The following is a 57,671-nucleotide window of genomic DNA, read 5'->3' on the forward strand; positions in this document are numbered from 1 at the left end:
CTCTCACGTTTTTAGCGTTCATCAACATTGGTCCATGAATAAATACATTCAATACAATTTCCCGCATCATTATAGTTAACTGAACTGCAATAATTTTTAATTAACGATAAGCCACGACCAGAAAATTTAATTTCATCATTCTCTAAAATTTTCAGATTGTCTTTTTCCTGCATTTTTTTCACATCAAAACCATTACCACTATCTTCAAAGATAATGGTCAATTCACCGCCCGTTTCATTGGGCTTATTACTGACTGAAATAGCGATTGAACCACTATTAAGCGCTTCTAAGCGTGATTCTTTATCAGCATAAAATTGCATGAATCCTTCGGGAGTTGACTTAATGTTTGAATCAAGTTTTAACAAGCCATGATCTAAAGAATTACAAAATAGCTCCGTTAGCACCATACTCAATTTGTCTTGTTGAATTTGGTGGCCCTGAATTTCAGCCATGATCTGATTGATTAATGGTACGGGATCAATGACTTTGATGGCGTCATAATAGAAATGTAAGTCGAATTTCCAATGGGTTGGGACAAACTTCTTGTAAGCCCCTTTTTGTGGCGCTAGTTGATTAATATAATCCATATCACAGGTAAAAACACCCAAAGTCACATCATCTGTTTGTGCTTGTTCTTCGGTGAATTCATCTAACGTATTAAGAATATGTTGAAATAACCCCTCATCATTCTCTTCTGTAATTGCATCATCTAAATCATAGTGTAAGCAGGCTTCAAAGCGTTTTGAGCCAAACATTTTTCCCTCACGATTTTCAGCCTCCAGAATACCATCCGTACTTAAAACAATTCTGTCGTTGTCATGCAACTCAATAATGTCAACTTTATCACTAAAGCTTGAGTCACCGAGTATACCCATGGGTAAATTTTTTGATTTTAATTCAACTATCGAGTCACCCTTATGTAAAAAAGCACCGGGTATCGCACCATTCCAATATTTTAAGACTTTATTATTGCTGTCGATTTCAACTAGACAGGCGGCTAGGAACATACCCGTGGGTAATTGTTGATTCAGTTTGTGATTGATTTCTCTCGCTACAATATTAATTGAGTAGCCTTTTGCCGTCATGCTATAAAAAACATCTGACAAGGGTAATGCACCTAATGAAGCGGCTAAACCATGGCCGGTAAAATCGCCAAAAAGTATATGCAAACCACCCGTCGGCTTAATAGCTGCAAGTACCACATCACCATTGAATAATGACATGGGTGAGAGGTGTAATTGAATATTGTCCGCATTTAAACACCCAGGGTTTAAAATGCTATCAAACACTTTTCTCGCCACTTCCTGTTCTTTGATTTCATGTTCCTGGTGCGCCACCAGTACACGTTTCTGTTGGAACACCGTATTGTATAATTGACTCACTCTTTCTAATGCATCAATTTTTGCTTTAAGGATTATACGATTATAAGGCTTCGTTAAAAAGTCATCGCCACCGACTTCAACACAACGACTCAATGCATTTTCATCGGACATCGCGGTTAAGAAAATGATGGGGATAAATTTATCAATGGTCATTGATTTGATTTTTTGCGTCGCTTCATAGCCATCCATGACAGGCATCATGACATCCATTAAAATCAAATCAGGCTCTTCAGATTGGAATACTTCAACCGCTTCAGCGCCATTTTCAGCAGCGACCACCGTATAACCATCTTTTTTTAGAAAAGCGGATAAAACCATACGATTGGTCGTATCATCATCTACTATTAGTATTTTCATTAATTTTTAATTCGCCAGCAATTAAGGCATTGTTTAAACATCAATCTGTTTTTTTGTTAGGAAATTTTGAATAATTTATCAAAATTTGAAACCAACAAGATATCTTTGACTTCATTTCGACAGCCTTTAATGGTCACATTGGAGCTGTCACTGCCTGCATGTTCGCGTAGCAAAAGCATCATTCCCAAGGCCGAACTATCAACATATTCTGTTGCCGCCATATCAATCGTGTATTCATTATCACTTCCTGAAGGCGTGTTACGATACGCTTCACGAAACTCTTTATGACAACTAAAGTCAAAGCGCCCGATAATACTAATATTGACTGCATTTCCATTCACTGAACTCGATACTGACATTTTTTACTCCCTGCTAAACATTTTAATTAAGCGCTAAATTTTTAATGCTGATTTGCCAAAGCACACTTTATTCACAAAGCGCCAGAAGCTTATCGGCAATTTGATCTAAGGGCAAAATATGATCAACACCGCCATGCTTCACAGCCTCACCCGGCATACCCCAAACCACCGAGGTTTTTTCATCCTGAGCAATAGTTGATGAACCTATTTCATGCATTTCTTTCATACCGCGAGCACCATCATCCCCCATCCCGGTAAGAATGGCTGCCACCGCATTAGGCCCCACATTCTGACACACTGAGCGGAACATCACGTCCACCGAAGGTTTGTGGCGATTCACTTTAGGGCCATCATTTAAACGGCAAACATAGCGTGAGCCACTTTTTTCAACAAGCAAATGGTAACTACCTGGCGCAATATAGACACAACCGGGTAATATCTGCTGACCATCCTTTGCTTCATACACGGTCATAGCCGTTGAGCCATTCATGCGTTTGGCAAAGGGCGCACTAAAGGCTGCTGGAATGTGCTGACTGATGACAATGGCTGGCGCATTGGCTGGCATCTTTATTAAGACTTCTTTAATAGCCTCTGTACCGCCTGTGGAAGAGCCGATGGCAATGATGGTTTCATTATTCGCAGAAAATTTCCTGGCATTTTTTACACTTTTGGAATCTTTAGCCAAAATAACATCTGCTGAGTGTTTCTCAGTCACCGATGTGACACCGTCATCAGGCGAGTAACTTCTCACTCTCGCGACTGAGGCGATTTTTATTTTATTGATAATGTCACTGGCATATTCCTGCAGTTTTTCTGAGACATCAACTTTAGGTTTAGAAATAAAATCAATAGCACCTATTTCCAGTGCTTCCAGAGTGACATCGGCGCCTGCTTCAGTCAGTGTTGAAATCATCACTACAGGCATAGGACGCAAGCGCATTAAGTTTTTTAAAAAAGTAATGCCATCCATTTTTGGCATCTCAATATCGAGTGTCAAAACATCTGGTAATAGTTGCTTGATTTTATCTCTTGCTATTAGAGGGTCGGAGGCAGTGCCTACGACTTCTATGGCCGGATCTTTACTGAGAATTTCTTGTAATAATTGTCTGATTAATGCTGAATCATCAATAATGAGTACTTTTATTTTTTTCTTCATCTAGGAGTTGTTCCAATCTTACTTGTCTGTCAATAAAAAGGTATAGCTAAAACAGTTCAATATCGCCAGTCGAAGGTTTCTCGTCAATAGAATTCTTATAGGCTTCTTCACGTTTTATCAGGGTATCATTATGCAAAGAGCGTAGTTTCTTTATTTTTACTTTACCACTATGGGGATGAAATACTACTTTTCGTGGATATATATCACCGGTATCTTCGGCTAATAACGGAATTGCCTCCGTCATAATATATTCTTCTACAAATTGAATATTACGTATGCCTACATCGGTCATATTCCTGAGAATTTTTCCACCACCAAATATTTTTACTTCCAGGTTTTCTTTACGACCACCATTTTTTAAAATATCATTAATGAGCATTTCCATGGCATAAGAACCATAGCGCGAAGCAGTTGTAGAGGGGCCAGCATCAATATGATAGGCAACATCTTCTTGAGTATGAGGCAACATAAAGTGATTCATGCCCCCGACACCAAAAACTCTGTCGCGTATGCAAGCAGACACACAAGAACCTAACACCGTCACAATCACTTCATCTTTGATCGTGACATAGTATTCACCGGGCATTATTTTTGCGGCAAAGGAATCATGTAATTTATCCCAATAGCGATTAATCCCTTCAAAACCATTTAATGGATCCGGTGGGACTTTATTGCGATGGCTAAAGGCGGATAATTCTGTCATAGACTCATATTGTAAGTAAGCAATTAGGTTTTATAATAAATACTTCGATAATTTTTTCTAAACCGATATTGACTATAATTTTAGACGAAAAATAAATTTCTGCTGAGAAATATCCCTATTTCATTGGATAATTTAAAATATAAAGGATAATAATTTGAATTGCCTTATAACAGAAGACTTTAATTGAGTTTTTTATAAACAGTATTACGAATTAGTTTATAGCGGTCGGTCACATTATAAAGCGTTTCTGAATGACCGATAAAAAGATAAGCTTCATGGGCATGGATGTTGGCAAATTTATCAAAGAGCACTTTTTGTGTGGCTTTATCAAAATAAATCACCACATTACGACAAAAAATAATATCGAATGGGCCTTTAAAGGGAAATGCATTGAGTAAATTAAGCGGTTTAAAGCTGATCATCTCGCGCAATTCTTTTGATACTTTGAGCATCTGGGCATTGTCACCACGCCCTTGCATAAACCAGCGAGCCATCCGTGCATCAGTTACACCCGTGACACTATCAAGCTTATAAATACCATTGGCAGCGGTTTCTAGCACATTGGTATCTAAGTCGGTGGCTAATATTTTGACATCCCAGCCCAGTTTGTCTGGAATTACTTCTTTTAACACCATAGCAATAGAATAGGTTTCCATACCAGTAGAACATCCAGCAGACCAAACACGTATGGTTTTACTGGCTTTGTTACGCTTCATTAGATCAGGTAAAGCACTCTCTGCCAGCATTTCAAAATGATGATTTTCTCTGAAGAAAGAGGTGAGATTGGTGGTAATCGCATTGGAGAAATGGGTAAACTCTTCGTGATCCTGATCTTCAAGTAAACGGCAATAATCATCAAAATTACTCAGGCCCGTTTTACGTAAGCGTCTGACTAAGCGGGAGTAAACCATATCACGTTTAGCATCTGACAATACAATGCCCGAGTGCTCAGTGACAATGTCACGGATATGGTTAAAATGCTTGTCAGTGAATTCAAATTCTTTTTTTACTAAACTCATTATGCTGCCTATTGACACCCCATACTGAATTTCTGCCTAAAACTCTTCCCATTCAGAATCACCACTCGCAGTATTAGGCGTTTGTACTGCAGCGGGTTTTGGCTTTGGTGCTACTGCTGGACGGGCTGCACTTGCAACAGGTCGGCTCGCGGGCGCAGCTCGAACAGCTTCTGCGCCGCCTTCTCCTGTTTCAAAAAAGCTCATCATCTCATCAAGGGACTTAGCCTGATCATCCATCGACTCACTAGCTGCGGCGGCTTCTTCTACCAGTGCAGCATTTTGCTGGGTGACTTCATCCAGGCTTGTAATGGCCTGATTAACTTGTTCAATACCGGCAGACTGTTCACCACTGGCGGCAGCAATCTCGGCAATAATATCACTCACCTTACGCACAGAGTTAACAATTTCACCCAGGGTTTTTCCTGACTCATCAACTAAGCGTGTGCCTTCATCGACCTTCTCGACACTGTCTTTAATCAGCGCCTTAATTTCTTTAGCGGCTGCGGCACTGCGTTGTGCCAAACTTCTCACTTCGGAGGCCACCACTGCAAAACCACGCCCTTGTTCACCCGCTCTGGCCGCCTCAACAGCGGCATTCAGTGCTAATAGGTTTGTCTGAAAAGCAATCTCATCAATGACACCAATAATATCTTCTATTTTCTTACTGGAGGCATTAATCTCTTCCATGGCTGAAATGGTTGATTCAATGACCTGTCCACCATCCTGCGCCTGATCCCTTGCACCGGCAGCCAATTGATTGGCCTGACGTGAGTTATCAGCATTTTGTTTCACTGTCGAGGTTAATTCTTCCATACTCGAAGCCGTTTCTTCCAAGGAAGATGCCTGCTGTTCAGTACGCTGGCTTAAGTCGGTATTACCTTGAGAAATTTCATTGGCTGCCGATGAAATATGACTGGAAGAGCCACGAATTTCTGAAACCATCTTCAATAAATTATCCATAGATTGATTCATGGTTTCTTGTAATGAGGCAAACTCTCCGCTGTATTCACCATCCATGCGCTTCACTAAGTTACCTTCTTCCAAGGCTTTAATCACTTCGGCCACACCATGAATCGGGCGGACAATTTCATCCAGCATGGTATTCATGCCCGTACTCAGATCTTTCATAAAGCCTTCAAATTGATCCGTTTGCAAACGTTGGCTCAATTCACCTCTGGAGGCAGATTGTATCAGTGCATCTATTTGTATTTGGGCATTTTTTTCTTCTGTAATGTCACGCCACTCAACGGAGTTGCCCATATATTTACCGTCTTTATCGGTAATGCCAATGACATTCAAGGCAAAGTGTAGATCCAGCACTTGAATTTCAGTTCGGTAGGGTAATCTTGACATATCAGAGAGCAATTCTCTTTGATGTGCTGGGTTTTGGTGGAAATCATCAATACAAGTGCCAATTAATTTATCAACCTTAAAACCGGTCATTATCTTCGCTAATTCTTTTTCTCGATTTCTTAATAGATCAGTCACTGCATCATTCATATACACAATTCTCAAATCTTGATCGGCAATCATGGTTGCTGTTTCAGAACCGCCTATAGCAGCACTAAGTCTCGCGACTTCAGTTTCATTGATAAGAATATCGGTGATATTTTTCCATTCCTGACAAGCACCGACAAATTTTCCCTGCTCGTCAAACATTGGGGTCACATTCAACTCAAATTGTACATCGCCTAAATCCACCATACCATTATAGGGTAAGTTAGTAGGGTCGCTTAATAATTTACGTTGATGGGCTGGATTCTTATGAAAGTCATCAATACAAACACCCACTAAATTATCGGCACTAAAATTGGGAAAATTCTGCCTTAAACGTGCTTCAGATACTTTCATCAAAGCCTGAACTGCCGGATTAACATAGGTGATCACCAAATCCAGATCAATTGTCATCACTGCCGATGTCATCGCATTGAGCATTGATGTTTGTAGCTTAAAAGCTGCTGATGTCGTTGTTGATTTTGGTGTTGCCATTGTCCCTGCCTCGGTGTTCGTTTGAGATGTATCGGTATAAGCGGCCAGCATTTTTTCTGCCACTAGGTTTAAAGCATCTGTCCAAGCTTGTGCCACTTCTGCTGTCCAGATGTCGCCTGCATACTCAGCCATTACTTCTAATAGTGTTTCTGCCACGGCAGGATAGTGTTCAGGCAAAGCACCATAGCCCTGGTGTTTTTGTCCCATATTAGCCAGCGCTTTTTCAAGTGCATCAGGCTTGTCAAGATTGTTGACCACCAGTTTAAGCGCAGCCAGTAACATTTTAGATTGCTTACTAATGTCAGTATTCTTAAACAAAGGCTTTACTTGTGGAAACTTAAGAAAAAGGCGTTCATAAAATGTTTTTGTTAAGTCTTCTGCCTGAGGTTCTAATGCCGCGAAGCTATTTCTAATAATATCCAACATACTTAATTCCGCTTTTTTTGATGGGGTGGAAACTGATTTTTTTCTTACTGACTTTTTAATACTGGCAGCTTTCTTCTTCACTGCTTTTTTTCTTACCACTTTTTTCTTCACTGCTTGCTTTTTTAAGACTGTTTTTGCTGTCGTTGAAAGTTCATCGTCATTAGTGGTTTTGTCGGCACGCTTAGACATAACATTAGCTTTATTCTCAATATTTTTTTCAGTAAGCGATTTTTTCGAATCGCCCATCCAGGCAAGTGGATCAAAACCCAGTCGTTCATCATTTTTAGCCATGCTTTAATCAGCCTTCATCATTAGGTAATGATAAGTTTAAATGTATGTAACTATTCAGTATATTCCCGTACCCGATTAAATAGCTTGCCTTTACAGGGTCGCTCGAGCACATCCATATGACGCTTTATGAAAACATCCTGTTTTCAAAACCCTGTAAAGGCAAGCTATTCAACCGGATACTCTAGTAAGACTTTTCAATATACTGAATAGTTATAAATAAGTTTAAATAAGTGAAATCAGTGAAAAGTACGCTGCTGTAATAAATCTAAAGCCAGATTCTCATAATCTTCAGCTCCGTTACTTTTAGGTTTATATTCAAATATTGTTTTTGAAAACCCTGGTGATTCTGCCAGTGATACATTTTCTCTAATGGCTGTTTCAAAAACCTGATCAGGAAAATAATTCACCATTTTTTCTCTGATTTGATTCGCCAATTTACGTTGTTTTTGAAAACGTGTTAGTACAAACCATTTGCGCGTACTACGCTGTAAGGTTTTTTCAATATGACTCACAACTTTGATCAATCGAGACAAGCCCTGTAAAGCAAGATAGTCCCCGGTCACTGGCACAATCATTTCATCACAGCTTAAAATTGCATTCATTGCTAACAATCCTGATGCAGGTGGGCAGTCCACTAAAATGTAATCATAAATTTCAGCATTTGTTTGTGCTATTTCGGCCTTCATGTCAGCCAAAGCGGTATGTAAGCGATAGCCTTTATTAGCACCCTGGTTTTGTGTTTCTAGTTCACCTAAACGAGCCCCTGCAGGGACAAGAAATAAATTATCTCTGACATTGATAATAGCCTCGTTTAAGGATTTATCTGTCATTAAAACTTCATCCATACCGCTATTAATCTCGGTATCTAATGCAAAGCAACTGCCTAAATGCCCTTGAGGATCCATATCCAGCATGAGTATTTTTTTACCCTGTAAGGCCAATGCATGGGCGAGATTCAATGTCGTCGTGGTTTTTCCTACACCACCTTTTTGATTCATTACCGCAATCACTTTCATATTTTCTCTATTAATATAGGGTACTTAAGCAACATCTTCTTCTGAAATCAATTCTGCTGAATTTAATAGCGCATCTATATCCATCATCACCACCATTTTATTGTTAATGGTGGTTAGGCCTGAAACAAAACGGCTATCAATCGGACCTTTTATTTCCGGTGCGGGTTTAATCGAATCATGTTTCAAATTGTGTACATCCGATACACCATCTACAATAATACCCATTATTCTGTCATGTTCCTCACCATAAACTTTTAACACAATGACAACGGTGGTTGGACCATAAACGATAGTGGGCATATTAAAGCGTTTTCTTAAATCCACTATCGGCACGATGGTACCGCGTAAGTTAATAACACCTTGTAAATAGTCGGGGGTTCTTGGTAAGGTTGTTACCTTGTCCCAGCCCTTTATTTCCTGTACCCGCAAAATATCAATGGCATATTCTTCACCTGCCAGTATAAAGGTCAGGTATTGGTCAGCATTCTCATCAGTAAGCGCATCTAAATCACCCACAATGTCTTGAATATTACTCATTTATATCTCCTGAATCGGAAGTTATTGCTATTTTATCCATTGGCATAACTTTGTTCCGGCTCAAATTCTTTGGCCATACTTAACAAACCAGACATATCCAGAATGAGTGCAACCGTACCATCACCCAAAATAGTTGCACCTGAAATTCCTTGTAAACGCTTATAGTTAGTTTCTAAACTTTTTATCACCACTTGCTGCTGACTCAATAAATCATCGACTAAAATTCCAGCCTTGCCACCATCACCTTCCACAACAACTAAGAGACATTCCTGTAAGCGAGTAGTGAGTGGTTCTACATCAAAAATCTCATAGAGTCTAACCAGAGGGATATACTCATCGCGCATTTTATAAACTTCGGTGGTACCCGCAATGGTATTGATATTTTCAGTTTGTATTTCTAATGATTCAATAATTGAAACCAGTGGAATGATATAAGTTTCATTACCGACTTTGATTAGCTGCCCATCAAGAATAGCCAATGTTAATGGCAGGCGAATAGTAAATTTTGTGCCTTTACCAGGCTCAGTGCTCACGTCGACATTGCCACCGAGTTCTTTGATGTTTTTCCGTACCACATCCATGCCCACACCACGCCCCGAAACATCGGTGACTTGATCAGCAGTGGAAAATCCAGGATGGAATATCAGGTCATATATTTTTTCATCCGTGATGGTTTCATTGGGCGACACTAAGCCTTTTTCTATTGCCTTGGCGAGTAATTTATCTTTGGGTAAGCCTGCACCATCGTCAATGATTTCGATCATAATGAAGCCACCCTGATGATAGGCATTCAGGTTGATCGTACCCACTTCACTTTTTCCGTTGGCCAAGCGCACTTCGGGTGATTCAATGCCGTGATCTAATGAATTCCTAACCAAATGCACTAGAGGATCACCGATTTTTTCCATGACGGTTTTGTCTAATTCAGTTTGCTCACCCGTCATTTTCAATTCTATTTTCTTATCCATTTTTTGGCTAAGATCATGTACCAAACGAGGAAAACGCTGAAAAGAAAAGCTGATCGGTAGCATACGAATACGCATGACGCTTTCTTGCAATTCACGGGTATTTCGTTCTAATTGAGCTAAGCCTTCACGCAAGTCTTCCAATTTGTCCATGGAAAATTCATCGCCCATCTGGCTCAGCATCGATTGGGTAATCACTAACTCACCCACCATATTAATCAGAGTATCAACTTTATCAGTACCAACCCGAATTGAACCACCTTCAGCGGCTGCTTTTTTCTTTTTAGAGGCTAATTTTTTTTGTCCAAGCGGTGCTTCAATGGGGGTGACATTATCTGTAACAGGGGTTGGTTTAGCTTCTTCTTTTTTTTCTTCAACCTGCGTTTCAAGCTTGTTTTCAACAACTGCCTCAGGCTGACTATCTTCAACTAGCGCTTCAATGGATAAATCACAATCATCGTCAACCCATTCAAAAATTTCTTCTATGGTTGCTTTTTCAATGTCTCCCTGCTCTGGGTTATTTTTCAGTGCAATATTCCAGCTTAGATAACTGAGTTCAGGATCCATGTGAACCAGTTCTGGTAGGTCTGAAAAATCCACCGTATTTTCCATGTCACCTAAAGAAGCCAGTTCTTTAAACATTCTAACGGTGTCATTTCCGGTTCGTAACATATGTTCATGAGGATGAAATTTAATATGCCATCCAGATGAAGCGGATGCTGTTTGACCATCAGACTCAGTTGCAGCAACAAGCTCGTCAGCACTTTCTGTTTCAGTGCTTTCTGCTTTTGTATTGTCACTTTCAGCACCACTGGCAAGCAGTGCATCCAGTAAACCTTTCACTTCATTAGCCCGTGACATTTCCGGATCAACATCATCACGTGCTGCATCCATCAATTCTCTGAGCACATCAACAGAGTCCAGAAGTACATTGATCCCTTCTTTACTGATAGCTCGACGTCCATCACGCATTTCATCCAAAAGAGTTTCCATAACGTGGGTAAAATTAGCAATTTCATTAAGACCAAAAGTGCCTGCCCCCCCCTTGATGGAGTGAGCAGCTCTAAAAACAGCATGTATGACTTCTTCATCAGCAGTGCCAGAATCCAGTGCCAATAGGCCGGATTCCAGCACATCAAGACCTTCATCACTTTCTTCGATAAAGGTTTGTTTAAATTGTGATAAATCAATCGTCATTATGTACTCCCTGACAAGTTTTTTGCCAAGTTCTGTAAGTAAGAAAATAGAAAAAGATATCTGACTTAAACAGGTTTGTTTAAGTCAGTTTTAAAACATATTCTAGTACGTCTCGTCGTGCATAAGTCTAAGACTATTAGCCAAGAACACGTTTGACGGTGTTCAATAATTGTTCTGGGTTAAATGGCTTAACGATCCAACCTGTCGCTCCGGCTTGCTTGCCTTCCATTTTTTTTCTGTACCCGCTTCAGTGGTCAACATTAAAATCGGTGTAAATTTATAACTCGGTAAGGTGCGTAAATTACGTATTAATTCGATACCATCCATTATCGGCATATTGACATCCGATAAAACCATATCAAAGCCTCTGGTCTTGGCAATATCCAAGGCCTGCTGCCCGTCAGCGGCTTCTTCAACCTGATAGCCCGCGCCTTTAAGCGTAAATGCAACCATTTGTCGCATTGAAGTTGAATCATCTACTGCCAAAATTGATTTGGACATTTATTGTTCTCCAATCGTTATCTATTGAATATTTTTATGAGGTTGGTTGATCGATGCTTTACTTAATAGCGCCATAAAATCTCGTATCACCATTAAAAGATAGTCAGTCCAGCGCCAAACTGCCAGATAATCCCGATATTTTGGCACTATTTTTTAAAATATCAGAACAAGCCTGCCATTTCACCGTCACATGAAGCGATTCTGCTGCCTTAAAAAAAGCCACCAACAACTGTAAACCTGCCCCATCAATGCGATCCACATCACCGCCATTAAGCATGATGGATTTATGTTGATTTAACATGTCAGTGAGTTTTTCAAAATAGTTGGCAGCCATAGTGATGTCTAAGGTGTCGTCAAAGGTGATGATGCCTTCACTATCCTCTACCACGTCATTTTCTGCGCTGTCACTCATTGCTTGCGTCCTGATGTGAATTTATTCAATATGTATTACTCAATAGATGTTCTTCATTAGCTCTATCGGTAATTAAAACTAAAGCTTTAGTCTTTTTTTAATAAATTTGCTTGATTGATCCATGCAGATCTTTGAAAATAGATTACACTATGTAAATCAGTCGATTCACAATAATTCTATTCGCAAATACACGATACGAATTAAATACCACACTAACCCAATATAGTTGAGATATTTTGCTTACGCCACATTATTGCTATTTTCTCTTGAATTTATGTTTGCCCCTAGTCTTGGCAAGCTCACTTTTTGTAAACTCATGATCAAACCACTGCTGCATTTTGCTCGAACCATTGCCTCCAGTGCCCGCGATCTGGCTCCAATTGCCATTGTGATTGCTTTTTTTCAAATATTTATTCTCCAACAACCCATTCCAAATATGGATGATATTGTTGTCGGTTCAATATTAGTGGTTGTCGGGCTGACATTTTTTATTTATGGGCTTGAAATGAGTCTCTTCCCTGTGGGCGAATCCATGGCCTTCGCTTTTGCCCGAAAAGGCAGTGTCTTTTGGTTATTGGTATTTGCTTTTTGTCTCGGCTTTGGTACCACAGTTGCCGAACCGGCACTGATTGCCGTATCAAAAAAAGCGGCACGTATTGCAGCTCAAGGCGGTGTCATTGAAGAGACGGATATCTGATGTGTCAACACTTTTCCGGACAGTTTTCTAAATATTTTTTTGGCTGTTTCAAGTGATTTTTGTCATTTTGTATTTCCTATCATTTTAGTTTCTCATGTTAACTTTAAACAGATGAAGAGAAAGGGCTTTGCCCTCTGGAACGATAGAGCCGTTCCATTCACCCAAGGTATTTTCACAACGGTAATGATCCTGTTACAATATCTTCACGGCACAGGCTGAGGAGCCGATGGCCGTCAACGGTAATGGGCGGCATTTATGTCGCCTTTTACCCCTCTTCAATCAATCGATTTAAGCTATTTCCTGCTGTATTTCATAATCGACTGGTGACAAATAATCATTAGCCGAATGAAGTCGCTCCCGATTATAAAATACCTCAATATATTCAAATATTGCCTGCTTTGCTTCTACTCTGGTTTTGAATCGACAATGGTGCGTCAATTCAGTTTTCAAACTATGAAAGAAGCTCTCTGATACAGCATTGTCCCAGCAATTTCCTTTGCGGCTCATAGACTGAATTATGTTATGATCCGACAATATTTTTCTATGACTATCAGAGGCATATTGGCTACCTCGGTCAGTATGCCAAAGCAATCCATCCATTGGTTTACGCTTCCATATGGCCATCAGTAAAGCATCATTGACTAGCTTGGCTTTCATTCGCTCATCCATCGACCAGCCAACAATTTGCCTAGAGAATAAGTCAATGACAACCGCTAAATATAACCAGCCTTCCTTGGTGGCAATATAGGTAATATCACCCACATAGTAGCGATCAGGTTGAGAGACAGTAAACTCTCTTTCCAGTAAATTTGGAGATATACGCTTATTATGCTTGGAATTAGTCGTCGCTTTAAAGCGTCTCTTCGTTTTACAAAACAAACCGGCTTTTTCATTAATCGACCAATTCTCCGGCGGCTTATATGAACGCCTTTTTCAGCCAGTTTTCTTTTAAGACGACGGGTTCCATAAGTCTTGCGACTGTCTTCAAACAGTTTTTTAGCTGCTCAGTAAGCGCTTCATTTTCTTTCTCTCTATCCGTTTTAGGAGAGCTAACCCAATCATAATAGCAACTACGGGAAACATCCATAAAACGGCACAGAATCGTTACCGGGTAATCTTTAGCCTGATCAGTTATCCATGCGTACTTCACAAAGTTTCCCTTGCAAAGTACGCTGTGGCCTTTTAATAAATCACGCTCCTGAATCACTTTTGCCAATTCTTTTTCAGACGTTTTACTTCATCATAAATGTGTTCATCACTTCTATTGGCTACCGTCTTCACCGGTTTGGAATATTTACTGATCCAGGTATGTAGAGTATTTACATTAACACCTAGCTCCCTGGCAGTCTGAGAAACGGGTTGATCCGTCTCATTAGCTAATTTGACAGCTGATTCTTTAAATTCTGATGTATAGCTTTTATTCGGTTTTTTGTTTGATCATTCATTTTAGGTCACACTTTTTATCTTTTAGTTATTTTAAGTTGTGTGTCCGGTTAAGTATAGCCACATTAATCCGGTAGATTTTTGATTAAGAATTGAAAGGTTTTATCCATTAGTACAGGATCATGGGTACGAGTCGCAGTGATGGCATAATTGAGCAGCAACACACGCCAGGGACGACGTGGGTCACGATCATCCATATCGTCTTGTATCGATTGTTCTGTCGCATGAATAATATTTTCAATATTGGCTAATAGTTGTTTCAAACTGTCCTGATCGCGCAAGCGATTAGACATAGCCGCAATCAGATTAACCAAAGGAATAAGTTTGCTAATAATCCCGCCAACACTGGCAAACCATAAGGTGAATAAAAACAAACACTCTTCGAAGTAACTAAAAGTTTCCTGATGCTGCATCTGTGAGGAAAAAACCATCAGTCGGTCAATGAGCAAGATCAGCTCATTTGCGCGCTCATTAAAATATTCGTGTTGAGCGCTATTAGCAGCGCTTTCTTCTGCAATGATTAAAAACTGATCAATTGCATCAAATGCAGATAACATTTCATTGTCTGAACGTTCCTGCTCAGCAAAAAACTGGGTCAAGCTGTCAGAGCCTTTGTGAAAAGTACTCACTACATCGGCGAATTCAATGGCGGGCATAATGATTCCTAGTATTTGAGCAGGTTTTAATGTTGTTTTGTCAGCACATCAACCATATTCGCCGCTAATTCCAAGCCCACATCAAAACCAGGATTAAGAATAATGCCATAACCACCACCGACTTTTTCCATTACCCATTTAAAATCTTCCAATAAGCCACCTTCATAGCCAGGATGATCTTTAACAAATTCTTTCGCTCTTTCAGGGCTGGTAAATAAGATGATCATTTCAGCACCATCATCATCTTTAAAGGAAAGTGGTGTTGCTTGCTTGGAATCCTGAAAGCCAGCAATAGTATGCTTTTCTAAAATAGGCATAAAAACTTGCAGATCCAGCATTTCTTTTAAAAAGGCTTCGCCTTCTATTTCACCATTTTGAGCTTGGATTAATTTTTTTTCCAGTTCGTTTTCCGGGGCAAATGTTGACATATAGGCGCATTCCATAAAATAATTACAATTGAAAATTTCGATTCATGAGTTAATATGAGGATATTGACTCACTATTTCAATGTTAATGAGTAAATAATGCACTGCCTTGCTAAGTAAGGCTTGATTTAAAAGTATAAATACATAAAAATCATTTAACCACGATGGATAAAAAAGAAAGGAATAAACATTTGAATCAGTCTTTAACTAAAAGCAGCAATAAACTTTCCACGCTAATCATCACGGCATTTATTTTACTGTTTATGGCAGCCTGCTCACAACTTTCAGAACTAGACAGTAGCAGTCCCGTTTTTCGTTTTCAAAAAACTGAAGACTTATACCGTGCTTCTATGCGTTGGGGTGAGTGGCCCAATTTGTTCCAAATTATGAGAGATAATCCAAAAAACAAAAGCACCGGACAAACATCAGAACAAGTACCATTAAAAAAAGAGGACTGGAATCGACCAACAGAAGAACGCATGATTCATTTATCCACAATTAAGATCTCCAGTGTCAGCGCACTCAGTTCTGGAATGAGTGAAGAGAAAGGTGAAGGTACAACACGCCTACTGATTGAATATCATTTTGATAGTAGTGTGACAGTCCTTTCCCTGAGACACACCTTACATTGGTGGTATGATAAAGAAAACAATGCCTGGTATACAGATACGCCATTACCTAAAGAATTTGATGCACCAAAGCATAAGACGATAAAATTATCCCCTAAGCACTATTAAGCACTCAACCAATTAGTGAGAGTAAGTTAGTGATATAAATCAGCTAAGACCTGGGAAATTTCATCCATTGGCTGGGGCCGACAGATCCCATATCCCTGGGCAAAATTAATGCCCATGGATTTAATCACTTCAAGAATCTCATCATTTTCAACATATTCTGCTATCGTCTGTAGGCCCATTATCTGACCCACTTCATTGATTGATTTCACCATCGCAGCATCAACCTGATCAACAACAATGTCTTTGATAAACAAGCCATCAATTTTCAAATAATCTATATTCAGTTGTTTCAAATAGCCAAAAGAAGACATTCCCGAGCCAAAATCATCCAAAGAAAAAGAACAGCCTAATTTTTTAATGGTATCGATAAAGAGACTCGCGACACGAAGATTTGAAATGGCAGCGGTTTCGGTCACTTCAAAGCAAATTTTACTGGCCGGAAAATGACAATTATTGAATTGTTCAATCAAATGATGCATAAAGTGCTCATCACCAATAGAGCTGCCCGATAGATTAATACTACAAACACTGATTTGTCTGGTTAAATCGGGATGCTCATTCAGCCAGGTAAACGCAGTTCTAACCACCCAATGATCTAAAATTTTAATCAAATCATAATGCTCAGCTGCGGGAAGAAAAGCCCCCGGGGGAATAATATTTCCCTGCTCATCTTTCATGCGTATCAACACTTCAAAATGCAAGCCTGTTTCTTCTGCATTGATAGGCTTTATCAACTGAAAATAGAGCATGAAGCGATTTTCTTGCAAGGCTTGATTAATACGTGAAACCCACTGCATTTCACCTTTTTTCTTCATCACATCCGCATCATCTTCCTGATAAACGTGTACTCGATTGCGTCCCATATCCTTGGCGGCATAGCAAGAAGAGTCCGCATGACTTAATAACTGCACCACACTATTACAATCCTCATCTATAGGCACCAAACCAATACTGACACCCACATTAAAGGTTTGTGCTTCCCAGACAAAATTATAGGCTTGGATATCCTGACAGATTTCTTTCGCAATTAGCGTCGCACGCTCAACAGGACAACCTTCAAGAATAGACGCGAATTCATCGCCTCCTAAGCGTGCAAGCACATCACCCCGACGCAGTTTATCTTCTAACATCTTGGTAATTTGACGTAATAATTGATCACCTGCAATATGCCCACACGTATCATTGATGATTTTGAAGTTATCTAAATCCATATACAATAAAGCATGAGTCAGCTTGTCTCTTTTCGAGCGCTCAATTGATTGCTGTAGACGGTTTTCAAACTCAGTCCGATTAATCAAATGCGTGAGTGAATCATGCGTCGCCTGATAACTCAGGCTTTGTTCCATTTTTTTAGCATCGGTAATGTCATGTATGGCTATAACAGCACCAATGACTTCATCACGTTGATTACGCATGGGGTAGACTGCTTGCTTAACAGAAATAATATAACCGTCCAGATGCGCTAAAAACAATGAATCAGCCTGTCGAAAAGAACGATTTTCAAGCATTGATGACTTCACGTAATCGTCAATCGAATTTCTTGAGTTCGAAAGAAATAAGGTGACAATTTTACTAAAAGGGCAACCCTCGGCTTCAACACTTTGCCAGCCAGTTAATTCTGTTGCCTTAGGGTTCAAATAAGTCACAAGGCAATTGGTATCAACAGTAATGACTGCATCATCAATCGAGTCAAGAGTCACCATAAAACGTTCTTTTTCAGAAAACAGCTGTTCCTCTGCTTCTTTCCGCCAGGTGATCTCAACCCCATAGCCTTGAACTAATGAACGCTCAAGTACCGGATAAAATTGCCATAGGAACCATCGTCCCTCAGATTCAACTTCAACATTATTCAGCGTCTTACCACTGGACAAACAATCCTTAATTAACGTGCGGATATTATCAGGTAAGGCACATGGCATAGCAGCTTCATCAAAACCCAACTCGGCAATTAATGCCACCATGGCAGGATTAGAAAAATAAATCAGCCCCTGTTCATTAAACTCAATGATCGGGGCAGGATTTAACTCAGCAAATAAGGCCAGTCGTTGTAATTCTTTTTCCGAATAACGGCGGGTAGAACAGTCCTGAAAACTTAACACCTGATAAGCGTGCTGCGCCCCACTATCATCAATGAATAACTGAGCTACATTTTTTACATCAACGTGCAAATAGATACCATTTTTTTGTACTAACCAGGCATCTACAATGTGATTAATCGGTAATTTAGCACCGCTATTAATAAACTGACAATGTTCTTCTTTATGCTGATAGTCCGAGGCTTGGCCGCACAAAACAGAATGTACTAAGCTATTTTCGAGTTCATTAGCTTCATAACCTAATAACTTTAAACTGGTCGCATTGACGGCAATAATAAGTCCTTGTTGATCAATAACAATCAGTCCATCAGGCCATTGGTCAAATAGAGGATTTGCTATAAAAAAACGTTTATCAATGACAGCTAACGCTCCATTTGTTTGTAGTAAACTATTTTTTTGAGAACCGATAGGCTCTTCTTTTGATAAATTGTCAGTAGTCTCAGTCATAGTTAAACTTCTTCAACAAGCAATAAATTATTAGGGTCAGCTGTTTTATTTGATAAATCAACAATGGTTTTAATTTGTCTCTTTAGAGGGTCTTTTTCCAGATCGACTTTCAATGCCGTTGGCAAGACATGGCCACTTTTACTATAAATTATTTTTACGACAGGCACTAATGGTTTTTCTCGATTCACCTCAACAACCAAGCCTTTCTCTCCCGACGTGAGTTCAATCGCAGAAGTCAAAGGATAGATACCTAATAGTTTAATAAGCAACTCAACATGCTCTTTGTCCTGAGTATTTTGCACGGTCTCTTTGTAGAGTAACCTTAATGCCTCTGATGGAATCAAACCCGGCTGATCAAGAAGCCCATGCACTAATTCATCATAGTAATCAGTCATAATTAAAATTTTTGCTAAATTATCCAACTGCTCACCTTTTAAAGCATTTGGATAACCTGAGCCATCAATTCTTTCGTGATGCTTACTCATTAATTGTTTGACAGCATAGGGTATTCCATCACTCTTGCTGATGATGATATCAGCAATTTTTAAATGCTGCAGCACCACCTTATTTTCATTTTCAGAGTATTTTTTTGCTTTACCAAACAAGTTTAAGGGTAATTGCGCCCAGCCTATATCATGTAATAAAGCCGCTAAACCTAGTGTTTTTAAGTCATCACCCGTTACGCCATCTTTAATTGCGAAGGTCAAAGCCAAGCTCATCACACTGAAGGAGTGGGAAAATAACTTCGCATCACTGCGTTTAAGATGCATCAAAGTCAATAATGCTTGACTGTTTCTGAGTAAACTTGAAATTGTGTCATCTATGACAGGCTCTAGTTGTTTAATTGATACGGGTTGATTATCTTTAACCAAATTATTAATTTCATTAAAGGCCTTATTAGCCTGTTCTTTGAGCACTACAGCATTATTGAGCTCTTCACTCAAGGCTAGGGAGGATTTATCTATGTCATCGGCAGAAAATTCTAACGGTGTTACCTTAGGCTCTTCAGCATCATTCTCCTGAAATTGAGTGTCTGGACTACTTTTTTTAGTGCTATCATTCTCAGAAGCAGTATTCTCGCCAACATCATGTTCTGAATCAATTTGACTTTTGTCTAAATCAATTGTCAGCAGTTTTACGCCAGATTTTTTCAGTAAAATAATGTCATTTTTTGATTTGATAGCCCGACGGTGGAGCAGAAAAGGTGATTTTATCCATGAAACATCCATTTTCACAATAAACATGCCTACCAATAATTCATTGATAGATATTTTTTTTAGCGTCGAACTCATTCTATTACGCCTAGCCCCCGTCAATATCAAGCAAATGCTCAACTAAATTACAACAAAAATAATACACCCAAAGTATGCATTAAAAATAGTGCTCAAATATGGAAAATTTTGACCTGAGCCATTGTTTGAGTATAGTTGATAAAAAACAATTATGGCTTAAAAAAAACAAATTTTTAGGTGATAAAAGTCAATTTTTCAGATAAAAGTAGAATGGTGTAGAAAATCTGTCATAAAACAAAATAAATTAATTGTAAAGCAGGTGAGGTGGGTAAGACCATCTTAAATACTTTATATTTGAGGTGAGTATCATCATTTCCATAGCAAACGATTCAGACTGAATTATTTACTATGGATGAATACTTCTGAGACCAGTAGGATTTTAAGAAATAACTTGATAGTAGATATTTTGCGGATGATTACCCTCAGCAAAGAAATACCAACGCTCAGCAATCAAGCCGACATACATTGAAGCTATCGCAATACCCAAAATCAGCACTGATGGCTTGAACAAAGCAATGACGAGCATCGCTAAAGGCACAGCAAAAACTAATACCATAAAAATATTTTTAATAGAGCGAATGAAAAAAGCAGTTTTGCCATGGAAAAAATCACGGGTATTTACTGAACCACCCATAAAGCCCATTGATTTTTGTTTGATTTGATTATGACGAATACCAATTGCCGTCTGTACTGTTGATTTAGGGCGCAGGCGCTTATTACGCATCAAGGCTGCAACGCGAAAAATAAAAGCCAGCACCAATAACACAATTGACCATCCTGCAAAAAATGGGATCAGCTCAGGCTGTTTATACGCTGCCAGCAGGGTTGCCAGAGTAAAGCCTGAAACCGAGCCTAATAAGGTATAGTTAATGACTGTTAGTGGGCTATGCCACTCTTGCAAAAACTTCAGGCAGGCGTAAATCATACCGGTGGCAATGAACAAGGAAAAAACCATGATGGTGGTAAACACACCGATGAGCAAGCTCAAATCAATCACCACGGCACCAAAAGTCATTATTGTCACATTCCATTCCATGAAATGCACTAAGCCATATAGGAAGATTAAACCCATGACCGCAGGTAAAGCAATCACTTCACGAGACAACCAAGACGTACGCCACATTGCGGCTGAACGCCAAGCTCGCTCTGGATGACCCAGATGAAAAATAGAGGAAATAAGTCCTAAAACCAGCAACACCAAAGCAATGGCACTGCCCATGCTATAAAACACACTGGTACTGGTTTGTTCGACTACATTAAGCACCGAATAAACCTGTCCGGTATAAATGGCAAGGAAAAGCCCCTGCCCCATACCAATCAAGGTCGTTAAGAAAATTACAGAAAATGCCGGTTGCATACCAAGCTCCTAAAAATAATTATTTATGTATAACTGTTCGGTATAATCCCTACCAACTGGTGACATCATCCAATGAAGGTTCTGATGCATCGACTTGATAATCTTCTTTCTTCAATGGATTATCCACACGTTCCAGTTCATCTTTTTTGTAAGAAACATGGTTTTTACGTCTTGGTAAATAATGGTTTGAAGGCTTAGTACCCCATTCCGGCATCAATTGATAACCGCCCTGCTCACGAATAGCAATGGAAACTTCAGAATCAGGATCATGAACATCACCATAGAGACGCGCACTCGTAGGACAAGCTAGAACACAGGCTGGTTTACGTTCTGCTTCGGGTAATTCTTCATCATAAAGACGATCCACGCATAGAGTACATTTCTTCATGACTTTTTCGTGTTCATCAATTTCACGGGCGCCATAAGGGCAGGCCCATGAGCAATAACGACAACCAATACACTTGTCATAATCCACTAAGACAAAGCCATCTTCTTTACGTTTGTAACTTGCACCTGTTGGACAAACCGGCACACAAGGGGGATCTTCACAATGTAAGCAAGACTTAGGAAAGTGCACTGTTTCTGTTTGTGGAAACGTCCCGACTTCATAGGTCTGCACTCGATTAAAGAACGTCCCGGTGGGATCTTTACCATAGGGATTATCATCGGCCAAGGCACCGGCACTGCCCGAGGTGTTCCACTCTTTACAATTCGTCACGCAGGCATGACAGCCTACGCAAACATTTAGATCAATAACTAAGGCTAGTTGAGTCATTTATTCGCTCCCCTTAAATTTACCCAGACCGGCAAAAAATGCCTGCCACTTAGGATTGCGTTTTGGTGTACCCGGCGTATGCTTATGCGCCTTAAATTGCGGTGATGTTTGCTTTGGCTCATTGTCTTCTGCTTTATAAATTCTAACGCGCACATCATACCAGGCCGCCTGCCCCGTAATAGGATCAGAATTGGAGATATGCTCCCCATCAACATTGCTTGGCAACTCTTCGGCAATCAAATGATTCAATAAAAAGCCGCGTTGCGATTCATTGGCATTTTTATCCAATCCCCAAGCACCGGTAGCTTTACCGACTGCATTCCAGGTCCAGACAGTGCCCGGTTCCACAGCTTCACTGAGACGACATTGGCAACGGACTTTACCGTGCATGGATTCAACCCAGATCCAATCATCATCATGAATACCATTGGCCTGTGCAGTGACCGGATTCACGTGCAAATAGTTGTGTGCATGAATCTGACGCAACCAGGCATTTTGTGAATCCCATGAGTGATACATCGCCATTGGCCGTTGTGTCACAGCATTTAATGGATATTTTTGGGTATCCGTTAATTGCGATTCCAACGGCACATAGTACATGGGCAATGGATCAAAATAAGTCTCTACACGTTTGCGCAAATGATCAGGTGGCTGCTTGCCGGGTAATTTACCCTGCGCCGCCAGACGAAATTTCTGCAATACTTCGGAGTAGACATGAATCGTAATCGGTTCAGCAAAGCGGGTCAGACGATGTTTTCTCGCCCATTGCAAATAACCTTTATTAAAATTACGCATGTACTGATAAGACTTAGGCAAATGGTATTGATAAACACAATTGTTTTTCTCATACATTTCCCACTGATTTGGATTCGGCTCACCTTTCATAAACTTTTCACCGGCCTTACCACGCCAACCCGCCAGAAAGCCGATACCAGAACCCGGCTCAGTTTCATAGTTGATAACAAAATCAGGGTAATCACGGTATTTACGCGAACCATCTTCCTTAACGAAAGCCGGTAGGCCTAAACGTGAACCCAATTCAATAATGGTTTCCTGGAAGGGTCTTGAATCACCTGTGGGTGGCAAAACTGGGATACGTACCGAATCAACAGGACCATCGTATTCAGAGATAGGTCGATCTAACATCGACATCACATCATGACGTTCCAGATAAGTTGTATCCGGTAGGACTAAATCAGCGAACGCAACCATTTCTGATTGAAAAGCATCACAGACGAAGATATTGGGGATTTTATATTCACCATTTTCATCTTTATCTTTGAGCATATCGCGCACACTCATGGTATTCATACTGGAGTTCCAGGCCATATTGGCCATGAAAATCATCAAGGTATCAATTCGGTAGGGGTCGCCACGCCAGGCATTGGTGATGACATTGTGCATCAAACCATGTACTGACAAAGGGTATTCCCATGAGAACCCCTTATCCAGTCGTACTGGCTGGCCTTCATCATCAACAAATAAATCATTGGGCTCAGCAGGCCAACCCAAAGCCATACCATCAAGTGGCGTATTGGGCTTAACGCCTTCTGGCCCTCTTGGTGTTTTTGCACAAGGTGGAATTGGACGTGGGAATGGTGCTTTATGACGGAAACCACCCGGGCGATCAATGGTACCCAAAATAGTCATCAGAATACTTAAGGCGCGAATCGAATGGAAACCATTAGAGTGTGCAGCTAAACCACGCATGGCATGGAATGATACCGGATTACCGGTCACACTTTCATGTTCTTTGCCCCAGGTATCAGTCCAGGGAATAGGCAGTTCAATTTTTTGATCACGTGCCGTAATACCCATTTCATGGGCAAGCTGTTTAATGGTTTCAACAGAAACACCGGTGATAGAAGAAGCCCACTCAGGGGTATAATCTTTAACGCGATCCACTAATAACTGAAATGCTGGCTTAACATTAGTACCATTATCCAGTTGGAACTCACCTAATAGGTAAGGATCGGCATCTTCTGTATGAGTTTTAACCGTGCCATTCTTATGGCGATCCCACCAGAGTTTATTTTGTGAATCAACACAAAGATCATCAATATCATCAGGCCCTTGACGCACAAACAAGCCTTCTTCATTACTGGCTTCATCGATATTCACCAGCTCAGCAGAGTTCGTATATTGAATTAAGAAGTCGCGGTCATAAAGACCTTGCTGGATAATTTCATTAATAATGGCCAGAATTAATGCACCATCAGTACCCGGTTTAATGGGTACCCATTCATCAGCAACGGCTGAATAACCTGAACGAATGGGGTTAATGGATATAAAGCGTCCACCATTACGTTTAAATTCTGCCAATTGCATTTTTAATGGATTAGAATGATGGTCTTCTGCAGTACCAAACATGATAAATAATTTAGAGCGCTCTAGATCAGGACCGCCAAATTCCCAAAATGAACCACCAATGGTATAAATCATACCCGCAGCCATGTTCACCGAACAAAAACCACCATGTGCCGCATAATTTGGCGTACCGAATTGCTTAGCAAATAATCCGGTGAGTGCTTGCATCTGATCACGCCCAGTGAATAAGGCAAATTTCTTCGGATCCGTCGCACGGATTTCCCTCAGGCGCTCTTCCATAATTTCGAAAGCTTCATCCCAGGAGATTTCTTCAAAATCATTATCACCCCGTTCTGCACCCTTTCTTCGGCGCAGTGGCTTAGTTAAACGGGCTGGCGAGTATTGCTTCATGATCCCTGAAGATCCTTTGGCGCAAATAACACCCTTATTCAAAGGATGATCAGGATTACCCTGAATATATCTCACTTCACCATTTTTGACGGTGACTCGAATACCACAACGACAAGCACACATATAACAGGTAGTGTTCTTGACCTCGATGTGATCCTTGACTTCAGCTTCTACATTATTCTCTGAGTGCATTCAGATAAAACCTCATAAAGCGCTATTTAAAAAGCCATAACTCTTTATTTGAGTCCGACTTACTCTGTCCATTAGTTATTATTAATCCAATATCCAGTATTTTATTCTAATATACTAATTTGTTCTAGTATTGACATAAGTCAATGCAGCAACTATCACCAAAAAGTCTATTTCAGTCATTTCTAATACCTTTATCTATTACTTTTGGGTAGTAGGTCTAATCGATATTAAATCAATACATAAGCAATACTAGACCATTTTGCTCAAATATCGAGCAATACGCTTAAAACACTTTCAATATCTCTTCATTGCAACAAAAATTATTCTGTTTTGTTAAAATCCTCATCTACCCCGATAAGAATCCATCATCAACCAACACTAGGACAAGACAGTGCTATCACAGAACTACACAGAACGCTTTGGCGGTATACAAAGACTTTATGGCACAAAAAAAGCACAACTCATACCGACTTTGAAAATTTGTGTGGTTGGTATCGGTGGTGTTGGCTCATGGGTAGTTGAAGGCCTGGCACGTACGGGTGTAGGACATATCACACTTATTGACCATGATGATATTGCTCTGTCTAATATTAATCGGCAGATACACACCCTTGACAGTAGCATCGAACAATCAAAGGTGCTTACCATGCAGGCACGGGTGATGGAAATTAATCCTGAATGCCAATGTCATGCAATTGATGATTTACTCACTGAAAATAATCTGGCGAAGTATTTTTCTAAAGTGGCCAGTGAGAAATTTGACTATGTGATCGATGCCATTGATAGCGTAAAGCACAAAAGCGTGCTGATTTATTATTGCAAGCGTAATAAAATTCCCATTATTACTACCGGGGGTGCTGGTGGATTGAGTAATCCTACCGCTGTAGAAATTTGTGATTTAAGCAAAACCTATAATGACCCACTGGCCGCTACAGTACGCTCGCAATTACGTCAGCAATATAATTTTACCCGCAACCCACAAAGTCGCTTTGGGGTCGAATGCGTATTTTCCACCGAACAGCAATTGTATCCACAGGCTGATGGCAGTATCGGTCAAGAAAAATCAGTCACCAAAGGTGTTAGCCTGGATTGTAATTTTGGCTATGGTTCATCCAGTTGTGTTACCTCTGTCTTTGGCTTTGCTGCCGCTGCGCGCGCAATCGAAAAAGCATTGGCCAGACGGCAAAGAAAGAGTGCTTAGTGTCCATCCGTTTTTCTAGAATTATTTGATAATTTTGACCGTAGGGTGGGCACGCTTTTTGTGCCCACGCTGAAAGTGTACATAATAAGCGCTTGAGTCAGCGTGGGCAGATAAAGCCATGCCCACCCTACGGTTCTTTATATAAAAAAACCTATTGACGGATGGGCACTACTTAGCTTAATTATTTAACTTATATCTTTAACTCAGTGCTTTACCACTCCGATATAAAAAGGTTTATCACATGATATAGCTAATGGCTTAGTTACTTTAGACACTAGGGAGTTAATGGGATTAACGACACCTTTCACCAGAAAATTAACTTTTTTAACGGTGGGATCATTCAAGCTTCCCATGACAGATTCTTGAAAAATGGGACAACCCTTTTTATCAATCGTCGCCACTTCAAAATCAACAAATTCTTTGTTTGTTAAATCCAATTGGCCTTTCACTGCCAAACGAAATTTTCCCGTTGAGAAAGCCACATCATTCATAGTTGCTATTCCTTTTACCAAGGAAATATTTGTATTCAATTGGGTGATCACACTATTACCTTTATTTTCAAAGCTCCCAAGCAAGTTTCTATAGTCCTGTCCCTTGGTCACGATAACACCTGCGGGTCCCATTAAGGCGATAGCGCCAACGTCCAACAGTCCCACACTTTGAGAATCTTGATAGTTCTCTAATAAGTCATTAATATCAATACCATAAACTTTGATATTATTGCTCTGAGCTTTCAAATGACCATCATAGACAGACCATTGCTGGGCTTTAAAAGAACCTGCCAGATGACTGTCAAGCTTAACAAAGCCTTCTAGTTTACTTGGCAGGTTAAACAATTCTGATAACGGTGCTAAGTTCAACTGTTCACTACGCATATTGAATTGCCATTTATCGGGTAAGTTTTTCTGCTTAGTCGATTGCAATAACAATTCTCCATCGCCAATAAGTTGAGACTCCAAGGTATGAAATTGAAATTGCTTTAGGCTCACTTTATTGTCCTGCCCAAGCAGAAGCAGTTTGATATTATTCAAAGCCTGTGATTGGTGCGTCAAGCTTTGAGCAACAAAATTGATGCGACCCTGTTGAGCAAACTGCCTCAAAAAATTATTGGATAAACTAACAATAGGCTCACCTTTTTGCATCACAGGCAGATGATTTAGTTTTAACGATAAGTGCTTAAAAACATACTCTCCTTCCTTGGCTAATTTAAGCTTGAGTTGCTGCGAATTAAAATTTAAAGCAGATAAAACTAAATTATCCAATTGATATTGCTTGGCCTTAAAAATAGAAACTTCTTCAAAACTTAACTGCGACTGTTGTGTTTCTAGTTGATATTGTGCTTGAGTGATTTTTAACTGGCTCAAATTAAAATCAAAGCGCCCCACTTTAATCAAATCCGGCTTTGACCAAAGCGGTTCATTAGCTCCTTTGGGTGTTGAATAAGCCATATCGACCGAAAGATGACCATCTGCCTCTAATAGCAATGGCGGCGATGCATGTTTAACACCTTCTTTAAGCAGTTTAAAAGCCACTTTATCAGCGACAAACTTACCCTGCTCATCATTAAACTTCAGGAATACATCACTGATTTGATAGTGATTAACAAAGGCCTTTTGAATTTCTAATTGCCCCTTATAATTATAAGCCACAAGCACCCGAGGATCATCGATCACTAATTCATGATGGTCAATAATCGGTAATAATGATAAGTCCGCTTTAACATTGTTTAATTTAATAGAAATGGATTCCAGATCGTCCAGATATTGGAAGCGTTCAATTGACAGTTGAATATTATTGATATTCAGAGAATTAAGTGCAAATAACTCACTTGAAGGCGTCGCTTGATCTGCCTGAGTTGACACCTGAACCAAAGAAGTATTTTTTAACAGCGGTAAAAAATTATACTGATCATTTTTATCTCTAAAGATATTGAGTGTTCTTAGGCGTAATTTGACAGAAGTGATATGGGGTTGCCCCTTGTAGAGCGAATATAAACGCATACCCAGGCGCAGTGATTCGACATCTGCAATTAACTCTTTATCCAGAAAAAGCTTCACATTCTCGGCATTAAATTTAAAGCCTGAAAAGAGGCTGAGTTTCATATCACCCTGTATTTCAAGCTTTAGGCCACTTTCTTGTTCTACTAGCTGGACAATTTCATCTTTATATTGATTGACATCGACCAAAGCAATAACAGCCAGCGAGATAATAATAAAAACGACCAATAACAGCCCAATAATTTTTGCCAATGACTTTAACACGTATTTCTATCCTTAATTTTATAGCGGTGTTAGCTTGAACCTTGTTCTAATTCTTCACTTAATTCCATCCATTGTTCTTCCGTTTCATCAAGTGACTGGGTGACTTTAAGCTGTTGTTGCAACAAATCTTTTAGCTTTTCTTTATTGGCGTCTTCATAAATTTCGGGAGCCGTCAAAAAACTTTCTAATTGCTCTTTTTCATGACTCAATTGATCCATTGATTTTTCCAGCTTTGAGAGTTTATTCCTCAATGGCTGTAATTGTTTACGTTTCTCTGCGTCCAGTCGCTTTTGTTCTTTTTTGCTGATTAGACTTTTACTTGAGCTATTATTTGAGTGATTAGTGGAATTTTCATCCTGTCCCAAAGAATTGGAAGCCACTTGACTCTCCAATTTTTTCTGCTCACTGACCCAGTTACGGTAGTCTTCCAAATCACCTTTAAACACATTGACTTTTTTATTAGCCACTAAATAAAATTCATCAGTCACACTACGTAGCAAGTGTCGATCATGTGAAACAATGACCATTGCCCCTTCAAATTCCTGCAAGGCCAGACTGATTGCATGACGCATATCTAAATCAAGATGGTTGGTTGGCTCATCGAGTAATAATAAATTAGGTTTTTGATAAACCAAGGTCGCAAACACCAAACGGGCTTTTTCACCACCGGAAAAAGGCGCTATTTTAGACTCGACTTTATCACCACTAAAACCAAAACCACCTAAGTGATTGCGCAAGGATTGTTCCGTTGCTCTCTTGTCCAGCCGTTGAAAGTGTTCCATGGGCGTATCATCAGGATGCAGTTGTTCCAGTTGATGTTGGGCAAAATAGCCTATACGCAATTCACTGGAGCGCTCTACTCGACCCGATTGAACCTCTAATTCACCAGCCAGTAGTTTAATCAGCGTTGATTTACCCGCACCATTATGACCCAGCAAGCCAATTCTTGAACCGGGCTGAAAATTAATGTGTACATGATCCAAAATAGTAGTTTCACCATAGCCGATTTTGATATCATCTAAGGATACCAGAGGATTGGGGACTTTGTCCGGGGCATGAAATTCAAAATGAAAGGGTGAATCCACATGCGCCTGAGCAATCAGTTCCATTTTTTCCAATGTTTTGACTCGAGACTGCGCTTGTTTGGCCTTAGTCGCCTTGGCCTTAAAACGATTAATAAAACTCTGAATATGTTTTATTTCTTCTTGCTGACGCTCAAACATCACCTGTTGTTGTGCTAGCTGCTCTGCTCTAACCCGTTCAAACTGAGAATAATTACCGCTATAAATGGTCATTTTTTGATGTTCAATATGGGCGATATGAGTCATCACACTATCAAGGAAGTCTCTATCATGTGAGATGAGTAATAGAGTACCTGGGTATTTTTTTAGCCATTCTTCCAGCCATAGTACGGCATCAAGATCCAAGTGATTGGTAGGCTCATCTAAGAGTAACAAATCCGAACGACACATCAATGCTTGCGCAAGATTCAAGCGCATACGCCATCCACCGGAAAAGCTATTGACAGAATTGTTTACCTGTTCCTGCTTAAAGCCTAGCCCCGATAAGAGTTGTGATGCCCGACTATTGGCCGTATAACCATCCACTTCTTCTAATTGTGCATAGAGTTTACCCAAGAGTTCGCCATGACCACTTTCGTTTGCAGTCTCTATCGCCTGTTCGATACGGCGTAGTTCACTATCACCATCAATGACATATTCAATGGCCGATTTTTCTGATGAGGGGGATTCCTGAGCAACATGGGCAATGACCCAACTTTGGGGTATAAAAAAATCCCCTTCGTCAGCGTGAATTTGCGCATTTATCAGCTCAAAAAGACTGGATTTACCACAGCCATTACTACCGGTAACACCTACTTTTTGCCCCGGATGGATGGTAATGTTGACATCCTGGAGCAATAACTGCACACCACGACGTAGAAAAAGGTTGCTTAGCTTGAGCATAATTATAAATGATCTGATGTGTATTTTGTATTTCCTATCATTTTAGTTTCTCATGTTAACTTTAAACAGATGAAGAGAAAGGGCTTTGCCCTCTGGAACGATAGAGCCGTTCCATTCACCCAAGGTATTTTCACAACGGTAATGATCCTGTTACAATATCTTCACGGCACAGGCTGAGGAGCCGATGGCCGTCAACGGTAATGGGCGGCATTTATGTCGCCTTTTACCCCTCTTCAATCAATCGATTTAAGCTATTTCCTGCTGTATTTCATAATCGACTGGTGACAAATAATCATTAGCCGAATGAAGTCGCTCCCGATTATAAAATACCTCAATATATTCAAATATTGCCTGCTTTGCTTCTACTCTGGTTTTGAATCGACAATGGTGCGTCAATTCAGTTTTCAAACTATGAAAGAAGCTCTCTGATACAGCATTGTCCCAGCAATTTCCTTTGCGGCTCATAGACTGAATTATGTTATGATCCGACAATATTTTTCTATGACTATCAGAGGCATATTGGCTACCTCGGTCAGTATGCCAAAGCAATCCATCCATTGGTTTACGCTTCCATATGGCCATCAGTAAAGCATCATTGACTAGCTTGGCTTTCATTCGCTCATCCATCGACCAGCCAACAATTTGCCTAGAGAATAAGTCAATGACAACCGCTAAATATAACCAGCCTTCCTTGGTGGCAATATAGGTAATATCACCCACATAGTAGCGATCAGGTTGAGAGACAGTAAACTCTCTTTCCAGTAAATTTGGAGATATACGCTTATTATGCTTGGAATTAGTCGTCGCTTTAAAGCGTCTCTTCGTTTTACAAAACAAACCGGCTTTTTTCATTAATCGACCAATTCTCCGGCGGCTTATATGAACGCCTTTTTCAGCCAGTTTTCTTTTTAAGACGACGGGTTCCATAAGTCTTGCGACTGTCTTCAAACAGTTTTTTAGCTGCTCAGTAAGCGCTTCATTTTCTTTCTCTCTCTATCCGTTTTAGGAGAGCTAACCCAATCATAATAGCAACTACGGAAACATCCATAAAACGGCACAGAATCGTTACCGGGTAATCTTTAGCCTGATCAGTTATCCATGCGTACTTCACAAAGTTTCCCTTGCAAAGTACGCTGTGGCCTTTTTAATAAATCACGCTCCTGAATCACTTTTGCCAATTCTTTTTTCAGACGTTTTACTTCATCGCCACATTAACCTTTAAAAAGAAGTATTTTAGCAATTTATTATGTTAAGGAACAGTCTTTAATAACCTCCCCTATCACAGAGAGTCATACTAGAAGGTTTAATAAAATGACCTTTAAGTCTGCGTATTTAGCAAAAGAGCTAACGTCCGTTAGCAAACACTTTATTTTACGAGTGATTTAAATCAATCTGAATAACAAAATAAGTAAGTAAAATGACTCACATCAGCTATAATTGTAGGCTCATAATAATTAGAAATAAAACAGGATTATGTAATGCCTAAACTTGTATGTGGTGTCGTCATTTTATTCACGCTATTAATGAGCAGTAGTGCCTTTGCACGCTGTGAAAAAGACATTGATTTACCGTTAAGAGATGTTTATCTCACTGTAGATTGTATTAATGCTTCTGAATTAGCACTAAGAATCGAACAAGGTGATGCGATTATTGTTGATGCCCGAACCAATGCAGAATTTGAAGTTTTAAAAATTCAAGGCGCTATTAATATTGATATTGATAAGAAACAAGATTTTATTGTCAAATTAAAAAATCTATCGGAATCTGATAATAGAGATATTATCTTCTACTGTAATGGCCAACTATGCAACCTGTCTTATCGAGCTGGCACATTAGCTAAAGAAATTGGGGTTCCAAACACTTATGTTTATGATGGCGGTATCTTCAATTTTTCTACAGTACAGCCTAATAAAACCTTACTTTTCAATAAAAAGATCAGTGCAAGCAATCAACCTCTCACCAATGAAAAGTTAAAAGCGCACATGATCCCCCTCAGTGAGTTTGAAAAAAAGATATCAAATAATGTTGAAAACGAAGAAGATTTCAGAATTCTGGATATTCGTGATAAATCTAGCCACCATGGTATGTCTGCCTTTGTAGGGGTTAGAAATGAAAAATACATTCCCTTAGAAAAAACCAAAAAATTAAGAAAATTTCTAAGTAAAGTGGCTGACAAAAGCGTCCCCCTCTACGTCTATGACTGGGGTGGCACAAAATTGAAGTGGGCTCAATATTTCATTGAACAACAAGGCATTGAAGAGTACTATTTTTAGATAAAGGTGCTTTCAATAAATACAACCATGAACTTAAAAAGGAAGGACTGCCTCCTTTAATTATGTAACCGTTCTATACCCGTATCAGGAACGTGGGATGCTCAAAATTTTACCCAGATATAAGGTGTTACTTTTCATCTTATTGGCGCGTTTAATCGCTGAGACGCTCACCTGATAGTGTTTTGATATGCCAGACAAAGTATCACCACGCACCACTTTATGTTGCTTAATAGTGCGTAATGCCGATTTCAAAACATCTCGATTAAGCTGCTTAATCACCGACTCTTTGGCATAGATCGTACCGGGAATAGGATATTGTCTAAAATAACCATCAACCCCACTTAAAATGGCATTTGCTAATTTCTTTTGATAGATGGAGCTACGCAATAGCCCCTCTTCTTTAGGATTAGAAATAAAGCCTGTCTCTACTAATAACGAAGGAATATCCGGCGATTTTAGAACGGCAAAGCCTGCCCGTTCTACCTTGCTTTTATGGGTATCACCAATGCGTGTTAGGCGTGACAGCACTCTGGAAGCAGCACTATTGCTGGCTTCAATGGTCGCTGTTTGAGAAAGATCCAATAACATTTTCGCCAGCATATCATCCTTATCATCCAGACTCACACCACCGACTAAATCTGCCTCATTTTCTTTTTTCGCCAACCATTTTGCCGCCTCACTGGTCGCGCCCCTAGAAGACAGAATAAACACCGATGCCCCCCGTGCTTTGGGGTTTTTAAACGCATCGGCATGGATTGAAATGAAAATATCAGCATTCAGTTTGCGGGCTTTCTTGGTTCGACCACGTAAGCTGATATAGTAATCGCCAGTGCGGATCATCACCGCTCTCATGCCACTTTTTTTATTCACCATCTTTTGCAGTTTGTGTGCAATAGCAAGTACAACATCTTTTTCCCGTGTGCCCCGTGGGCCTCTAGCCCCCGGATCTTCGCCACCATGCCCAGCATCAATCGCAACAATGAGATCACGTTTTTTTGAAGAATTAACACTTTTGATGATTTTGGCGGTTTTGGAACGGGAATGAGTATTCACCTTTTCCAGATCAATCACCAGGCGATAGCCGTATTTTTTATTAGGTTTGAGCAAAAAGCTTTTGGGATGAACCTTGTGTTTCAGATCCAGAACAAGGCGTACTTTACCATTCTTTTTATTCGCACTACGAATACCAGAAATAACACCTTTTTTATAATTTAGATTGCTAATGGACGTTATGAGTCTGGCCTGATTCACATCAATAACCACTCGCTCAGGACTAGAAAGGCGGGTAAGACGATGACCAACAGCAGAAGACAAGTCAATAACCAAACGGGTCGAATCAGGTGATGCCCACATGCGCACACCTTTGATTTTTGCCACCGACGCCAATGCTACCTCGCTAAGCAATAACATGGCTATCAATACACTAGAAAAAAGGAGCAAAAAACGTTGTGTCATAAGGGCATGATTCTCTTCATCAAGACATCATCAAAATCACTCTTCAACAGGAGAGTCATTTGATATTAATTTAGCAACAATTGCCGCGCCTATGTCCGACTGCGATAGCAATTCAACTTTCCGTCCCTGACTCAGATGAGTAATTTTGATCGTTATATCAGCGCGAGGTAATACGCCATAGCCTTTTTCCGGCCATTCGATCAAGGCAATTGCCTGACCATCCAAGTAATCTCTGATCCCAAGATATTCCAGCTCTTCCGGATCATTTAAACGATAGAGATCAAAATGATAAATTTTTTGGGCGATATTATTTTGAAAAATGCTATTTTGAGAAATACTATTTTTGGAAATACTACTTTGGAAAACATTAGTATGTTCTACTTTAGCTTCGCCTTCTAACTCATTGTAATTATAAATCAAATTATTTTCAAGTATGTCATTTTCAAGCATATAAGGCTCAACCACGGTAAATGTGGGACTTTTTACTGCGCCTTCATGGCCTAATGCACGTAAAAAACCTCTGACTAGGGTTGTTTTACCCGCGCCTAAATCACCATCAAGATAAAGAATAACACCCGGTATAATAGCCTTTGCCAATTGTGAGCCTAGCCCTATCATGGCCTTTTCATCTATAATTTGCACTTGAACAACCAATTGCTGATTAATTAAGAGCCTATTGTATTGAATGACGCAAAAAAATAATACCCATAAACAAGTATCCCAAGAAGAACTTTGTGCGCCAGAGAATCTCATTGCGCTGGTCAAAAAGATCAAACAATGGGGACTGGAACTCGGTTTTCAGGCTATAGGTATAACCGATACCGACTTAACCATTGCTGAACAACGCTTTAATGTCTGGTTAGAGCAACAAATGCACGGCTCGATGGAATACATGTCACGCCATGGCACGAAACGCACTCGCCCTGCTGAACTAGAGCAAGGCACTTTGAGTATTATTTCTGTGCGCATGGATTATTTCCCCGAAGATCCGGAACTTGCCATTGGCTTACTAGAGAAAGCGGAGCAAGGCTATATTGCCCGTTATAGCTTGGGCAGAGACTATCACAAAGTGGTAAGAAAACGCCTGCAAACACTGGCAAAAAAACTGGAACAGGAAATTGGTGCCTTTGGCTACCGAGTATTTACCGATAGCGCCCCCGTATTGGAAAAACCCCTCGCAGAAAAAGCAGGGATTGGCTGGATTGGTAAGCATTCCAATGTACTTCAGGAAAAAACCGGCTCGTGGTTTTTTCTGGGGGAAATTTTTACCAACTTACCTCTGCCCATTGATACCCCCGCAGTCAATCACTGTGGCAATTGTACCAAGTGTATTGATGTCTGTCCCACTCAGGCTATTGTTGAACCTTATGTGGTGGATTCACGGCGTTGCATTTCCTATTTGACCATTGAGTCCCATCAGGCAATTCCCGTGGAATTACGACCATTGATGGGAAATCGCATTTATGGCTGTGATGATTGCCAGCTCTTTTGCCCCTGGAATCGTTTTTCTCAACAAACCGTTGAAAGCGATTATTTTGCCCGTGGTGATCTGGCCAGTCCACAATTAATTGATTTGTTTCTCTGGTCAGAAAGTGAATTTTTAAAACAGACCGAGGGTACTGCCATTCGCCGAATTGGCCATGAATCATGGCTAAGAAATATTGCCGTTGCACTGGGTAATTGCCTTGCTAAACCAAACACCACTGAAACTGCACAGAAGACAGCCATTATTGATGCCTTAAATAAACAACTGGGACACCCTTCTGAGTTAGTAAAAGAACATGTTATCTGGGCACTTGCTCAACAACAATAATTCAAGGATTCATCGATTATGGCTAATATTTTATGCACTGGCATCGCCACTTTGGATATCATCAATACCGTGGAAAACTATCCTGCTGAAGACGATGAAATTCGGATTATTGCACATGAGAAGCGCCGAGGCGGCAATGCCACTAATACCGCCGTGGTTCTAAGTCAACTAGGTCATCAATGTCATTGGGCGGGCACTTTAGCCAATGACAGTGATCAACATATCATTCTGTCAGAGCTACAAGCATTTAATATTAATTATGACTATTGTGATTTTCAGGCTCAGGGTAAAATTCCTACCTCCTATATCACTCTTAGTCAGGAGACTGGCTCAAGAACCATTTGCCATTATCGAGACTTAGCTGAGCTCACATTTAATGCCTTTAAAAAAATTAATTTACAGGCATTTGACTGGTTTCATTTTGAAGGCAGAAATATCAAGCAGACAATGCAAATGATGCAATGGTGTAAACAACAATACCCTGACATCCCACTGTCAGTAGAAATTGAAAAACCATGCGAAGCCATCTGTTCATTATTTTCCTTTGCTGATATTATCTTCTTTTCTCAAAGCTATGCTCACTCATTGAACTACACCTCTGCACATGACTTATGCCAGAGCATTGGCAAGCAATACCCGGAAAAAATCATTAGCTGTGCTTGGGGGAAAGACGGTGCAGGTGCTTCGTTGCAAGAGCAATATGTTTGGCAAAAAGCCGTAGTCATCAAGGCCATTGATACACTCGCAGCCGGAGATGTGTTTAACGCAGCAATGATCGACCAACAACTTAAAAAAACATCTTTAAAAAGCAGTCTACAATATGCCTGTCAACTGGCGGCTAATAAATGCCAGCGTCAGGGTATTACAAAATTAAGCAGAAGAAATTAAGTTGTTAAAATACTTGAGAAAAACACTAAAAAGCGGTATTCTAAGTGGTTGAATTCATAATAAAAAAACCATAATATAAACACATAATATAAACACATAATATAAACACATAGTACAGGCGAAACAATTTAATGAATGAGTTATTTTCTGAATCTTGGATAAGTTCATTGGGAGATGAATGGAATAATGATCCTTTGATTGTTGATCCCTTAAATAAGGCTGGTTTCTCTTCCAAAATATCCTATGGTTTTATTGGTGATGAACACCCCAAGTGCCTACTGGATATTGTTAATGGAAAAATCGTCAATGCAGCTTTGTATAGTGATGAAAAAATTGATTGGGATTTGCGTGCTGACAAAAAAAATTGGGAAAAATGGATTTCCAAGGGCTTCGGTCTGACCAAATTAGGCCCTGCTGTGGCCACACGTTCCTTACAGTTTGCTCAGGGTGATTATCGTCAAATGATCCGCAATCCTTTACTAAGCAGACCCTTTTTACGCCACTTTGTATTAATGACCAAGCTTGGTACTACCTATTAAGGCAAATATTACACTTTAATAAGCACCTATTTTGCTCAAGGGACAAGCTATCAACTATCCCAATTGAGTCCATTCTCATCTGGACTCAATTATAAATTCAATAGATAATAATTATTTCCATTGACCATCAACATAAAGCGCTCTTAGTAAAAATATGAGTAAACAAGTCACAATTAATTGGAGCGAGAGCGTTCCAAGCACCGATGAAATTGAGCGCAGCAAACCAACTATCAGCAGTGCTCAACAAGATCAACTCATCGCCCGCATTAAACACTTACTGATTGAGCAAAATGCGGTATTAGTCGCACATTATTACACCGACCCGATATTACAACAATTAGCCGATGAAACCGGTGGCTGTGTGTCTGATTCACTGGAAATGGCACGCTTTGGCAAGGCCAGTCCAGCCAACAAAATCATTGTTGCCGGGGTTCGCTTTATGGGTGAAACAGCAAAAATTCTGTCCCCGGAAAAAAGCGTTTATATGCCCAATCTAGAGGCCACTTGTTCATTGGATCTCGGCTGTGCGGCAGAAGATTTCATTCCCTTTTGTGATGCCCACCCGGATCATACCGTCGTGGTTTACGCCAATACCAGCGCTAAAGTTAAAGCGCGTGCTGACTGGGTTGTCACTTCCGGTATTGCCACTAAAGTGATCGAACATCTAGCCAGTGAAGGTAAAAAAATTCTTTGGGCGCCCGATCGTCACTTAGGCAAATATATTCAAAGTATTACCAATGCCGATATGTTGCTTTGGCAAGCCTCTTGTATTGTTCATGATGAGTTTCGTGCTGACGCTCTCTTAACACTAAAAGAAAAGCATCCCGATGCCAAAGTGCTGGTGCATCCTGAATCGCCTTATACTGTCGTTGAGATGGCCGATGTCGTCGGTTCGACTACTCAGCTAATTAGTGCGGTACAAAACATGCCCGAAAAAACATTTATTGTTGCCACAGATAACCGTATTTTTTATAAAATGCAACAATCTGCACCGGACAAAATACTCATTGAAGCCCCTACCGGTGGTGCGGGAGCGACCTGTACCATGTGCGCCCATTGTTCATGGATGGCGATGAATACGCTACAGGGAATTTTAGAGGTGTTAGAGCAAGGCAGTAATGAAGTCACTGTTGCTGAAGAGGTGCGCCTAAAAGCCTTTGAATCAACGCAACGCTTATTGGACTTCGCTGCTTCAATCAAAAAGTAAGTCATTTGATTACTAAGACTTAATCATAGGGCAATTTCTTTAATAAAACCGTCATTGATCCAATTTTGCATAAAGCCTACCGCCCGAAGTGCGGCATTTTGCTCATCGACCCATTCACAAATACCACTACAAACAGCTGAAAAGTCTGCCCCTGACATCATCGCATCCATTGCCCAGGCTTCATCAACATCCATAGAACGATATAAGCTGAGTAAATCCTTGTTGCGCCAAAGACACCAAGCAATCGGATAATCATTTTTTTCAATGTCGATTTTTGGCTCTTCTTTATCAATCACTTGCCATAATTGCGGCACATTATGAGTCAGATCAATTCGTTTAAGGCTTGGATGAAAGATAAACTTTATTTGTGGCCATAATTGCGGTTCAAATTGCTGTAAATCATCCAAAGTCATTAACTTACTATCAGCGGCATCAAACACATCTCTCAATAACCATTCAAATTCAGCCATTTCTGACAAAATGGTTTGTGCCTGATAGTCAGGACTGTATGTTAAAAAATCACTCATCTGATGACCAAAATAACGTAAAGAGTAATGTCTGGATGGATTGGCCTCAAGATAAGCCGTGCCTAGCTGAAAAAAAGCTTCATCTCCCAACAAAGTATTCAAGGCAGGGAAATTTTCTTCTAAGGCTTCGACCAATCGAAAACGGTAAGCATTGGCATAAATAGCCAAGCGTGTTTCTACCGGCACTTTTACAGTGCCCGTTACCGATTGTTTGATCAATGGATCAGCTTCTTGTAACCAACTCAGCATTTGCTGTTGCAAAGTACGCAGAGGTGAGGAGTTGACGGAAAGAGTCTCTTTAACTGTAATCTCATTCATAGGCTAAGTCTTTGTTCGTTTGCTAACCTAGCATTTTCAGACTGAGACGGATAATCCGACACCTTTACTGTCGGAATTTTTGCTTGTAAATTTTTAACTAAGTCAGCAGAGTGACCCTGCTGCAAAACCTGAGCTGATATTGCTCTTGCCAGCTTCAATTCCTGCAATAATTCATCCAACTCGGGAATATTATCATCCCGCTCAATCATAAATGTCGTCTCGCCAAAACGTTCGACCGCTTTGGCATACAATTCCCATACTGGATCACAAACGGGCATATCATGGGTATCAATCACATAGTCACCATAATCACTATGGCCGGCCAAATGGAATTGTTGTACTCGGTGTTGAGGAATTGACAATAAATAATCCAGTGGATTAAATTCATGGTTTACCGATGAAACGTAGATATTGTTGATATCCAACAATAATAAGCAATCTGCCCGCTCAGCCAGTTCCGTTAAGAATTCCCACTCTGTCATCTCTGATTGTTTGTAACTCACATAACTGGAAACATTTTCAATCAACATACGACAACCGAGAAAGTCCTGCACCTGAGAGATGCGTTCAGCAACGTGTTTGATGCTTTCTTCAGTATAGGGCAGCGGCAGGAGATCATGAGCATTGCTCCCATTGGTGCCTGTCCAACATAAATGATCCGACAACCAGTGGGCATTAAGCTGTTCTTTTAAGGCTTTTATTTGCCCCAAATAGTGTTTATCCAATGGTTCCGTATTACCAATATTCATTGAGACACCATGCATCACCATGGGATACTGTTCAGCAATTTGCTGCAAAAAATAAAGTGGTTTACCACCGGGTATTAAATAATTTTCGGTAAGGACTTCGAACCAGTCGATATTGAGGGGGGATGATTCTTTATTTGTATTCGAATCGATAATAGTTTGATAGTGTTCTTTTCTTAAGCCAAGGCCAAAACCCAGCCCCGGGTATTTTTTGCTTGTATCCATAACGCAGTTTCTTACTCGTTTAATCCTAAAGTTTAGGATAACACATTCCCGTGCACACGCATGGGAATGTGATATAACAAGGTATAAAGTTCAGAGATTAACCTGCAACTTTACCACCTTTATCAGAACAATCTTTAGGACTGGCTTCTACCCAGCCCTGACCTTTACAGCTGTTCTGACCCTTACAAGAATTGGTCGCTGTAGCACAAGCCGCACTCCCTTTACAAGAATTGATACCACTACATTTCACCATGCCTTCGGCTGGTGCTGCAACAGCAGATGCAGTGAAACCGGTTGCCATAAGAGCAGCTGCTGCAGCGGCAATAGCCGCGCCTGATAATGCTTTACTTGTGTTCATATTTAATATTCCTTATTTAATCATTAAATTTATTTTATACTGAATTGAAGGATTGGCTGGTTTTAAAATACATGCCAACTGTTTCAAGTTAAATTCAGTATAATTGATATATATCACGAAACAATCGCGGAAACTACGTAGTTTTGTCACATTATTACTCATTTACGCTAAATTTATGGAATTTAGTCATGCTTTTGGTGGATAATGAGACTTAATTAGCATTGATAGTTTAACTAAAAGCAGCTTATGAATAACGAATTATTTGCCTCAAAAGAACAATTTCGCCATGCTTTTGAACAAGGTTTGGTCAACTTGCTGGATCATGATGGTCTGGGGATTTTTATCCTAGTATTAGCCAATGCCAGTTTTGATCAGCATGTGCATGATTATACCCATGAAGCCCTATTGCACAAATACCATGAACTGACTAAAAAATACCGTTTTTTAATCCAAGATGGGCAATTACTCACAGAACCCGAAGATGATATTTTGGTCTTTTTAAAGCTTATGGCCATGGGTTTTGACAAGGTGAGTCAAACTGAGTTTCGCCACACTGAGCAATGGGAACTGCAATTTAACCACATACGTTCACTCAGACCCGCTCGGATCAGCAAAAATATCATTGATGGCATCCATCTGGAATTCGACCCCGATGGCTTTCATTTTAATAAACCTTTTTTACAAAAAGAAAGTTATTGGAATGGCATCATGAATGGCAAACATTTAGATATTTTTTATAATAAATTTCCTTTTGCCCGCTTTCATTCGCTCCTCGTACCAGAAAAAGAGAGTGCACTGGCACAGTATTTAACGCCAAACTACCATGAATATATCTGGCAAATAACAGCACAGCTCGGTGAGACCTTGCCCGGCATAGGTATGGCCTATAATTCCTATGGCGCATTTTCATCCATCAATCACCTACATTTTCACCTCTTCATTAAAGATCACCCCTTACCGGTCACCGATTCGGTCTGGACTCACAATGGCGGAGAGAAAGACTATCCCATCACCTGTCGGGTCTTTGATGATATGCATGAGGCCTGGCGGTTTATTGATAGCCTGCATCAGCAACAAATCAGTTATAATCTTATTTATCAGCCGGGCATTATTTATTGTCTGCCTCGTCAGCTACAAGGTACTTATCCTGATGCCAGTTGGAGTAGTGGCTTTGCCTGGTATGAGGTGAGCGGTGGTTTTACCACCTTTAATCACACCCAATTTACAGATTTAGACTGCCAGCAACTGGAACGAGAGCTATCGCACTTAAAAATCGAGCTTGAGACTTGATTTTACAGCTGATTATCTCCATATTTACAATTGGTTTTAGAAAAAAAGTAGAAAAAACAGAATTTTTTTGTAACTATTCAGCTTATTGAAAAGTATCAATAGAGTATCAGGTTGAAGCGCTTGTCTTTACAGGGTTTTGAAAATAGGGATATTTTCATAAAGCGTCACATGGATGTGCTTGAGCGTCCCTGTAAAGGCAAGCGCTTCAACCTGGTACGAGTTATACTGAACAGTTACTATTTTAAGTAAAATTTAAGTATAAAGAGTCCTATTATGTCATTCGGTAATGCCCGTGGTTCAATGCTGCGTAAAATTAAAACCCCTGAAGAATTCATCAGCATGGTGAAAGAACTCAGAGAAGATGTCTTCGACTTCCGTGAAGCCTGTGAATACGCCCCTGACGAAATGGGTCGTGCTGGTTTATTAGTTGAGCCTTTAGAAGTCGTCGTTGAAGCCTTATACCAGTCCTTTGTTGATGGTACTTATGAGTTTAAAGACGAAGACCTACCTTATATGACCATTGTTAAAGAAAACAATTACACCCAGCTTCTGCCCATGTTGCACCTACTTAAAGAAGTCAACCGTATCCACCGTGAAGGCTTGGATATCGACTAGGCCATGAAGACAGAAGCCCCCAAGCCAACACAGGACGAACAACATTTTTGTAGCCATTGCGGCAATGAAATAGAAGCTGATGCAGGCAGTTGTCCGATCTGTAATGCCCCAACCCACTTCCATGGTAAAGACTGGCAGAAAAAAACCCCAAGAAATTTTATCTATTATTTTATTGGTGTGGTTATTTTCTGCGTTTTAGTCATTATTATTGCTCCTCGGTAATAGCACTGAGCAAGAAATCTGCATTTTTTTCTAGACAAAAGGCTCACATCCCAGTATCATACTCGCTTGTTGTTCGGGGCTATAGCTCAGCTGGGAGAGCGCTTCGCTGGCAGCGAAGAGGTCAGGAGTTCGATCCTCCTTAGCTCCACCAAACAACTTTTTCTACAAGTACTTTTTACAAGCGCTAAAATTTACAAGCACCAAAACTAGCTGTTTTCACAGCGAAGAGACCTTTGATAACTTATTTTAAACTTTAAATAAGCTTTTTCAAAATATATGTCCCCTTCGTCTAGTGGCCTAGGACACCGCCCTTTCACGGCGGTAACAGGGGTTCGAGTCCCCTAGGGGACGCCACTCTCTATTTTTTTTGAGCACTCAAACATGATAAAGCGCATATAAAACCTTCAAATAGCTCATAAAGCTCAAGCTTATATTCCATTTTTCCCTATATTTTCGTATCATATCAGCCTATTTTTTGACTAAAAACAAAAACCACCATTAGTTACACCATTTTTAACCTAGATTTAAACCTAAAATAATCAGTTGAATCGTAGCGAGAGCGACTTAGGTGCTGAAGATTAAGGGTTTTACAGGTTATTTTGGCTTTATTCGTAGTCATCCTACGGGTGAAGTCAAAATGTTCTGGAAAATCCTTAAGATTCAGTGCATAAGGCGGTCGCAGTAGGTTCAACTGATTTTTTTAGGTTAAACAATTCAAAGATATAACCCAAGCAGGAGTTTGACCTCATGGTATCCAGTTCATCTAAACCTAAATTTTTATACACTCTCACGGATGAAGCGCCTGCATTGGCAACCCGGTCATTCTTACCCATTATCGAAGCTTTTACGGCGGCGGCGGGTATTGAAATAGAAAGCAAAGATATTTCCCTTGCAGCACGTATTCTGGCCTGTTTTCCAGATAAACTTAATACCGATCAACAAGTCGTCGATGCCTTAGCAGAACTGGGGCAATTGGTAAAACTTGCCGATACCAATATCATTAAATTACCCAATATCAGTGCTTCAATTCCACAGCTAAAAGCCACCATTGAAGAACTACAATCTCAGGGCTTTGCCTTGCCGGACTATCCTGAAGCACCTTCTAACGATGCCGATAAAGAAATAAAAACACGTTATGACAGCGTTAAGGGCAGTGCCGTTAATCCCGTATTACGGGAAGGCAACTCTGATCGCCGCGCTCCCGGTGCGGTCAAGCAATACGCCAAAAGCAATCCTCACTCCATGGGTGCCTGGCAGGCTGATTCTAAAACCCATGTGGCCAGCATGAGTGAAAATGATTTTTATGGCAGTGAAAACTCACTAACCTTAGATAAGGATTGTGAGTTTAAAATAGAGCTACATAGCAATAGCGGACAGACCACGCTTTTAAAAGACAAAGCTCCCCTGCTCAAAGGTGAAGTCATTGACACCTCAGTGTTGAGCAAAAATGCCTTACGCAGCTTTTTAGCCGAGCAAATGGATGATGCCAAGGCCAATGGAGTCTTGCTTTCAATACACCTCAAGGCCACCATGATGAAGGTATCTGATCCCATTATTTTTGGTCATGTGGTATCCGTTTACTTTCAAAGTCTTTTTACTAAACACGCTGATACCTTTACTGAACTGGGCATCAATGCTAATAATGGCCTGGGGGATTTATACAACAAGATTGAAAGCTTGCCCACAGACAAACAAGCTGAAATCAAAGCTGATATTCAAGCCTGTTATGATGCACGCCCTGAGTTAGCCATGGTCGATTCAGATGCAGGTATTACCAATTTACACGTACCCAGTGATGTGATCATTGATGCCTCTATGCCCGCTAGCATTCGTAGCTCTGGAAAAATGTGGGGCAAAGACGGTCAGTTACACGATACCAAGGCAATTATTCCTGATCGTTGCTATGCAGGTATTTATCAACAAACCATTGAATTTTGTAAGCAACAGGGTGCATTTGATCCCACCACCATGGGCTCTGTACAAAACATTGGCCTGATGGCACAAAAAGCGGAGGAATATGGTTCTCACGATAAAACCTTTGAAATTCCTGAAGATGGCACCGTTAAGGTTGTTGATAATAATGGCGATGTTTTATTAGCACAAAAAGTTGCTGAGGGTGACATCTGGAGAATGTGTCAGGTTAAAGATGCACCGATTCAAGATTGGGTTAAGCTCGCAGTCAATCGTGCCAAAGCCACCAAAATGCCCACTATTTTTTGGCTCGACAGCCAACGGGCACACGATGCTCAATTAATCACAAAAGTAGAAACTTATCTGGCTGATTATGATTTATCCGATACAGATATTAAAATCATGTCACCCGAAGATGCTATCGACTTCTCTTTGGCACACATCAAAGCAGGCAAGGATACTATTTCAGTCACGGGCAATGTACTACGTGATTACCTCACCGATTTATTCCCAATTCTTGAACTGGGTACCAGTGCCAAAATGCTTTCGATAGTGCCACTCATGAATGGTGGTGGTTTATTTGAAACCGGTGCGGGTGGTTCAGCTCCTAAACACGTACAACAGTTTTTGGCAGAAAATCATTTACGTTGGGATTCTTTGGGTGAGTTTTTAGCGCTAACAGTGTCACTTGAACATGTCGCCAATACTTATGACAATAGCAAGGCTCAAGTCCTAGCTGATACATTGGATCAGGCCACTACTGAATTTCTGCAAAACAATAAATCGCCTTCTCGCAAAGTGGGCGAGTTAGATAATCGTGGTAGCCATTTTTATCTCACCTTATACTGGGCACAGGCATTAGCGAAGCAAACTCAGGACAGCGAGCTACAAACTCACTTCAGTGCTTTGGCTAAGGCTTTAAGTGATAATGAAGCAGCAATTGTCAGTGAATTGAATGCCGCACAAGGTGCTGCAGTTCAACTCAATGGTTATTATCATGCGGATATGGACTTGGTCAAACAGTATATGCGACCCAGTAGTACGTTTAATAATGCCCTATCTTTATTGTCATAAATAACAAGGACGTTTGAGCAATGAGATTGATTGTATTTAAAATAGCCTTATTGATAATGCTACTGCTGAGCGAAAATTTATTCGCTCAAACACTGCCTCAGACTATTGCTCAAATAAAACCTTCTATTGTCGGTGTGGGGACGCTACAAACGACTCGCAGGCCGCCTTCCAACTTGCTCGGAACCGGTTTTATCGTTGCCGATGGCTATCATGTCATTACTAACTTTCATGTTGTTCCCAAAAAACTCAATACCGAGAGAAGAGAATCGCTGGTGATTTTTTACCAGCACAATAAAAAAATTCAATACCGCAAAGCCAGAGTGCTTGCCAGTGATGAAGAGCATGATCTGGCACTACTCAGAATTGAAGGCACAAAGTTTCCCGCACTCAAAATTGAAACCCGTCGTAAGCCTCAAGAAGGTGAAAGTATTGCCTTTACTGGATTTCCCATTGGCGCTGTTCTTGGGCTATACCCTGTCACCCATAGAGGTATTATTTCTGCCCTTTCCCCAGTGGTCATACCTGCGCCTAGTGCCTCGACACTGACAATAAAAATGATTAAACGCTTAAAAAATCCTTATTTTGTCTATCAATTAGATGCCACAGCCTATCCAGGTAATAGCGGTAGCCCAATGTTCAGTGCAGAAAATGGCAAAGTGCTGGGTGTTATCAACAAGGTATTCATTAAGGAAAGCAAAGAAAGTATCTTGCAAAAACCCAGTGGCATTACCTATGCTATTCCAGCCAAATACATTGTTAAACTACTCAAAGACAATCACATCAAACCTTATTGAAGCTTTAATCGATTTTGTTTTTTTCAATTTGATCAAAATAAACCCGTTTACGGTAATTGATCAAGCCATTGGTCGATGAGTCATGATTACTCACATCGCCCGGTGTTGATAGATCCGTTTGGATCTGACCTGCTAGCACTTTGCCATACTCCACACCCCATTGGTCAAAAGAATTTATATTCCAGATAACCCCTTGCACAAAGACCTTATGCTCATACATGGCTAAAATAGAACCGAGTGTTTTTGGGGTGAGGCTTTCGAATATAATAGTATTAGTCGGTTTGTTACCATCAAATACTTTATGTTGTATGACTTCTTCTATGTATTCTTTATCAAAGCCCTGATGCTTCATTTCTTCTACCGCTTCTGCATAGCGCTTGCCCAACATGAGTGCCTTAGTTTGTGCCAGACAATTGGAAAACAACACCCGATGATGCATACCCAAAGGGTTTTGACTCATGGCAGGAATTAAAAAATCGGCTGGAACTGGCTTGGTTCCCTGATGTAACAATTGGAAAAATGCGTGCTGGCCATTTGTGCCCGATTGCCCCCAGATTATAGGGCCAGTGAGATAATTAACACGATGACCTTTACGATCAATGGTTTTACCATTACTTTCCATATCCAATTGTTGCAAATAAGCAGGGAGGCGCTCTAAGTACTGACTATAAGGCATAATGGCATGACTTTGCGCATCAAAGAAATTGTTATACCAAATACCCAGCAAGGCCATAATGACCGGAATATTTTCTTCTAAAGGTGCTTTTTGAAAATGCTGATCCATTTCATAAGCACCTTCCAATAGGGCTTCAAAATGATCCATACCCAAATAAAGCGCGATGGTCAAACCAACCGATGACCAGAGTGAATATCGGCCACCAACCCAGTTCCAAAAGGCAAAGATATTATTTTCATTGATACCAAAATCAGTAGCCAATTCAATATTCGTTGTGACTGCCACAAAATGTTTTTCAATGGCTTTCTCATTGCCCACTAAGTCCATAAACCATTTTCTGGCACTATAGGCGTTGAGCATGGTTTCTTGCGTGGTGAAGGTTTTTGAGGCAATGACAAATAAGGTGGATTCAGGTTCTACTTGTTTTAAGGTTTCCACCAAATGAGTGGCGTCGGCATTCGAAACAAAATAAGCCTTTAAACCACGTTGTGCATAGGGTTTCATTGATTCACAAATCACATGAGGACCTAAATCAGAACCACCGATACCGATATTAATAATATTTTTTATTTTAGAGCCATTATAGCCATGCCATTCACCAGAACGTACTTGCTCAGAAAAATCGCGCATGTGCGCCAGTACGGCTTTGATCTGCGGCATGACATTACGGCCATTCACTCGAATCGGCTTATTAGAACGATTTCTTAAGGCTGTGTGCAATACCGAACGATTTTCTGTGAGATTTATTTTCTCCCCCGAAAACATGTGATCACGCCATTCTTCTACATTGCCCTGTCGCGCCAGTGCAAATAGCAACTCCATTGTTTCCTCAGTCACCCGGTTTTTTGAATAGTCCAATAAAATATCATTCAAGTGGGTAGAAAAATTATCAAAACGTAGCGGATCTTCAGCAAATAAGTCCCGCATGTGAAGATCTTTCACTTCTTCATAATGCGCCTTAAGTGCCAGCCAGGCAGGTGAGTCAATTAATTCTTTTATCATGGAAAATAATCCGTATTGGTGTCTATTTGAACTGAAGGTAGCGTTTAATACTAAAAGACGCGAGCCAAAAGTTTATTTTATGTTCTGATGCTAATAAGTATACTATAAAAAGCTTTCGATATAATCCATAAGCAATTGATAATTTGGCACAGATCAAACCTTGTTTATACTTCAGATGTAGGATGTGGTGAGGAACGAACCGCATCAATGGTTTTAAATGTACGTCTTTGATGCGGTTCGTGCACTCACCACATCCTACCAATGTAAAGACAAATTAGCTTATTTGATCTGTCCCAATAATTTAATAGTTATTATTTAAGCTTCAAGTGTGAAAAAAGTTAAATTAATGTTTGACTAATTAAAAACTCAACCCTATAATATGCGCACTTTCTAGCTAATTGCTACGAAGGACTGCTTCAACTCTTTATTTTTCTACCCGATTTCTCTTATGAAATAAGTAGTTTAAGACCAGAGCCTGTCATGAAAATGGCAATATGAATTGTGTCCCCTTCGTCTAGTGGCCTAGGACACCGCCCTTTCACGGCGGTAACAGGGGTTCGAGTCCCCTAGGGGACGCCACTCTCTTTTTTTTCCAAGTTTTTCACTCCACACAGCTAAATTTTCTTTTTTTTTCTTAATTACAATCTATACTCATAGTATCCGAATTTATTACTCATGGTAGTTTTGGTTTTTATTATGATAAGACAGATTTCTGCGCAAAAATTAAAAGTGGGCATGTATATTCACGAACTCGATTGTTCTTGGATCAAGCATCCCTTTAATAAACCAATGGATGGATTGCTTTGGCATACTGACCGAGGTAGCCAATATGCCTCTGATAGTCATAGAAAAATATTGTCGGATCATAACATAATTCAGTCTATGAGCCGCAAATGGAAATTCTGGGACAATGCTGTATCAGAGAGCTTCTTTCATAGTTTGAAAACTGAATTGACGCACCATTGTCGATTCAAAACCAGAGTAGAAGCAAAGCAGGCAATATTTGAATATATTGAGGTATTTTATAATCGGGAGCGACTTCATTCGGCTAATGATTATTTGTCACCAGTCGATTATGAAATACAGCAGGAAATAGCTTAAATCGATTGATTGAAGAGGGGTAAAGGCGACATAAATGCCGCCCATTACCGTTGACGGCCATCGGCTCCTCAGCCTGTGCCGTGAAGATATTGTAACAGGATCATTACCGTTGTGAAAATACCTTGGGTGAATGGAACGGCTCTATCGTTCCAGAGGGCAAAGCCCTTTCTCTTCATCTGTTTAAAGTTAACATGAGAAACTAAAATGATAGGAAATACAAAATGACAAAAATCACTTGAAACAGCCAAAAAAATATTTAGAAAACTGTCCGGAAAAGTGTTGACACATCATGAAGCGCTTACTGAGCAGCTAAAAAACTGTTTGAAGACAGTCGCAAGACTTATGGAACCCGTCGTCTTAAAAAGAAAACTGGCTGAAAAAGGCGTTCATATAAGCCGCCGGAGAATTGGTCGATTAATGAAAAAAGCCGGTTTGTTTTGTAAAACGAAGAGACGCTTTAAAGCGACGACTAATTCCAAGCATAATAAGCGTATATCTCCAAATTTACTGGAAAGAGAGTTTACTGTCTCTCAACCTGATCGCTACTATGTGGGTGATATTACCTATATTGCCACCAAGGAAGGCTGGTTATATTTAGCGGTTGTCATTGACTTATTCTCTAGGCAAATTGTTGGCTGGTCGATGGATGAGCGAATGAAAGCCAAGCTAGTCAATGATGCTTATTGATTGAAGAGGGGTAAAGGCGACATCCCACTTTACCCGTAATCAGTTTAAAATTACTGATCCTCAAGACATCAAAAAATTCATACCGCGAAAAAATCCTATCACTCAAAAAAATTGATACGGATAAGGGATAAGGGACTTGATATAGAAGCTGATAGTAAGCAAACACCTGTTTCTGATAAACCCAAAGAACAAGCAGTTCAGGGCAGTGTCACTAAGCCGAAAAAAACCAGCCTGAAGAAAACGCGCAAAGAAGCCAAACACATTAAAGGCCATGCCGAACAAGCCATTTCAAATATTATGGCTGATGTTAAATTTGAAATGGAAGCAATAATGTTGAAATGGAACAAAATGAATGATCAAACAAAAAAACCGAATAAAAGCTATACATCAGAATTTAAAGAATCAGCTGTCAAATTAGCTAATGAGACGGATCAACCCGTTTCTCAGACTGCCAGGGAGCTAGGTGTTAATGTAAATACTCTACATACCTGGATCAGTAAATATTCCAAACCGGTGAAGACGGTAGCCAATAGAAGTGATGAACACATTTATGATGAAGTAAAACGTCTGAAAAAGAATTGGCAAAAGTGATTCAGGAGCGTGATTTATTAAAAAAGGCCACAGCGTACTTTGCAAGGGAAACTTTGTGAAGTACGCATGGATAACTGATCAGGCTAAAGATTACCCGGTAACGATTCTGTGCCGTTTTATGGATGTTTCCCGTAGTTGCTATTATGATTGGGTTAGCTCTCCTAAAACGGATAGAGAGAAAGAAAATGAAAGCGCTTACTGAGCAGCTAAAAAAAACTGTTTGAAGACAGTCGCAAGACTTATGGAACCCGTCGTCTTAAAAGAAAACTGGCTGAAAAAGGCGTTCATATAAGCCGCCGGAGAATTGGTCGATTAATGAAAAAAGCCGGTTTGTTTTGTAAAACGAAGAGACGCTTTAAAGCGACGACTAATTCCAAGCATAATAAGCGTATATCTCCAAATTTACTGGAAAGAGAGTTTACTGTCTCTCAACCTGATCGCTACTATGTGGGTGATATTACCTATATTGCCACCAAGGAAGGCTGGTTATATTTAGCGGTTGTCATTGACTTATTCTCTAGGCAAATTGTTGGCTGGTCGATGGATGATAGTCAATGATGCTTTACTGATGGCCATATGGAAGCGTAAACCAATGGATGGATTGCTTTGGCATACTGACCGAGGTAGCCAATATGCCTCTGATAGTCATAGAAAAATATTGTCGGATCATAACATAATTCAGTCTATGAGCCGCAAAGGAAATTGCTGGGACAATGCTGTATCAGAGAGCTTCTTTCATAGTTTGAAAACTGAATTGACGCACCATTGTCGATTCAAAACCAGAGTAGAAGCAAAGCAGGCAATATTTGAATATATTGAGGTATTTTATAATCGGGAGCGACTTCATTCGGCTAATGATTATTTGTCACCAGTCGATTATGAAATACAGCAGGAAATAGCTTAAATCGATTGATTGAAGAGGGGTAAAAGGCGACATAAATGCCGCCCATTACCGTTGACGGCCATCGGCTCCTCAGCCTGTGCCGTGAAGATATTGTAACAGGATCATTACCGTTGTGAAAATACCTTGGGTGAATGGAACGGCTCTTGACACATCAGTTTATTACTGCGAATGATAGTGAATATGATGTCATAAGACACTTTAAACCATGAATATTTCTTTAAAATACCGCATTGCTTTAACTATCTTTGTCTTAGAAGCAATAATGTTAAGCGTCGTACTCAGTACAACCCTTTCCTTTTCTGAAAAGGCCAGTCGTGAACAATTGGCGGAAACAGAACAAGTCATAATATCAGCACTCAGTCAGTCAGCCCGTGAAGCATTATTCATTGAAGAATACGATGAGTTACAAGATTACATTGATTTAATGATAGACAACTTACACGTTGTCAATGTCATGGTGCTCGATAGCAATGATCGAGTCGTTGCCGCAGGCTTAAATAAAGAGTTGGGTATGTCTAAACCTAAATTTATTAAGCGTTCAAACCATCAATGGCGCATTCAGGACATCTATAATACGGTAGGTAATATTGGCAAGCTTGCAGTGGAATTTTCCAGTATTCCCCTGCTTGAAACAGAGCAAGCCATTCGTAATTTAGGTATCACTACGGCGGTAATAGGAATGATTTTTATTGCTGTGGTTGGTAGTTTTATGGGCTATCTGCTCACCGTAAGACTCACCCAATTAAGCAGTATTGCCAAACGATTTGCCGAGGGTGAATTTAGCATCAAATCAGAAATAAAAGGCAGTGATGAAATTGCTAAACTGGGCTCAACTTTCAATTATATGGCTAATGAAACTGAGCAATACATTGAAAAATTACGCCTCAACGAACAAGTCCTGATAAAAGCACACAATAATCTTGAGCAATTAGTCTCCGAACGTACACTGGAATTAAAAAACAAAGGCGATGAATTAGCGCTGAGAAATGATGAATTAAACAATCTCATCGCCCAATTACAGCAAACTCAAGAAGAACTCATCCAAAGTCGAAAAATGGCTTTAATGGGTGAACTTGTTGCAGGTGTTGCGCATGAACTCAACACCCCTATCGGAATTTCCATTACTGCGGTTTCATTTCTCGAAGATAGTCTGAAACCACTGGTTAAATCGTTTAAAGACAATACCCTCACTGTTGAAGAACTAGCCACCTTTATTAATATTTTAAATCAGTCCATTCCAACTATAATGAATAGCGTAAAGCGCAGTGCCATGCTAGTGTCTGAATTTAAGAAATTATCAATTGACAATAATACTCAACAACAAGAAGTTTTTTCCTAAAAGAACATGTTTTAAGTGTTATTTATGAGTTCAAACAAAATAAACCCGAACAATTCAATAGTTTAAACTATCAGGACGAAAACGATCTGATACTACAGAGTTATCCTGATGCCTTAAAACATACCATTGGACAACTTATTGAAAACTCCTTATTGCATGCTCGCATCGCATCGATGGGCAAGCACTTAATATTAATATCATAGTGTCCGTCAATCAGGAAGCAATTAACATTGATTATAGTGATGATGGCAAAGGGCTAGACGAAGAAACTTTGAGTAAGATCTTTGATCCTTTTTATACCACTTGTCGAAACTTGGGTAATACCGGCCTGGGAATGCACATCGTGTTTAATCTCATCACACAATTGTTAAATGGTAAGATTCAATGTCAAAGCACCTTAGGTAAAGGGTTGACCTGTCACATCAGTTTGCCACTGAATTTAATTGCCGATGATCAGAAAACAGTCGCTCTAACAGTACAGTGGACCCCATTGTCAAGACAGCTTTCTCAAATATTAAGATATAATTCTGTTGGTTATTTATAGTATTAGTCTTATCCACATATCCACAGGTCTGCCAGTAGTCCAGAGACGCTTGCGATATATCTCAGGGCTACTGGCTTGGCCTGTGGATATGTGGATAAAACGGTTGCCAGTAAAGTTGATTATCCTCTCATCATGCTGCCCGTTTTAAGTCTGGAACAACTTCTTTCATCACGCCATAGATCTCTGCAGGCGTTTTTCCACCGTGTGTACTGTGTGGTCGTTCATGGTTGTAAAACTCAAAATATTCCTTTAATGAGCTCTTTAGCTCATCAATACTTTGGTAATCCTTGAGGTAAATTTCCTCATATTTTACACTTCGCCAGAGTCGTTCAATCATAATGTTATCCATTGCTCTGCCTTTGCCGTCCATGCTGATTTTTATATCATTGGCCTTTAGAACACCTGTAAATGCTCTGCTAGTATATTGAGCACCTTGATCCGTATTGAAGATTTCTGGCTTTCCATATCGTCGCAGTGCTGTTTCCAGACTACTGATACAAAAGCTTTCTTCCATGCTGGTTGACACTTCCCAGGACAGCACAAAACGGCTACTCCAGTCCATAACAGCACTTAGGTAGACAAATCCATGTGGCATCCGTAAATACGTGATATCTGTGCACCAAACCTGGTTATTCCTATTAATATCAATTCCTTTGAGCAAATATGGATAGAGGTTATTTACTTTGCAAGGCTTGCTGGTATTGGGTTTTGGTGCCACTGAAACCAATCCCATGATCCGCATAAGCCGTTGAACTTTTTACGATTAATTTTATAACATTTCAATCTTAATGCATTACGAATTTGACGACTGCCATAGAATGGATGTTTTATGTACAACTCATCAATCAAATTCATTAATGTTAAATCTTTATTTTGCAGAGGCTTTTTAGGTTGATAGTAATAGCTTGAACGGTTCAGGCCGATAAGCTCACATTGTTTTTTGATGCTCAACTGAGGGTGCTCTTTTTCTATGCAACACCGCTTTTCTGCTCTACTCAGTTGAACATCTTCAACTTTTTTGACAGCCAGTCAGCCTCTACTTTTAGTTGACCTATTTGGCTGTACAGGTGTTCTTTTTCCTTTTCATGTTCAGCATCTTTATTCTCTAATTTTTTTGAAAAAGTATCGGCTGCACCATCAAGCATCTGCTTTTTCCAGCTATTGACCTGGGTGGTGTGCACTTCAAATTCTGACGCAATTTCTGCGACTGTTTTTGACCTTTCAAAGCCTCAATGGCTACTTTTGCTTTAAATTTGTTGTTGAATGTTTTTCTTTTTTGTGCTCATTTTTTGTTCCCCGTTAGGTTAGCTCTTATATCTTAACCTATTGTCCAGTTTTCGGGGTCCACTATACAGTTATTTAATAGCTGAGCATTGTTAACGGCCGTGTATTAATTCTATTCGGGTTTTTCTTCATCGCGCCAAAAATCACGCACAACATTGTATTCAACATCATTGGCCGGAACAAAAGTACTAAAATTTCTGATTTGTAGGATTTTCTTTCCGGCTTCTCTTTCCGGCCAAGTTAATATTGCCTGTTTGATAGCTTCACGAGCCTCTTCAGGCACTCGCCTATGCACCGCATAGAGGACGTGCGGAATACCCGGTGTTTCGTATAATATACGTAATTGAGTCATATCTATTTTTTTGGCCAATAGTTCCAAGGTACCGGATGTTGAGCCACAGGCCTGTGCGTCATTTAATATCAACTTTTGCATGCAGGATAGATGTGAACGGGTATATTTTAATGTCACATCTTTATCAACATCCAAACCAGCCGTCAGTAAAGCTTTCTTGGTCATCTGCGACACAGCAGCCGTTTTGGACGGGTTTGCAATGGTATAACCTTTTAAATCATATAAGGTATTAAAAGAGCTCTCTTTTTTAACCATGATAACGCTGGTCATAGGAATATCCCAACGCACTAAAGGTAAATAATTGTATTTATCATGGGCTAAAACATAATCAAAAGGCTGAATAAAAACAATATCGAAGGCTTCACTTTTTAACTGCTCAATAAACTTTTTATAGCTGCCAGTTGATCGAAAGTTCACTTTCTGATTCAATGCATTACTAAAATCAACCGCAATGGGTGCATAAACACGTTGAATTTGCGAAGGCGGCAAATGTGGAAAAACACCAAAAGTATAAGCACCATCTGCATGTTCAGCTAGCACTATGCCATTGAAACTTAGAAAGATTATACATAAATTAACACAAAAAGTCAGAGCGGTTTTGATCATAATATTCACTTTTAAATTCATCTGTTTTTCTAAGTATAGACAATAAAAAGAGTATTGAGAGAAAATATGTTCACAGGTATCGTACAAGGCACCGCTATAATCACCCAAATTATAGAGAAAGAAGACTTTAGAACCCATATTATTGAGTTTAATGATGATATGCTCAGTCACTTATCAATAGGCGCTTCAGTGGCTCATAATGGCTGCTGCCTCACCGTGACCCGTATTGAGGACTCAAAGGTGTCATTTGATTTAATGCAGGAAACATTACACGTAACCAATCTGGGTGAGTTAACTGTCGGCGACCGGGTTAATATCGAACGCGCAGCAAGGTTTGGTGATGAGATCGGTGGGCATCAGATGTCCGGACACATTCTTTTTATGGCAACGATTAGTCAAATCGAAAAGAGCACTAATAATTGCCAGATCGGATTTGAAATTCCTGAACAATTTAAGCGCTTTGTCTTTACCAAAGGCTATATTGGTATTGATGGTATCAGCCTTACCATTGGCGACGTTAAAGAAAACACCTTCAATGTTAACTTGATACCTGAAACACTACAACGAACCAACCTGTCTTCACGAAAAATTGGCGATAAAATCAATATTGAAATTGATCCCCAAACACAGGCAATTGTAGAAACTATTGAACGTATTATGGCCAGTAAATTAACCTGAAAGCGCTCAATTAATGGCTCGAACGATCCTAAATCCGGTATATTGATCGCCCGAAGCAATATTATCTAATTTTTTATTAACTGAGCAATCCTTAATCGGATCAATATGAGCCCCACCACGAGCCACGGTATTGCCACCATCAACAACAAACTCTCTGGCATTGCCAACAACATTCATTAGACCCCAAGGATTAGATTGCCCGGTATTCGCGGCTAATAATATTTTTCCTTTTAATAACTTACTACCAAATTTAATTCGACAATTGACATCATTGTATTGTGCTTTATTATTGCTTTTCGCAGCATACAACCATTGCTGAGAGCTTGGTAGAGAATAGTTTTTAGCCGTTTTTTGACTCAGCCACTGAGTATAAGCTTTTGCATTTTCAATGCTGATATCAGTGATTGGTAGACGACCACTTCCAGTCTTTTTACTACAATCACCTGAGGCCTGACAATATAAATTATAATCATTAATGGTGATTTCATATTTAGAAATGGCAAAAACTTTAGAAACCGATGCCCCAGATGGAATAACAACCATCATAGGTGCTCTAAATTTATTATCTATCGTATCGTAACAATTGGCGCGTTTACGCCGACCATAGCCTGCATATTTCGCTTTGCATGAATCAGTTGAGCTTGTTTGCGGCGTTATTTCTTTAGGCGCAACAACTGCTATCGTGATATTTTCTTCTTTAACTTGCTCCTTAGTCTTAGTTTTTTCGCGACAATCAAGCTATTTTCTAATATCTTGTATTGTTTTATGGCTTTTTTCTTTAATGCTCTTAGACCACTATGCTGTGCTTCAAACTTTAAACCACTGGCAACAATATCAAGTGTCTGTTTATATTCCTTGCTGACAAATAACTGCCTTGCCTGGGTATAATAAGCCTGTGCAATATTTTGTCGAGCTTCTCTGGAAATATAGGGATCATTACGACCCAAAATACGTTTTAAATCATTATAGGTACGAATAGCGACTTAATGTGGCTATACTTAACCGGACACACAACTTAAAATAACTAAAAGATAAAAAGTGTGACCTAAAATGAATGATCAAACAAAAAAACCGAATAAAA

46 protein-coding genes, 3 tRNA genes and 8 pseudogenes (1 of these 57 cut by a window edge) are annotated in these 57,671 nt (G+C 40.0%); 24 read left to right on the forward strand and 33 right to left on the reverse strand.

All coding sequences use genetic code 11. The annotated features are described in order from the left end of the window. Positions 1-11: 11 nt before the first annotated feature. From JEU79_RS15575 to JEU79_RS15625, 11 genes and pseudogenes are all read right to left on the reverse strand, one after another. Positions 12-1,739: an ATP-binding SpoIIE family protein phosphatase gene (locus tag JEU79_RS15575; RefSeq protein ID WP_198264847.1), complete on the reverse strand. Its 1,728-nt coding sequence runs from the start codon at positions 1,737-1,739 to the stop codon at positions 12-14. Positions 1,740-1,795: 56 nt separating this feature from the next. Further along, entirely contained in the window at positions 1,796-2,098 is a 303-nt protein-coding gene (locus JEU79_RS15580; RefSeq protein WP_198264848.1) for an STAS domain-containing protein, read from the reverse strand. A gap of 67 nt (positions 2,099-2,165) precedes the next feature. Then, entirely contained in the window at positions 2,166-3,254 is a 1,089-nt protein-coding gene (locus JEU79_RS15585; RefSeq protein ID WP_198264849.1) for a protein-glutamate methylesterase/protein-glutamine glutaminase, read from the reverse strand. Positions 3,255-3,300: 46 nt separating this feature from the next. Continuing rightward, entirely contained in the window at positions 3,301-3,957 is a 657-nt protein-coding gene (gene cheD, locus JEU79_RS15590) for a chemoreceptor glutamine deamidase CheD (RefSeq protein ID WP_198264850.1), read from the reverse strand. 179 nt (positions 3,958-4,136) lie between these two features. Next, positions 4,137-4,976: a CheR family methyltransferase gene (locus tag JEU79_RS15595; RefSeq protein WP_198264851.1), complete on the reverse strand. Its 840-nt coding sequence runs from the start codon at positions 4,974-4,976 to the stop codon at positions 4,137-4,139. 36 nt (positions 4,977-5,012) lie between these two features. Further along, the gene (locus JEU79_RS27520; protein ID WP_198264852.1) at positions 5,013-7,682 is read right to left on the reverse strand and encodes a methyl-accepting chemotaxis protein; all 2,670 of its coding nucleotides are present in this window, start codon (positions 7,680-7,682) and stop codon (positions 5,013-5,015) included. 236 nt (positions 7,683-7,918) lie between these two features. Continuing rightward, on the reverse strand, positions 7,919-8,698 hold the full coding sequence (locus JEU79_RS15605) for a ParA family protein (RefSeq protein ID WP_198264853.1): 780 nt from the start codon (positions 8,696-8,698) through the stop codon (positions 7,919-7,921). Positions 8,699-8,722: 24 nt separating this feature from the next. Beyond that, positions 8,723-9,235: a chemotaxis protein CheW gene (locus tag JEU79_RS15610; RefSeq protein ID WP_198264854.1), complete on the reverse strand. Its 513-nt coding sequence runs from the start codon at positions 9,233-9,235 to the stop codon at positions 8,723-8,725. A 32-nt stretch (positions 9,236-9,267) separates the two neighbouring features. Further along, positions 9,268-11,397, reverse strand: a complete 2,130-nt coding sequence (locus JEU79_RS15615) for a chemotaxis protein CheA (protein WP_198264855.1) — start codon at positions 11,395-11,397, stop codon at positions 9,268-9,270. A gap of 136 nt (positions 11,398-11,533) precedes the next feature. Next, positions 11,534-11,898, reverse strand: a pseudogene (locus JEU79_RS15620) (response regulator). 103 nt (positions 11,899-12,001) lie between these two features. Beyond that, a complete protein-coding gene (locus JEU79_RS15625) occupies positions 12,002-12,310 on the reverse strand; it encodes an STAS domain-containing protein (protein ID WP_198264856.1) in 309 nt (102 codons plus the stop codon). Positions 12,311-12,626: 316 nt separating this feature from the next. On the opposite strand from JEU79_RS15625, the pseudogene JEU79_RS15630 reads away from it, so the two are divergent. Beyond that, positions 12,627-13,001: pseudogene (locus JEU79_RS15630) on the forward strand (DUF1538 family protein); the annotation flags it as partial. Positions 13,002-13,295: 294 nt separating this feature from the next. Here JEU79_RS15630 and JEU79_RS15635 read toward each other — a convergent pair. From JEU79_RS15635 to JEU79_RS15645, 3 genes and pseudogenes are all read right to left on the reverse strand, one after another. Further along, positions 13,296-14,441 (reverse strand): annotated as a pseudogene (locus JEU79_RS15635) (IS3 family transposase); the annotation flags it as partial. Positions 14,442-14,515: 74 nt separating this feature from the next. After that, positions 14,516-15,106, reverse strand: a complete 591-nt coding sequence (locus JEU79_RS15640; protein ID WP_198264858.1) for a hypothetical protein — start codon at positions 15,104-15,106, stop codon at positions 14,516-14,518. A gap of 26 nt (positions 15,107-15,132) precedes the next feature. Further along, positions 15,133-15,534 (reverse strand): SseB family protein, encoded by a 402-nt coding sequence (locus JEU79_RS15645; RefSeq protein WP_198264859.1) that lies wholly within the window; start codon positions 15,532-15,534, stop codon positions 15,133-15,135. A gap of 188 nt (positions 15,535-15,722) precedes the next feature. Between JEU79_RS15645 and JEU79_RS15650 the strand changes: the two genes are divergently transcribed. Then, entirely contained in the window at positions 15,723-16,268 is a 546-nt protein-coding gene (locus JEU79_RS15650) for a hypothetical protein (protein ID WP_198264860.1), read from the forward strand. A gap of 26 nt (positions 16,269-16,294) precedes the next feature. Here JEU79_RS15650 and JEU79_RS15655 read toward each other — a convergent pair whose 3' ends face one another. The 5 genes from JEU79_RS15655 to JEU79_RS15675 all read right to left on the reverse strand — a co-directional run bounded on the left by JEU79_RS15655 (position 16,295) and on the right by JEU79_RS15675 (position 25,145). Beyond that, the gene (locus tag JEU79_RS15655; RefSeq protein WP_198264861.1) at positions 16,295-18,811 is read right to left on the reverse strand and encodes a bifunctional diguanylate cyclase/phosphodiesterase; all 2,517 of its coding nucleotides are present in this window, start codon (positions 18,809-18,811) and stop codon (positions 16,295-16,297) included. A gap of 2 nt (positions 18,812-18,813) precedes the next feature. Continuing rightward, positions 18,814-20,103 (reverse strand): HD-GYP domain-containing protein, encoded by a 1,290-nt coding sequence (locus tag JEU79_RS15660; protein ID WP_214660596.1) that lies wholly within the window; start codon positions 20,101-20,103, stop codon positions 18,814-18,816. 379 nt (positions 20,104-20,482) lie between these two features. Beyond that, positions 20,483-21,460, reverse strand: a complete 978-nt coding sequence (locus tag JEU79_RS15665; RefSeq protein ID WP_198264863.1) for a dimethyl sulfoxide reductase anchor subunit family protein — start codon at positions 21,458-21,460, stop codon at positions 20,483-20,485. Between the two features lie 49 nt (positions 21,461-21,509). Continuing rightward, positions 21,510-22,235, reverse strand: a complete 726-nt coding sequence (locus tag JEU79_RS15670; RefSeq protein WP_198264864.1) for a 4Fe-4S dicluster domain-containing protein — start codon at positions 22,233-22,235, stop codon at positions 21,510-21,512. Then, positions 22,236-25,145, reverse strand: coding sequence for a molybdopterin oxidoreductase family protein (locus JEU79_RS15675; RefSeq protein ID WP_198264865.1), 2,910 nt, complete (start codon positions 25,143-25,145; stop codon positions 22,236-22,238). It abuts the gene before it with no gap. A 391-nt stretch (positions 25,146-25,536) separates the two neighbouring features. Here JEU79_RS15675 and tcdA point away from each other — a divergent pair, with 391 nt between their 5' ends. Further along, entirely contained in the window at positions 25,537-26,346 is an 810-nt protein-coding gene (gene tcdA, locus JEU79_RS15680) for a tRNA cyclic N6-threonylcarbamoyladenosine(37) synthase TcdA (RefSeq protein ID WP_198264866.1), read from the forward strand. A 203-nt stretch (positions 26,347-26,549) separates the two neighbouring features. Here the strand turns inward: tcdA and JEU79_RS15685 are convergent, their stop codons facing one another. The 4 genes from JEU79_RS15685 to JEU79_RS27525 all read right to left on the reverse strand — a co-directional run bounded on the left by JEU79_RS15685 (position 26,550) and on the right by JEU79_RS27525 (position 31,682). Further along, on the reverse strand, positions 26,550-28,607 hold the full coding sequence (locus tag JEU79_RS15685) for an AsmA family protein (RefSeq protein WP_343074976.1): 2,058 nt from the start codon (positions 28,605-28,607) through the stop codon (positions 26,550-26,552). 29 nt (positions 28,608-28,636) lie between these two features. Next, positions 28,637-30,571, reverse strand: coding sequence for an ATP-binding cassette domain-containing protein (locus tag JEU79_RS15690; protein ID WP_198264868.1), 1,935 nt, complete (start codon positions 30,569-30,571; stop codon positions 28,637-28,639). Between the two features lie 246 nt (positions 30,572-30,817). Continuing rightward, positions 30,818-31,519, reverse strand: a complete 702-nt coding sequence (locus JEU79_RS15695) for an IS3 family transposase (RefSeq protein WP_198264404.1) — start codon at positions 31,517-31,519, stop codon at positions 30,818-30,820. Positions 31,520-31,547: 28 nt separating this feature from the next. Continuing rightward, the gene (locus tag JEU79_RS27525; RefSeq protein ID WP_281400928.1) at positions 31,548-31,682 is read right to left on the reverse strand and encodes a hypothetical protein; all 135 of its coding nucleotides are present in this window, start codon (positions 31,680-31,682) and stop codon (positions 31,548-31,550) included. A 367-nt stretch (positions 31,683-32,049) separates the two neighbouring features. On the opposite strand from JEU79_RS27525, the gene JEU79_RS15700 reads away from it, so the two are divergent. Beyond that, positions 32,050-32,844: a rhodanese-like domain-containing protein gene (locus tag JEU79_RS15700; RefSeq protein ID WP_198264869.1), complete on the forward strand. Its 795-nt coding sequence runs from the start codon at positions 32,050-32,052 to the stop codon at positions 32,842-32,844. Positions 32,845-32,928: 84 nt separating this feature from the next. Here JEU79_RS15700 and JEU79_RS15705 read toward each other — a convergent pair whose 3' ends face one another. Further along, on the reverse strand, positions 32,929-34,299 hold the full coding sequence (locus tag JEU79_RS15705; protein WP_198264870.1) for an N-acetylmuramoyl-L-alanine amidase: 1,371 nt from the start codon (positions 34,297-34,299) through the stop codon (positions 32,929-32,931). A gap of 36 nt (positions 34,300-34,335) precedes the next feature. Then, positions 34,336-34,917, reverse strand: a complete 582-nt coding sequence (tsaE, locus tag JEU79_RS15710; RefSeq protein WP_425511182.1) for a tRNA (adenosine(37)-N6)-threonylcarbamoyltransferase complex ATPase subunit type 1 TsaE — start codon at positions 34,915-34,917, stop codon at positions 34,336-34,338. Positions 34,918-34,984: 67 nt separating this feature from the next. On the opposite strand from tsaE, the gene queG reads away from it, so the two are divergent. The 4 genes from queG to nadA all read left to right on the forward strand — a co-directional run bounded on the left by queG (position 34,985) and on the right by nadA (position 38,746). After that, entirely contained in the window at positions 34,985-36,112 is a 1,128-nt protein-coding gene (queG, locus tag JEU79_RS15720; protein ID WP_198264871.1) for a tRNA epoxyqueuosine(34) reductase QueG, read from the forward strand. A gap of 18 nt (positions 36,113-36,130) precedes the next feature. Further along, on the forward strand, positions 36,131-37,000 hold the full coding sequence (locus JEU79_RS15725; protein ID WP_198264872.1) for a PfkB family carbohydrate kinase: 870 nt from the start codon (positions 36,131-36,133) through the stop codon (positions 36,998-37,000). A 167-nt stretch (positions 37,001-37,167) separates the two neighbouring features. Continuing rightward, positions 37,168-37,539, forward strand: coding sequence for an SCP-2 sterol transfer family protein (locus JEU79_RS15730; protein ID WP_198264873.1), 372 nt, complete (start codon positions 37,168-37,170; stop codon positions 37,537-37,539). Between the two features lie 154 nt (positions 37,540-37,693). Then, on the forward strand, positions 37,694-38,746 hold the full coding sequence (nadA, locus tag JEU79_RS15735; RefSeq protein WP_198264874.1) for a quinolinate synthase NadA: 1,053 nt from the start codon (positions 37,694-37,696) through the stop codon (positions 38,744-38,746). 23 nt (positions 38,747-38,769) lie between these two features. Here nadA and JEU79_RS15740 read toward each other — a convergent pair whose 3' ends face one another. The 3 genes from JEU79_RS15740 to bufA2 form a co-directional block, all read right to left on the reverse strand. Continuing rightward, positions 38,770-39,591 carry an HvfC/BufC N-terminal domain-containing protein gene (locus JEU79_RS15740; protein ID WP_198264875.1) on the reverse strand — a complete coding sequence of 274 codons (822 nt, stop codon included), beginning with the start codon at positions 39,589-39,591 and terminating at the stop codon, positions 38,770-38,772. Continuing rightward, complete coding sequence (gene bufB, locus JEU79_RS15745; RefSeq protein ID WP_198264876.1) at positions 39,588-40,562, reverse strand: MNIO family bufferin maturase; 975 nt, start codon at positions 40,560-40,562, stop codon at positions 39,588-39,590. Before bufB ends, JEU79_RS15740 begins: the two co-directional genes overlap by 4 nt. A 97-nt stretch (positions 40,563-40,659) precedes the next feature. Continuing rightward, positions 40,660-40,920, reverse strand: coding sequence for a BufA2 family periplasmic bufferin-type metallophore (bufA2, locus tag JEU79_RS15750; RefSeq protein WP_198264877.1), 261 nt, complete (start codon positions 40,918-40,920; stop codon positions 40,660-40,662). Between the two features lie 246 nt (positions 40,921-41,166). Here bufA2 and JEU79_RS15755 point away from each other — a divergent pair, with 246 nt between their 5' ends. The 7 genes from JEU79_RS15755 to JEU79_RS15785 all read left to right on the forward strand — a co-directional run bounded on the left by JEU79_RS15755 (position 41,167) and on the right by JEU79_RS15785 (position 46,826). After that, positions 41,167-42,210 carry an HIT domain-containing protein gene (locus tag JEU79_RS15755; protein ID WP_198264878.1) on the forward strand — a complete coding sequence of 348 codons (1,044 nt, stop codon included), beginning with the start codon at positions 41,167-41,169 and terminating at the stop codon, positions 42,208-42,210. 300 nt (positions 42,211-42,510) lie between these two features. Next, complete coding sequence (locus JEU79_RS15760; RefSeq protein WP_214660597.1) at positions 42,511-42,825, forward strand: hypothetical protein; 315 nt, start codon at positions 42,511-42,513, stop codon at positions 42,823-42,825. Positions 42,826-42,828: 3 nt separating this feature from the next. After that, positions 42,829-43,047 (forward strand): zinc-ribbon domain-containing protein, encoded by a 219-nt coding sequence (locus tag JEU79_RS15765; RefSeq protein ID WP_198264880.1) that lies wholly within the window; start codon positions 42,829-42,831, stop codon positions 43,045-43,047. A gap of 75 nt (positions 43,048-43,122) precedes the next feature. Further along, positions 43,123-43,198, forward strand: a tRNA-Ala gene (locus JEU79_RS15770). Positions 43,199-43,325: 127 nt separating this feature from the next. Beyond that, positions 43,326-43,401, forward strand: a tRNA-Glu gene (locus JEU79_RS15775). A 393-nt stretch (positions 43,402-43,794) separates the two neighbouring features. Further along, entirely contained in the window at positions 43,795-46,032 is a 2,238-nt protein-coding gene (locus JEU79_RS15780) for an NADP-dependent isocitrate dehydrogenase (RefSeq protein WP_198264881.1), read from the forward strand. 20 nt (positions 46,033-46,052) lie between these two features. Beyond that, positions 46,053-46,826: a S1 family peptidase gene (locus JEU79_RS15785; protein ID WP_198264882.1), complete on the forward strand. Its 774-nt coding sequence runs from the start codon at positions 46,053-46,055 to the stop codon at positions 46,824-46,826. A 4-nt stretch (positions 46,827-46,830) separates the two neighbouring features. Here the strand turns inward: JEU79_RS15785 and pgi are convergent, their stop codons facing one another. After that, complete coding sequence (gene pgi, locus JEU79_RS15790; protein ID WP_198264883.1) at positions 46,831-48,504, reverse strand: glucose-6-phosphate isomerase; 1,674 nt, start codon at positions 48,502-48,504, stop codon at positions 46,831-46,833. A gap of 503 nt (positions 48,505-49,007) precedes the next feature. On the opposite strand from pgi, the gene JEU79_RS15795 reads away from it, so the two are divergent. The 7 genes and pseudogenes from JEU79_RS15795 to JEU79_RS15820 all read left to right on the forward strand — a co-directional run bounded on the left by JEU79_RS15795 (position 49,008) and on the right by JEU79_RS15820 (position 53,670). Further along, positions 49,008-49,083 (forward strand) — tRNA-Glu (locus JEU79_RS15795). A gap of 117 nt (positions 49,084-49,200) precedes the next feature. Beyond that, positions 49,201-49,272: pseudogene (locus JEU79_RS27530) on the forward strand (DUF3391 domain-containing protein); the annotation flags it as partial. A 15-nt stretch (positions 49,273-49,287) separates the two neighbouring features. After that, positions 49,288-49,605 (forward strand): annotated as a pseudogene (locus tag JEU79_RS15800) (IS3 family transposase); the annotation flags it as partial. 314 nt (positions 49,606-49,919) lie between these two features. Then, positions 49,920-50,286: pseudogene (locus JEU79_RS15805) on the forward strand (IS3 family transposase); the annotation flags it as partial. 354 nt (positions 50,287-50,640) lie between these two features. Further along, positions 50,641-51,787: pseudogene (locus tag JEU79_RS15810) on the forward strand (IS3 family transposase). 205 nt (positions 51,788-51,992) lie between these two features. Continuing rightward, on the forward strand, positions 51,993-53,126 hold the full coding sequence (locus JEU79_RS15815; RefSeq protein WP_198264886.1) for a HAMP domain-containing protein: 1,134 nt from the start codon (positions 51,993-51,995) through the stop codon (positions 53,124-53,126). A gap of 169 nt (positions 53,127-53,295) precedes the next feature. After that, a complete protein-coding gene (locus JEU79_RS15820) occupies positions 53,296-53,670 on the forward strand; it encodes an ATP-binding protein (protein ID WP_484637473.1) in 375 nt (124 codons plus the stop codon). Between the two features lie 130 nt (positions 53,671-53,800). Here JEU79_RS15820 and JEU79_RS15825 read toward each other — a convergent pair. Beyond that, positions 53,801-54,904 (reverse strand): annotated as a pseudogene (locus JEU79_RS15825) (IS3 family transposase). A gap of 162 nt (positions 54,905-55,066) precedes the next feature. Next, entirely contained in the window at positions 55,067-55,846 is a 780-nt protein-coding gene (locus tag JEU79_RS15830; RefSeq protein WP_214660598.1) for a phosphate/phosphite/phosphonate ABC transporter substrate-binding protein, read from the reverse strand. A 132-nt stretch (positions 55,847-55,978) separates the two neighbouring features. Between JEU79_RS15830 and JEU79_RS15835 the strand changes: the two genes are divergently transcribed. Beyond that, positions 55,979-56,590, forward strand: coding sequence for a riboflavin synthase subunit alpha (locus JEU79_RS15835; RefSeq protein ID WP_198264889.1), 612 nt, complete (start codon positions 55,979-55,981; stop codon positions 56,588-56,590). A gap of 6 nt (positions 56,591-56,596) precedes the next feature. Here the strand turns inward: JEU79_RS15835 and JEU79_RS15840 are convergent, their stop codons facing one another. Both JEU79_RS15840 and JEU79_RS15845 read right to left on the reverse strand, forming a co-directional pair. Continuing rightward, complete coding sequence (locus tag JEU79_RS15840; RefSeq protein ID WP_198264890.1) at positions 56,597-57,133, reverse strand: formylglycine-generating enzyme family protein; 537 nt, start codon at positions 57,131-57,133, stop codon at positions 56,597-56,599. A gap of 134 nt (positions 57,134-57,267) precedes the next feature. Continuing rightward, a complete protein-coding gene (locus tag JEU79_RS15845) occupies positions 57,268-57,537 on the reverse strand; it encodes a hypothetical protein (RefSeq protein ID WP_198264891.1) in 270 nt (89 codons plus the stop codon). Positions 57,538-57,640: 103 nt separating this feature from the next. On the opposite strand from JEU79_RS15845, the gene JEU79_RS26630 reads away from it, so the two are divergent. Beyond that, positions 57,641-57,671, forward strand: the start of a protein-coding gene (locus JEU79_RS26630) for a transposase (RefSeq protein ID WP_198263033.1). 290 nt of this gene lie beyond the right edge of the window; 31 of the gene's 321 nt are visible here — the first part of the coding sequence; the start codon lies at positions 57,641-57,643; the stop codon falls past the right edge of the window.

The sequence above is a fragment of the sulfur-oxidizing endosymbiont of Gigantopelta aegis genome (assembly GCF_016097415.1).
Taxonomy (GTDB): Bacteria; Pseudomonadota; Gammaproteobacteria; order GRL18; family GRL18; genus GRL18.

Coding starts and splice junctions, on each gene's coding strand:
- JEU79_RS15595 (WP_198264851.1), bottom strand. CDS start 4,976: ATGAGTTTAGTAAAAAAAGAATTTGAATTCACTGACAAGCATTTTAAC.
- JEU79_RS15660 (WP_214660596.1), bottom strand. CDS start 20,103: ATGAGTTCGACGCTAAAAAAAATATCTATCAATGAATTATTGGTAGGC.
- JEU79_RS15765 (WP_198264880.1), top strand. CDS start 42,829: ATGAAGACAGAAGCCCCCAAGCCAACACAGGACGAACAACATTTTTGT.
- JEU79_RS15580 (WP_198264848.1), bottom strand. CDS start 2,098: ATGTCAGTATCGAGTTCAGTGAATGGAAATGCAGTCAATATTAGTATT.
- JEU79_RS15755 (WP_198264878.1), top strand. CDS start 41,167: ATGAATAACGAATTATTTGCCTCAAAAGAACAATTTCGCCATGCTTTT.
- JEU79_RS15700 (WP_198264869.1), top strand. CDS start 32,050: ATGCCTAAACTTGTATGTGGTGTCGTCATTTTATTCACGCTATTAATG.
- JEU79_RS15780 (WP_198264881.1), top strand. CDS start 43,795: ATGGTATCCAGTTCATCTAAACCTAAATTTTTATACACTCTCACGGAT.
- JEU79_RS15575 (WP_198264847.1), bottom strand. CDS start 1,739: ATGAAAATACTAATAGTAGATGATGATACGACCAATCGTATGGTTTTA.
- JEU79_RS15690 (WP_198264868.1), bottom strand. CDS start 30,571: ATGCTCAAGCTAAGCAACCTTTTTCTACGTCGTGGTGTGCAGTTATTG.
- JEU79_RS15760 (WP_214660597.1), top strand. CDS start 42,511: ATGCTGCGTAAAATTAAAACCCCTGAAGAATTCATCAGCATGGTGAAA.
- JEU79_RS15725 (WP_198264872.1), top strand. CDS start 36,131: ATGGCTAATATTTTATGCACTGGCATCGCCACTTTGGATATCATCAAT.
- JEU79_RS27520 (WP_198264852.1), bottom strand. CDS start 7,682: ATGGCTAAAAATGATGAACGACTGGGTTTTGATCCACTTGCCTGGATG.
- JEU79_RS15740 (WP_198264875.1), bottom strand. CDS start 39,591: ATGAATGAGATTACAGTTAAAGAGACTCTTTCCGTCAACTCCTCACCT.
- JEU79_RS15675 (WP_198264865.1), bottom strand. CDS start 25,145: ATGCACTCAGAGAATAATGTAGAAGCTGAAGTCAAGGATCACATCGAG.
- JEU79_RS15610 (WP_198264854.1), bottom strand. CDS start 9,235: ATGAGTAATATTCAAGACATTGTGGGTGATTTAGATGCGCTTACTGAT.
- cheD (WP_198264850.1), bottom strand. CDS start 3,957: ATGACAGAATTATCCGCCTTTAGCCATCGCAATAAAGTCCCACCGGAT.
- JEU79_RS15840 (WP_198264890.1), bottom strand. CDS start 57,133: ATGGTTGTTATTCCATCTGGGGCATCGGTTTCTAAAGTTTTTGCCATT.
- JEU79_RS15705 (WP_198264870.1), bottom strand. CDS start 34,299: ATGACACAACGTTTTTTGCTCCTTTTTTCTAGTGTATTGATAGCCATG.
- bufA2 (WP_198264877.1), bottom strand. CDS start 40,920: ATGAACACAAGTAAAGCATTATCAGGCGCGGCTATTGCCGCTGCAGCA.
- JEU79_RS15670 (WP_198264864.1), bottom strand. CDS start 22,235: ATGACTCAACTAGCCTTAGTTATTGATCTAAATGTTTGCGTAGGCTGT.
- JEU79_RS15655 (WP_198264861.1), bottom strand. CDS start 18,811: ATGACTGAGACTACTGACAATTTATCAAAAGAAGAGCCTATCGGTTCT.
- JEU79_RS15815 (WP_198264886.1), top strand. CDS start 51,993: ATGAATATTTCTTTAAAATACCGCATTGCTTTAACTATCTTTGTCTTA.
- JEU79_RS15835 (WP_198264889.1), top strand. CDS start 55,979: ATGTTCACAGGTATCGTACAAGGCACCGCTATAATCACCCAAATTATA.
- JEU79_RS15625 (WP_198264856.1), bottom strand. CDS start 12,310: ATGAGTGACAGCGCAGAAAATGACGTGGTAGAGGATAGTGAAGGCATC.
- JEU79_RS15585 (WP_198264849.1), bottom strand. CDS start 3,254: ATGAAGAAAAAAATAAAAGTACTCATTATTGATGATTCAGCATTAATC.
- JEU79_RS15645 (WP_198264859.1), bottom strand. CDS start 15,534: ATGTCAACATTTGCCCCGGAAAACGAACTGGAAAAAAAATTAATCCAA.
- JEU79_RS15785 (WP_198264882.1), top strand. CDS start 46,053: ATGAGATTGATTGTATTTAAAATAGCCTTATTGATAATGCTACTGCTG.
- JEU79_RS15605 (WP_198264853.1), bottom strand. CDS start 8,698: ATGAAAGTGATTGCGGTAATGAATCAAAAAGGTGGTGTAGGAAAAACC.
- nadA (WP_198264874.1), top strand. CDS start 37,694: ATGAGTAAACAAGTCACAATTAATTGGAGCGAGAGCGTTCCAAGCACC.
- pgi (WP_198264883.1), bottom strand. CDS start 48,504: ATGATAAAAGAATTAATTGACTCACCTGCCTGGCTGGCACTTAAGGCG.
- JEU79_RS15615 (WP_198264855.1), bottom strand. CDS start 11,397: ATGACGATTGATTTATCACAATTTAAACAAACCTTTATCGAAGAAAGT.
- bufB (WP_198264876.1), bottom strand. CDS start 40,562: ATGGATACAAGCAAAAAATACCCGGGGCTGGGTTTTGGCCTTGGCTTA.
- JEU79_RS15665 (WP_198264863.1), bottom strand. CDS start 21,460: ATGCAACCGGCATTTTCTGTAATTTTCTTAACGACCTTGATTGGTATG.
- queG (WP_198264871.1), top strand. CDS start 34,985: ATGACGCAAAAAAATAATACCCATAAACAAGTATCCCAAGAAGAACTT.
- tsaE (WP_425511182.1), bottom strand. CDS start 34,917: ATGATAGGGCTAGGCTCACAATTGGCAAAGGCTATTATACCGGGTGTT.
- JEU79_RS15640 (WP_198264858.1), bottom strand. CDS start 15,106: ATGCCCGCCATTGAATTCGCCGATGTAGTGAGTACTTTTCACAAAGGC.